41 protein-coding genes and 1 tRNA gene are annotated in these 47,863 nt (G+C 65.6%); 25 read left to right on the top strand and 17 right to left on the bottom strand.

All coding sequences use genetic code 11. From position 1 onward, the window contains the following. The 5 genes from istA to K225_RS0116115 form a co-directional block, all read right to left on the bottom strand. The coding region (gene istA / locus K225_RS0116095) for an IS21 family transposase (RefSeq protein ID WP_026437359.1) at positions 1–1,027 on the bottom strand (1,027 nt) is incomplete at its 3' end. 148 nt (positions 1,028–1,175) lie between these two features. Next, a complete protein-coding gene (locus tag K225_RS0116100; RefSeq protein WP_026437360.1) occupies positions 1,176–2,390 on the bottom strand; it encodes an integrase arm-type DNA-binding domain-containing protein in 1,215 nt (404 codons plus the stop codon). Positions 2,391–2,580: 190 nt separating this feature from the next. After that, a tRNA-Ser gene (locus K225_RS0116105) sits at positions 2,581–2,670 on the bottom strand. A gap of 73 nt (positions 2,671–2,743) precedes the next feature. Then, entirely contained in the window at positions 2,744–3,658 is a 915-nt protein-coding gene (locus K225_RS0116110; RefSeq protein WP_026437361.1) for an SPFH domain-containing protein, read from the bottom strand. Positions 3,659–3,694: 36 nt separating this feature from the next. Then, the gene (locus K225_RS0116115; RefSeq protein ID WP_026437362.1) at positions 3,695–4,120 is read right to left on the bottom strand and encodes an NfeD family protein; all 426 of its coding nucleotides are present in this window, start codon (positions 4,118–4,120) and stop codon (positions 3,695–3,697) included. A 140-nt stretch (positions 4,121–4,260) separates the two neighbouring features. Between K225_RS0116115 and K225_RS0116120 the strand changes: the two genes are divergently transcribed. After that, positions 4,261–6,624, top strand: coding sequence for an arginine/lysine/ornithine decarboxylase (locus K225_RS0116120; protein WP_026437363.1), 2,364 nt, complete (start codon positions 4,261–4,263; stop codon positions 6,622–6,624). Positions 6,625–6,702: 78 nt separating this feature from the next. On the opposite strand, the gene K225_RS0116125 is transcribed toward K225_RS0116120, so the two are convergent. Both K225_RS0116125 and fabI read right to left on the bottom strand, forming a co-directional pair. Further along, positions 6,703–7,554 carry a DNA ligase gene (locus K225_RS0116125; protein ID WP_026437364.1) on the bottom strand — a complete coding sequence of 284 codons (852 nt, stop codon included), beginning with the start codon at positions 7,552–7,554 and terminating at the stop codon, positions 6,703–6,705. Positions 7,555–7,636: 82 nt separating this feature from the next. Next, positions 7,637–8,437 carry an enoyl-ACP reductase FabI gene (fabI, locus tag K225_RS0116130; RefSeq protein WP_026437365.1) on the bottom strand — a complete coding sequence of 267 codons (801 nt, stop codon included), beginning with the start codon at positions 8,435–8,437 and terminating at the stop codon, positions 7,637–7,639. A 104-nt stretch (positions 8,438–8,541) separates the two neighbouring features. Between fabI and K225_RS0116135 the strand changes: the two genes are divergently transcribed. The 6 genes from K225_RS0116135 to K225_RS0116160 all read left to right on the top strand — a co-directional run bounded on the left by K225_RS0116135 (position 8,542) and on the right by K225_RS0116160 (position 15,083). Then, entirely contained in the window at positions 8,542–10,341 is a 1,800-nt protein-coding gene (locus tag K225_RS0116135; RefSeq protein ID WP_026437366.1) for an extracellular solute-binding protein, read from the top strand. A gap of 116 nt (positions 10,342–10,457) precedes the next feature. Beyond that, positions 10,458–11,489, top strand: coding sequence for a microcin C ABC transporter permease YejB (locus K225_RS0116140; protein WP_026437367.1), 1,032 nt, complete (start codon positions 10,458–10,460; stop codon positions 11,487–11,489). A gap of 58 nt (positions 11,490–11,547) precedes the next feature. Then, on the top strand, positions 11,548–11,835 hold the full coding sequence (locus K225_RS0116145) for a type II toxin-antitoxin system Phd/YefM family antitoxin (RefSeq protein WP_026437368.1): 288 nt from the start codon (positions 11,548–11,550) through the stop codon (positions 11,833–11,835). 5 nt (positions 11,836–11,840) lie between these two features. After that, the gene (locus tag K225_RS21025) at positions 11,841–12,245 is read left to right on the top strand and encodes a type II toxin-antitoxin system VapC family toxin (RefSeq protein WP_026437369.1); all 405 of its coding nucleotides are present in this window, start codon (positions 11,841–11,843) and stop codon (positions 12,243–12,245) included. After that, complete coding sequence (locus K225_RS0116155; RefSeq protein ID WP_026437370.1) at positions 12,242–13,276, top strand: ABC transporter permease; 1,035 nt, start codon at positions 12,242–12,244, stop codon at positions 13,274–13,276. Before K225_RS21025 ends, K225_RS0116155 begins: the two co-directional genes overlap by 4 nt. A gap of 166 nt (positions 13,277–13,442) precedes the next feature. Then, on the top strand, positions 13,443–15,083 hold the full coding sequence (locus K225_RS0116160; protein WP_034713080.1) for an ABC transporter ATP-binding protein: 1,641 nt from the start codon (positions 13,443–13,445) through the stop codon (positions 15,081–15,083). A 40-nt stretch (positions 15,084–15,123) separates the two neighbouring features. Here the strand turns inward: K225_RS0116160 and K225_RS0116165 are convergent, their stop codons facing one another. Continuing rightward, positions 15,124–15,399 (bottom strand): metal/formaldehyde-sensitive transcriptional repressor, encoded by a 276-nt coding sequence (locus K225_RS0116165; RefSeq protein WP_026437372.1) that lies wholly within the window; start codon positions 15,397–15,399, stop codon positions 15,124–15,126. A gap of 66 nt (positions 15,400–15,465) precedes the next feature. On the opposite strand from K225_RS0116165, the gene dmeF reads away from it, so the two are divergent. After that, positions 15,466–16,425, top strand: coding sequence for a CDF family Co(II)/Ni(II) efflux transporter DmeF (gene dmeF / locus K225_RS0116170; RefSeq protein WP_026437373.1), 960 nt, complete (start codon positions 15,466–15,468; stop codon positions 16,423–16,425). Between the two features lie 89 nt (positions 16,426–16,514). Continuing rightward, the gene (locus K225_RS0116175; RefSeq protein WP_026437374.1) at positions 16,515–17,483 is read left to right on the top strand and encodes a cation diffusion facilitator family transporter; all 969 of its coding nucleotides are present in this window, start codon (positions 16,515–16,517) and stop codon (positions 17,481–17,483) included. A 33-nt stretch (positions 17,484–17,516) separates the two neighbouring features. On the opposite strand, the gene K225_RS0116180 is transcribed toward K225_RS0116175, so the two are convergent. Both K225_RS0116180 and K225_RS0116185 read right to left on the bottom strand, forming a co-directional pair. Further along, positions 17,517–20,150, bottom strand: a complete 2,634-nt coding sequence (locus K225_RS0116180) for a cation-translocating P-type ATPase (RefSeq protein WP_034713085.1) — start codon at positions 20,148–20,150, stop codon at positions 17,517–17,519. A 21-nt stretch (positions 20,151–20,171) separates the two neighbouring features. After that, on the bottom strand, positions 20,172–20,798 hold the full coding sequence (locus tag K225_RS0116185) for a class I SAM-dependent methyltransferase (RefSeq protein ID WP_026437376.1): 627 nt from the start codon (positions 20,796–20,798) through the stop codon (positions 20,172–20,174). Between the two features lie 381 nt (positions 20,799–21,179). On the opposite strand from K225_RS0116185, the gene K225_RS0116190 reads away from it, so the two are divergent. From K225_RS0116190 to K225_RS0116265, 15 genes are all read left to right on the top strand, one after another. Then, positions 21,180–22,652, top strand: coding sequence for an RNB domain-containing ribonuclease (locus tag K225_RS0116190; protein WP_026437377.1), 1,473 nt, complete (start codon positions 21,180–21,182; stop codon positions 22,650–22,652). Positions 22,653–22,705: 53 nt separating this feature from the next. Then, positions 22,706–23,242, top strand: coding sequence for a flavin reductase family protein (locus K225_RS0116195; RefSeq protein ID WP_026437378.1), 537 nt, complete (start codon positions 22,706–22,708; stop codon positions 23,240–23,242). Between the two features lie 64 nt (positions 23,243–23,306). Then, positions 23,307–23,876 (top strand): hypothetical protein, encoded by a 570-nt coding sequence (locus K225_RS0116200; protein WP_202900055.1) that lies wholly within the window; start codon positions 23,307–23,309, stop codon positions 23,874–23,876. Between the two features lie 94 nt (positions 23,877–23,970). Next, complete coding sequence (locus K225_RS0116205; protein WP_026437380.1) at positions 23,971–24,741, top strand: c-type cytochrome; 771 nt, start codon at positions 23,971–23,973, stop codon at positions 24,739–24,741. 11 nt (positions 24,742–24,752) lie between these two features. After that, positions 24,753–26,114 (top strand): cytochrome c, encoded by a 1,362-nt coding sequence (locus K225_RS0116210; RefSeq protein ID WP_026437381.1) that lies wholly within the window; start codon positions 24,753–24,755, stop codon positions 26,112–26,114. Positions 26,115–26,128: 14 nt separating this feature from the next. Next, complete coding sequence (locus K225_RS0116215; RefSeq protein ID WP_026437382.1) at positions 26,129–26,515, top strand: thioredoxin family protein; 387 nt, start codon at positions 26,129–26,131, stop codon at positions 26,513–26,515. A 196-nt stretch (positions 26,516–26,711) separates the two neighbouring features. Further along, complete coding sequence (locus K225_RS0116220) at positions 26,712–30,071, top strand: DEAD/DEAH box helicase (RefSeq protein WP_034713098.1); 3,360 nt, start codon at positions 26,712–26,714, stop codon at positions 30,069–30,071. Between the two features lie 363 nt (positions 30,072–30,434). Next, entirely contained in the window at positions 30,435–31,028 is a 594-nt protein-coding gene (gene rimP, locus K225_RS0116230; protein ID WP_026437384.1) for a ribosome maturation factor RimP, read from the top strand. A 77-nt stretch (positions 31,029–31,105) separates the two neighbouring features. Next, complete coding sequence (nusA, locus tag K225_RS0116235) at positions 31,106–32,590, top strand: transcription termination factor NusA (protein ID WP_026437385.1); 1,485 nt, start codon at positions 31,106–31,108, stop codon at positions 32,588–32,590. Positions 32,591–32,613: 23 nt separating this feature from the next. Further along, positions 32,614–35,481 carry a translation initiation factor IF-2 gene (gene infB, locus K225_RS0116240; RefSeq protein WP_026437386.1) on the top strand — a complete coding sequence of 956 codons (2,868 nt, stop codon included), beginning with the start codon at positions 32,614–32,616 and terminating at the stop codon, positions 35,479–35,481. Between the two features lie 15 nt (positions 35,482–35,496). Next, entirely contained in the window at positions 35,497–35,868 is a 372-nt protein-coding gene (gene rbfA / locus K225_RS0116245) for a 30S ribosome-binding factor RbfA (RefSeq protein ID WP_026437387.1), read from the top strand. Positions 35,869–35,870: 2 nt separating this feature from the next. Continuing rightward, on the top strand, positions 35,871–36,872 hold the full coding sequence (gene truB, locus K225_RS0116250; RefSeq protein ID WP_026437388.1) for a tRNA pseudouridine(55) synthase TruB: 1,002 nt from the start codon (positions 35,871–35,873) through the stop codon (positions 36,870–36,872). Further along, complete coding sequence (gene typA, locus K225_RS0116255) at positions 36,869–38,692, top strand: translational GTPase TypA (protein WP_026437389.1); 1,824 nt, start codon at positions 36,869–36,871, stop codon at positions 38,690–38,692. The genes truB and typA overlap by 4 nt, the downstream gene beginning before the upstream one ends. A gap of 108 nt (positions 38,693–38,800) precedes the next feature. Continuing rightward, positions 38,801–39,673, top strand: coding sequence for a DMT family transporter (locus tag K225_RS0116260; RefSeq protein ID WP_026437390.1), 873 nt, complete (start codon positions 38,801–38,803; stop codon positions 39,671–39,673). After that, the gene (locus tag K225_RS0116265) at positions 39,670–40,776 is read left to right on the top strand and encodes an enoyl-CoA hydratase/isomerase family protein (RefSeq protein ID WP_026437391.1); all 1,107 of its coding nucleotides are present in this window, start codon (positions 39,670–39,672) and stop codon (positions 40,774–40,776) included. The genes K225_RS0116260 and K225_RS0116265 overlap by 4 nt, the downstream gene beginning before the upstream one ends. 88 nt (positions 40,777–40,864) lie before the next feature. On the opposite strand, the gene K225_RS0116270 is transcribed toward K225_RS0116265, so the two are convergent. Genes K225_RS0116270 through K225_RS0116280 form a run of 3 tightly spaced genes read right to left on the bottom strand, consistent with a single transcriptional unit; the run spans position 40,865 to position 44,529 of the window. Then, complete coding sequence (locus K225_RS0116270) at positions 40,865–42,370, bottom strand: CoA-acylating methylmalonate-semialdehyde dehydrogenase (RefSeq protein ID WP_026437392.1); 1,506 nt, start codon at positions 42,368–42,370, stop codon at positions 40,865–40,867. Between the two features lie 35 nt (positions 42,371–42,405). Then, positions 42,406–43,296 carry a 3-hydroxyisobutyrate dehydrogenase gene (gene mmsB, locus K225_RS0116275; RefSeq protein ID WP_026437393.1) on the bottom strand — a complete coding sequence of 297 codons (891 nt, stop codon included), beginning with the start codon at positions 43,294–43,296 and terminating at the stop codon, positions 42,406–42,408. A gap of 18 nt (positions 43,297–43,314) precedes the next feature. Next, a complete protein-coding gene (locus K225_RS0116280; protein ID WP_026437394.1) occupies positions 43,315–44,529 on the bottom strand; it encodes an ABC transporter substrate-binding protein in 1,215 nt (404 codons plus the stop codon). 128 nt (positions 44,530–44,657) lie between these two features. On the opposite strand from K225_RS0116280, the gene K225_RS0116285 reads away from it, so the two are divergent. After that, positions 44,658–45,581, top strand: coding sequence for a LysR family transcriptional regulator (locus K225_RS0116285; RefSeq protein WP_026437395.1), 924 nt, complete (start codon positions 44,658–44,660; stop codon positions 45,579–45,581). A gap of 61 nt (positions 45,582–45,642) precedes the next feature. Here the strand turns inward: K225_RS0116285 and K225_RS21030 are convergent, their stop codons facing one another. The 4 genes from K225_RS21030 to K225_RS0116305 form a co-directional block, all read right to left on the bottom strand. Further along, entirely contained in the window at positions 45,643–46,515 is an 873-nt protein-coding gene (locus K225_RS21030) for an anti-sigma factor (RefSeq protein ID WP_051249023.1), read from the bottom strand. Between the two features lie 14 nt (positions 46,516–46,529). Then, a complete protein-coding gene (locus tag K225_RS0116295; RefSeq protein ID WP_026437396.1) occupies positions 46,530–47,042 on the bottom strand; it encodes a sigma-70 family RNA polymerase sigma factor in 513 nt (170 codons plus the stop codon). A 30-nt stretch (positions 47,043–47,072) separates the two neighbouring features. After that, positions 47,073–47,438: a hypothetical protein gene (locus K225_RS0116300; protein WP_026437397.1), complete on the bottom strand. Its 366-nt coding sequence runs from the start codon at positions 47,436–47,438 to the stop codon at positions 47,073–47,075. A 160-nt stretch (positions 47,439–47,598) separates the two neighbouring features. Continuing rightward, a partial coding sequence (locus K225_RS0116305; protein ID WP_026437398.1) for a transposase occupies positions 47,599–47,863 on the bottom strand: 265 nt, incomplete at its 5' end.

Genomic DNA, 47,863 nt, shown 5'->3' on the forward strand with positions numbered 1-47,863 from the left:
GCCCCGCCCATTCGCAGGGCACCGAGTAGCGGTTGCGCGCCACCGTCACCAGGCAGGTGCTGCTCACCTTGGCCGGGTTCTCAACATAGCCATCAAAGGCCACCGGCATCGGCATCAGGTGGCTTTGCTCCAGCTCCAGCATCTCGGCGATGCTGAACGCTTTGTGCTGCGGGTGGCGCAGCTCTCGCCACAGAGCCCGGCAGCGCTCGCCCAGCCACGCATTGAGCTCGGTAAAGCTGCCAAAGCGCCGTTGCCCCGCCTCCACCCAGATGCGACGGCGGCTGTCTTGCACATCCTTCTCCACGCGCCCCTTCTCCCAGCCGCTGGCACGGTTGCAAAAATCAGGGTCGAACAGATAGTGCGCGCACATGGCTGCAAAGCGCGCATTGACCACGCGGCCTTTGCCCTTCTTGACTTTGTCGACCGCCGTCTTCATGTTGTCGTAGATGCCACGGCGTGCCACGCCACCCAGCGCTGCAAAGCTGCGGGTGTGCGCATCGAACAGCATCTCGTGGCCTTGGCTGGGGTAGGCCACCAGCCAGAAGGCCCCACTGGCACACAGCTTCATGTGCGAGACCTGCATGCGGTAGTACACCCCGCCCACCAGCAAGCCGTCTTCGCTCCAGTCGAACTGGAAGGCCTCGCCAAGCTCGAAAGTCAATGGCACGAAGGCCTTGCAGGCCGCCTGTTGGCCTTCACCTTGGCGCCACTTGCGGATGAAGTCCGTCACCCGCGTGTAGCCACCTTCGTAGCCCGCTGCCTTGATCTGCGTGAACAAGGCCTTGGCCGTGCGCCGCTCCTTCTTGGGCCGCTTGGCATCGGCCTTCAAGGCTTGCTTGAGCTCCGCCTCGTGCGCCGACAGCTTGGTCGCCTTCGCCGCCTCCCGGCGGTACTTGGGCTCGACCGGCTGCGCCTCGTCCAGCCACTTGGCCACCGTGTTGCGCGACAGGCCCGTGGCCCTCGATATCTCCCGCTTCGTCTTCTTGTCCCGGCGGTGCATCCGCCGTATCTTGCCAATCATGTCCATGGTGATCACCCTCTTCATTCCCTTGCTGCACAAAACAGCAGGGTAGGTAAAACACCTGGCTCAGTTTTAGGTCGGCATCACACCAAAAAGTGGCTCAGTTTTCGGTCGGCGTCAACAGGCAAAGACCTCCAGCGATGACATCCGTCCTTTATGCACGTTTTTCGTGGATGTAGGCAACATTGCCGACCAAGCAGGCGTCCAGGAAGTTACTCCACGCCTGCATCATTTTCGCGCGTGGTTGCAAATACATTGCGTGGTTGTATGTGGCACTGACTTGGTTGCGCTCTTGGTGAGCCAGCTGAAGCTCAATGTGCTCGTGCGGCCAGCCCTGCTCGTGCAGGAGGGTGGATGCGATGCCCCGGAAACCATGGCCGGTCATGCGTCCTGCGTAGCCCATGCGGTCCAGTGCGCCGAGGATCGTGTTGTTGCTCATCGACTTTTGATGGTCTCGCTCGCCGGGAAAGAGCAGGGGACTGCGACCGGTTAGGGTGTGTAGGCTTCGCAGCAGGGTCACCGCCTGGGTGGAGAGTGGAACCACGTGCGGCGTCTTCATTTTCATGCGCGAAGCCGGGATATCCCAGCGTCCGCCGTCTAGGTCAAATTCATCCCAGCGCGCGCCGATCAGTTCGCTGGTTCGCACGAAGGTCATGGACATGAGCTTGATGGCAACTCGGGTGACGGTGCTGCCGTTGTAGACCTCAATCTTGCGCAACAACTCAGGCAGTTCCTTGCTGTCCAACCGCGCGTAGTTCTGCTTCTTGCGCGAGGCCAGTACATCGCTCGGGCGAATCTCAACGGCCGGGTTGCGTTTGGCCACGCCGTGTGCGATGGCGTAGCGAAAAATCTGTGAGCAGGTTTGGAGCGCTCGTTTGGCAATGTCGAGCGCCCCGCGTTTTTCGATGGCCTTCATCATGGCTACCAGCTCAGGAGCTTCGATTTCCGCAATGGGGCGTAATCCGATCGCTGGAAACACATCTGCCTCCAGACGACGCCATACGTAGACCGTGTGGCTGTCGCTGCGTGCGGCCTTCCAGCTCTCCCACCATTTCTTCGCCACGGCGGTAAAGGTGTCCTCTACAGCTAGGCGGCGGGCGATCTTGTCGGACTTGCGGGCAGCCATCGGGTCAACACCAGTTGCCAGAAGCTTTCTGGCCAAGTCCGCTTTGTCTCGGGCTTGCGCGAGGGAAACATCAGGGTAGACGCCCAAGGCCATGAGCTTTTGTTTGCCGTCGAAGCGATAGGCCCAGCGCCACAACTTTGAACCTAACGGCGTTACGTGCAACTGCAAGCCGCGGCCATCGGTCAACTTGAAGGCCGACTCCCGTGCTTTGCTGGACTTGATGGCAATGTCGGTCAAGGCCATGCTTACCCCCGTTGGTAGAGGAAATACCAACACGGCACCTCCTACGTACCACCAACGATACCAACAGAATCCCTTGGATGGCAAGAACCCTTGCGGGACGTCCAGAAACAAAAAAGCCCCGGAACACTAGGTAGACCGGGGCTTTCAGGGTGTCTTGCGAGACGTCTTGGAACGCTCTGGGACTCATTTTTGGCGGAGAGGGCGGGATTCGAACCCGCGGTGGGGATTAGCCCACACACGCTTTCCAGGCGTGCGACTTAAACCGCTCATCCACCTCTCCGAAGCCCACGATTATAGCCACAGGTCAGGGTGTGTTGGGGTTCGCGGCCTGGCTTGCCCCAAAAAAACCGGCTTCAGCTGGCCTTCTGGGTCTGAACCATCTTCATGGCAGAGCCAATCAGTGCCGACACCTCGGTCATGTTGCTGGGAACGATGAGGGTGGTGGTGGCGTCGGTGGCCACCTTGCCATAGGCTTCCACGGCTTTTTCGGCCACCTTGAGTTGCACGGCCTGCTCGCCGCCGGGCTGGCGGATGGCGGCGGCCACGCGTTCGATGGCTTCGGCATTGGCTTCGGCCACGGCCTTGATCGATGCGGCTTCGCCCTGTGCCTTGTTGATGACGGCCTGCTTTTCACCCTCGGAGCGGGCAATGAAGGCCTCGCGCTCGCCGGTGGCGATGTTGATCTGTTCCTGGCGCCGGCCTTCCGAGGCGGCGATCAGGGCGCGCTTTTCGCGTTCGGCGGTGATCTGGGCCTGCATGGCGTGCAGGATTTCCTTCGGGGGCGTGAGGTCCTTGATTTCGTAGCGCAGCACCTTCACGCCCCAGTTCAGCGCGGCCTCGTCGATGGCCTGCACCACCTGGGCGTTGATGATGTCGCGTTCTTCAAAGGTCTTGTCGAGTTCGAGCTTGCCGATCACGCTGCGCAGCGAGGTCTGGGCCAGCTGGGTGACGGCCATGATGTAGTTGCTCGATCCATAGCTGGCGCGCATGGGGTCGGTGACCTGGAAGTACAGGATGCCGTCCACCTGCAGCTGCGTGTTGTCGCGGGTGATGCAGATCTGGCTGGGCACATCGAGCGGGATTTCTTTCAGGCTGTGCTTGTAGGCCACCTTGTCCACAAACGGCACCAGAAAGTTCAGGCCCGGCGTGAGCGTGCCGGCATATTTGCCCAGCCGCTCTTTCACCCAGGCGTTTTGCTGGGGCACGACCTTGACGGAGCGCGCAATGAAGACGACGGCGATGGCGAAGAGGATGAGGGCGATTTCCATGGGGGCCTTTCCGGGCGTTGGGTATGGGCGGTGATTTCAGAGCGGGTCGACCAGCAGGCGGCTGCCCACCAGTTCGGCCACGCGGTGCATGCCGGTGGAGGGTGTGACGCCGGGGCGATGAATGGCGGTCCACTGGGTGCCGCGGTATTTCACGCTGGCCGTGCCATCGGCACTCCAGCTGTCGATCATGACGGTTTCGCCCACATCCAGGTTCACGCTGCGATCGGCGCGGGCAGAAGGGTCGCCAGGGCGTTTCTTCTTGAACTGGTGCCATGCCACCACCGCACCGCCGCCCACCACCGCGGCCGTGATGATCTGCGCGGCCAGCGGCAGGCCCAGGTGCGCGGCTAGCGCTGCGGCTGCCAGCCCCACCGCCAGCATCAGCAGATAGAAAGTGCCGGTCAGCAGCTCGGTCACCACCGCCACGCCTGCCAACAGCCACCAGATAGTGGATTCCTCCATGCGGACTCCTTGTTCGTCTTTAGTGCACCACATTCTGGGTCAAAAGAATGGCACTTCAAAGGCGCGTCATGCTTATTCCTTACACTTCGCGCCTGTTTCGTTTTTTGGCCGGGCATGGCACGGTTGCACGGAGGCTGCACATGAAGTTTCGCTTTCCCATCATCATCATCGATGAGGACTATCGTTCCGAGAACACTTCGGGCCTGGGCATCCGCGCCCTGGCGCAGGCCATCGAGGCCGAGGGCTTCGAGGTGGTCGGGGTCACCAGCTATGGCGATCTGAGCCAGTTCGCCCAGCAGCAAAGCCGCGCCAGCGCCTTCATCCTGTCGATTGACGATGAAGAGTTCACCGCGAACGAGGGGCTCGATCCCATCGTGCTGAGCCTGCGCAACTTCATTGGCGAAGTGCGGCGCAAGAACGCCGAGGTGCCGATCTATGTGCACGGCGAGACCAAGACCAGCCGCCACCTGCCCAACGACATCCTGCGCGAGCTGCATGGCTTCATCCACATGTTCGAGGACACCCCCGAGTTTGTGGCCAAGCACATCATCCGCGAGGCCAAGAGCTACCTGGAAGGCGTGCAGCCGCCGTTCTTCAAGGCACTGCTCGACTACGCCGAAGACGGCTCGTACAGCTGGCACTGCCCCGGCCACTCGGGTGGCGTGGCGTTTTTGAAGAGCCCGGTGGGCCAGATGTACCACCAGTTCTACGGCGAGAACATGCTGCGCGCCGACGTGTGCAATGCGGTGGAAGAGCTGGGCCAGCTGCTGGACCACAACGGCGCCATTGGCGAATCGGAGCGCAATGCCGCGCGCATCTTCAATGCCGACCACTGCTTTTTCGTGACCAACGGCACGTCCACGTCCAACAAGATGGTGTGGCACCACACGGTGGCGCCGGGCGACGTGGTGGTGGTGGACCGCAACTGCCACAAGTCCATCCTGCACAGCATCATCATGACCGGCGCGGTGCCCGTGTTCATGAAGCCCACGCGCAACCACTTCGGCATCATCGGGCCCATTCCGCAAAGCGAGTTCGAGCCTGCGGCCATCCAGGCCAAGATCCGCGCCAACCCCCTGCTCAAAGGCGTCGATCCGAAGAAGGTCAAGCCCCGCGTGCTCACGCTCACGCAGTCCACCTACGACGGCGTGCTCTACAACACCGAGACCATCAAGGGCATGCTCGATGGCTACGTGGACAACCTGCACTTCGACGAAGCCTGGCTGCCGCACGCGGCCTTCCATCCGTTCTATGGCAGCTACCACGCCATGGGCAAGAAGCGCATGCGCCCCAAGCATTCGGTGACGTACGCCACGCAGTCCATCCACAAGCTGCTGGCCGGCATCAGCCAGGCCAGCCATGTGCTGGTGCAGGACTCGCAGACCACCAAGCTCGACCGCCACCTGTTCAACGAGGCCTACCTGATGCACACCAGCACCAGCCCTCAGTACAGCATCATCGCCAGCTGCGACGTGGCCGCCGCGATGATGGAGCCGCCCGGCGGCACCGCGCTGGTGGAAGAAAGCATCCTTGAAGCCCTCGACTTCCGCCGCGCCATGCGCCAGGTGGAGGAAGAGTTTGGCAAGAACGACTGGTGGTTCAAGGTCTGGGGGCCGGAAAAGCTGGTGGACGAAGGCATTGGTCGGGCCGAGGACTGGATCATCCGCAGCGACAGCAAGAGCAAGAAGAACGGCAGCAAATGGCACGGCTTCGGCCAGCTGGCCGACGGCTTCAACATGCTCGACCCGATCAAGTCCACCATCGTCACGCCGGGCCTGAGCCTGGACGGCAAGTTCGACAAGACCGGCATTCCGGCGTCCATCGTCACCAAGTACCTGGCCGAGCACGGCGTGGTGGTCGAGAAGACGGGCCTGTACAGCTTCTTCATCATGTTCACCATCGGCATCACCAAGGGCCGCTGGAACACGCTGCTCACGGCGCTGCAGCAGTTCAAGGACGACTACGAGAAGAACCAGCCCATGTGGCGCATCCTTCCGGAGTTCTGCCAGCAGCACAAGCGCTACGAGCGCATGGGCCTCAAGGACCTGTGCCAGCATGTGCACGAGATGTATGCCAAGTACGACATCGCGCGTCTGACGACCGAGATGTATTTGTCGGACCTCACGCCGGCCATGAAACCCAGCGACGCGTTTGCGCACATTGCGCACCGCACCACCGAGCGCGTGGAGATCGACCACCTCGAAGGCCGCATCACCGTGGGCCTGGTCACGCCGTACCCGCCGGGCATCCCGCTGCTGATTCCGGGCGAGGTGTTCAACAAGAAGATCGTGGACTACCTCAAGTTCGCCCGCGAATTCGCCAAGCTGTGCCCGGGCTTCGAGACGGATATCCACGGCCTGGTCGAGGTGGAGGATGAAAGCGGCCAGGTGCGTTATTACGCCGACTGCGTGGCCGAAAAATTCGCCAGACAACCCAAGCCGCTGACCACTTCCGACAACCTGGTTCAGAAGGGCGACGATGGCCCTTACGGCCGCAATGTGTGACGGCTCCAGCGGCCGTTGCGGTCGCTGGATTTTTGGTTGAATTGGCTGCCAGCCGCTCGCCCGTTCAACCCGTTCAATTCACCTTGCCGGCATGTCCTCGCGCACCCGCACAAAGCTGGCAAAGCGCGGCAGGCCGCCGTCGTGGGTGCCGCGAAAGCGGTAGGTCACCCAACTGCCCGCGGGCGGCGGGTTTTCGCGGTCGGCATCGCTGAACCCCGCCCCCAGCCGGAAACGCTGGCCGGTGGGCATTTCGACCAGCAGCGCACCCATGCGCCCGGCGTGTTTGCCCTGGCCGGGCAGGTGGGCCACCACGCGGGCCTCGGTGTCCTCGTGCGTCTTGAGCTTGATGAGATCGTCGCTGCGGCCTGCGCGGTACAGCGATGCGCCCCGGTGCAGCATCAACCCCTCGCCACCGGCGCGCACGGTGCGCGCCAGCAGCGCCTGCAGGGCCGCGTCGCTGGCCACGCGCCGTTGTGGCACGGCCTGCACCCAGGGCTGGCCCAGGTGCTCGACGAGGGCGGCCAGGGCCGGTAGGCGCTGGTCGAACGTGCCGCCGTGCGCGGGCAGGTCAAACACCATGAAACGCATCTGGCGCCAGGCCGTGTCGTCGGCTTGTTGCTGGCGCGCGGTGGACTGGGCGTGGCTGAATCGTGCGCGCCCGGCCCACAGCTCGCCGTCCATCGGCACCTCGGGCCAGCCAGCGGTGAACCAGGCAGGGGCCTGCACCGTCTCGCCGCCCCGGGTGCGCAGCGTGCGGCCATCCCAGAAGCCGCGCACGCCGTCGTATTTCTCGCTCACCCAGTAATCCTGCAGCGCAAGGCCGGGGCGATAGACCTGGGCCAGCAGCAGGGCGGGTGCGTCTGCGGCCAGCGCGGGCAGGGCAGGAAGGGCGGCAAGCGCCAGCAGGGCGAGGCAGCTTCTGCGGTGCATGGTGCGATTGATCATCTGGCTGCTGGGGCTGTATCTGTAAGCGCCAGCCGCCGATTTGACCAAGAATCCCGGCGGGCGGTATTCAGACCTGGTCGGCACTCAGGCCTGCCGTCTGGCTGAAGCCGCCGTCCACATAGCTGATCTCGGCCGTCATGCCGCTGGCCAGGTCGGACAGCAGGAAGGCCGCCACGTTGCCCACGTCCTCGATCGTCACGTTGCGGCGCAGGGGCGCGGCGTCGGCCACGCGGCCCAGCAGCTTGCCGAAGTCCTTGATGCCGCTGGCCGCCAGGGTCTTGATGGGGCCGGCGGAGACGCCGTTGACGCGGATGCTGCGGCCGTCTTCGGTGCGGCCCACGGCCTCGGCCAGGTAGCGCACGCTGGCCTCCAGGCTGGCCTTGGCCAGGCCCATGGTGTTGTAGTTGGGAATGCTGCGCAGCGCGCCCAGGTAGCTCAGCGTGAGCAGCGAGGACTTGTCGTTCAGGTAGGGCAGGGCGGCCTTGGCCATGGCCGGGAAGCTGTAGGCGCTGATGTCGTGCGCAATGCGAAAGCCTTCGCGCGAGAGGCCTTCGAGGAAGTTGCCGGCAATCGCCTCGCGCGGCGCAAAGCCGATGCTGTGCACGAAGCCGTCGAATTGGGGCCATGCCTGGGCCAGGTCGGCGAACATGCGATCGATCTGCTCGTCGCTGCCCACGTCGCAATCAAAGATCAGCTTGGAGTCGAACTCGGCGGCAAAGTCGGTGATGCGGTCCTTGAAGCGCTCGCCCACGTAGCTGAAGGCCAGCTCGGCGCCCTGTGCGTGGCAGGCCTTGGCGATGCCGTAAGCGATGGAGCGGTTGGACAGCACGCCCGTGATGAGCAGTTTCTTGCCGGTCAGAAAACCCATGGTTTTTCTCCTGTGGAATGCGATGTGGGGGTGGACGGCGTGGTTACTGGGGTCGGCCCCGCAGTTTGCGCAAAGGCCCCGCCGACGTAGGGCAGAATTGTCTCATGCGGTTTTGGTTGATTTTTTCGATGTGCTTGTGTGCGGCGCCAGCCTGGGCTGCGCATGCCTATGCGCTGTGGGGCGCGCCGCGCTACCCGGCCGGGTTCACGCATTTCAGTTACGTGAACCCCGATGCCCCCAAGGGCGGCGAGCTGCGGCTGGTGAGCAACCTGCGCACCTCCACTTTCGACAAATACAACCCGTTCACCATCAAGGGCAGCGCGCCGGCCTACCTGTCGTCGCTGATGTTCGACTCGCTGCTGGCGGGCTCCATGGACGAAACCGCCACCGGCTACGGCCTGTTGGCCGAGGATGTGGAGGTGGCACCCGACGGGCTTTCGGCCACGTTCCGCCTGCGGCCCGAGGCGCGCTTTCACAACGGCAAGCAGGTGGTGGCGCAGGACGTGAAATACAGCTACGACACCCTGGTGGGCCCCTTCACGTCGCCCGCCTACAAGACCACGCTGATCGATGTGGCGGGGGTCGATGTGCTGGACGAGCGCACGGTGCGCTACCGCTTCAGGCAGCCCAACCGCGAGCTGCCGCTCACCGTGGGCGGCCTGCCGGTGTTCAGCCGCGACTGGGGCGTGGAGAACGGCCAGGCCAAGCCCTTCGACCAGGTGGTGATGGACATTCCCATTGGCAGCGGGCCCTACAAGATCGGCCCGGTGCGCTTCGGCAAGGACATCACCTACGTGCGCGACCCGGGCTACTGGGCCAAGGATTTGAACGTGCGCAGGGGCACGGCCAACTTCGACCGCATCACCGTCAAGATCTACAAGGACGCCACCGCGCGGCTCGAAGCCCTCAAGGCCGGCGAGTTCGACCTGATGCGCTTTTTCAGCGCGGGCGACTGGGCGCGGCGCGTGAATGGCAAGAAGTTCGACACCGGCGAACTGGTCAAGGGCGAATTCGCCCACAAGCTGCCCTCGGGTTTCCAGAGCTATGTGCTCAACACGCGCCGCCCGCTGTTGCAGGATGTGCGCGTGCGCGAGGCCCTGGGCCTGGCGATCGACTACGAGTGGATGAACCGCCAGATGTTCTACGGCGCCTACCAGCGGGTCAACGGCCTGTTTGGCAACACCGCCTGCGAGACCCGCGGCACGCCGTCGCCGCAGGAGCTGGCGTTGATGGAGCCGTTTCGCAAGGACATCCCACCAGCGGCTTTTGGCCCCATGACCGTGCCACCGCGCACCGACGGGGATTCGTCGCTGCGCGCCAACCTGCGCCGCGCGCAGCAGCTGCTGAAAGAAGCGGGCTGGGAGGTGCGCGAGGGGGCCCTGCGCAATGCCCAGGGGCAGGCCATGGTGCTGGAATACATGGACAGCAACGAGGGCGGCGTGCGCACCGTCACGCCCTGGATGCGCAGCCTCGAAAAGCTGGGTATCACGCTGCGTTTCCGCTCGGTGGACTTTGCGCTGTACCAGCAGCGCCTGCAGAAGTTTGACTTCGACATCACCTCCATGGCCTTTCAGGGCACGCACAACCCGGGCCAGGAGTTTGCCGACCTGTTCGGCAGCAAGGCCGCCGATACCGAGGATTCGGGCAACTTCGCCGGCGTGAAGAACCCGGCGGTGGACGCCATGATCAAGGCCATGACCGCGGCCAGGACCGCGGCGCAGCTGCTGCCCGCCTGCCATGCCCTGGAGCGCATCCTCGCGCACAGCCACTACCTGCTACCCCAGTGGACGGCGCCCACCCACCGCATGGCCTACAACGGCTGGCGCCTGGCCAGACCCGCCACGGTGCCGCCCTACACCAGCGGCGAGGGCTGGGTCATCGACACCTGGTGGGCACGCAAATGATGCCCCCACGCGCCACCGTTGCAGGGGTCGCTGCCCCCCAAGGGGGCTGGCCTTGCTGGGGGCGGCCCGGCGCGGCGGCCGGCCGCCCTGCGACAAGAACCAGGGATTGATTCAATATGTTCGCCTACATCCTCAAGCGTGTCCTGCTCATGCTGCCCACCCTGCTGGGCGTGCTGCTGCTGACCTTTGTGGTGATCCAGTTCGTGCCCGGCGGCCCGGTGGAGCAGTACATGGCCGAGGCCAAGGCTGGCGCGGGTGGTGGTGGTGCCGAAGGCGGCGGCCTGGCCTACCGGGGCGCGCAGGGCGTGGACCCGAAGCGGCTGGAGCAGATCAAGGCGCTGTATGGCTTCGACAAACCCGCGCACGAGCGGTTTTGGCAGATGCTGGGCCAGTTCGCGCGCTTTGACCTGGGCAAGAGCTTCTTCCAGAACAAGGACGTGTGGCAGCTGGTGGTGGAGAAGCTGCCCGTTTCCATCAGCCTGGGGTTGTGGACCTTCTTCATCAGCTACCTTGTGGCCGTCCCCCTGGGTGTGGCCAAGGCGGTGCGCGCGGGTTCGCGCTTTGATCTGGTGACCACGCTGCTCATCCTGGTGGGCTATGCCATTCCGGGCTTCGTGCTGGGCGTGGCGCTGCTGGTCATCTTTGGCGGGCAGTTGCAGTGGTTCCCGCTGCGCGGGCTGACTTCGTCGAACTGGGAGGAGTTGAGCTGGGGCGCGCGCATCGTGGACTACCTGTGGCACATCACCTTGCCCATCACCGCCATGGTGCTGGGCAGCTTTGCCGTCACGGCCATGCTGACCAAGAACGCGTTTCTGGAAGAAATCCGCAAGCAGTATGTGCTGACGGCGCGCGCCAAGGGCCTGAGCGAGCGCCAGGTGCTGTGGAAGCATGTGTTCCGCAATGCGCTCATTCCCATCATCACGGGGTTTCCAGCAGCCTTCATCGGCGCGTTCTTCGCGGGCTCGCTGCTGATCGAGACGCTTTTCTCGCTCGACGGCCTGGGCCTCTTGAGCTACGAAAGCGTGATCCGGCGCGACTACCCCGTGGTGCTGGGCACGCTGTATTTGTTCACGCTGATCGGGCTGGTGACCAAGCTGATTTCCGACCTGTGCTACGTGTGGGTGGACCCGCGCGTGAAATTCGATTGATGGCTGATCGAGAGTTGGACATAATAAGTGCCCAACTTGTCCATTTGAGGGGTTCATCATGACCTGGAACATCGCCAGCGCCAAGCAGCAATTTTCTGAAGTGGTGCGCCTGACCGCCGAGGAGCCGCAAGCTATCTACAACCGAGACAAACCTGTCGCCGTGCTGATTTCGGCGCAGGAGTTTGAGGAATTCAAACGATGGAAGGCCGAGCGCCAGCGGCCCACGCTGGCGCAGCAGTTTGACGAAATACGCGCTTTGCTTGCAGCACAGGGATTGGATGGCATCGAGATACCGCCCAGAACCAATCGCCCCAATCCCATGGATGAACCTGGATACTGGGACTGACAGCCATGCAGCTTGCAGACACCAACATCATTAGCGAGCTGATGCGCCGCCAGCCCCACCCAGGCGTTCTGGCGTGGCGCGACACGGTCGATGCTGTGCATGGCAAGCTCACTTTGTCTGTCATCACTATCGATGAAATTTTTTATGGCTTATTGCGCAAACCCCACCCCACCTTAATGGCATGGTTTGACGAGTTCATTGGGCGCAATGAGGTGCTCGACACCACGCCATCCATAGCTCGCCGCGCTGGAGAAATGCGCGGCATGTTCGCCGCACGCGGGCAGGTGCGCAGCCAGGCCGACATGCTGATAGCCGCCACCGCCCAGGTGCACGCGCTCACGGTGGTCACGCGCAATGTGCGCGACTTTGATGGCTGCGGCATTGGGCTGCTCAACCCGTTTACGGCATGAGTCCAGCCAGCCCGTCCTTGTCCCCCTCCCGCCGCGCCTGGCTGCGTTTCAAGCGCAACCGCCTGGGCTACTGGAGCCTGCTGATTTTTTGCGCGCTGGTGCTCGTGAGCCTGTGCGCCGAGCTGGTCAGCAACGACCGGCCGCTCATCGTGCGCTACGAGGGGCAGACCTACTTTCCCATGCTCAAGGACTACCCCGAGAAGACCTTTGGCGGCGACTTCGAGACGCCCACCGACTACCTCGATCCCTTCATCCGCGAGCGCATCACGCAGGGCAGCAACTGGGCGCTCTACACCTTGAACCCCTACGGGCCGAACACGCTCAACTACTTTGCCAAGGCGCCCAACCCCTCGGCGCCCACGCCGGAGAACTGGCTGGGCACCGACGACCGCGGGCGCGACCTGCTGGCGCAGCTGATCTACGGCTTTCGCGTGAGTGTGCTGTTTGCGCTGGCGCTCACCGTCACGGGCGTGGCGCTGGGCGTGATCACCGGCGCCATCCAGGGTTTCTTTGGCGGCAAGACCGATCTGGCGTTTCAGCGCTTCATCGAGATCTGGGGCTCCATGCCCGAGCTGTACCTGCTCATCATCTTCAGTGCCGTGTTCGCGCCCAGCATTTCGCTGCTGTTGATCTTGCTCAGCCTGTTTGGCTGGATGGGGCTGAGCGACTACGTGCGCGCCGAGTTTTTGCGCAACCGCCAGCTTGATTACGTGAAGGCGGCGCGCGCCCTGGGCGTGGGCAATGCGCAGATCATCGGGCGCCACATCCTGCCCAACAGCCTCACGCCCGTGGTCACCTTCCTGCCGTTTCGCATGAGCGCGGCCATCCTGGCGCTGACCTCGCTCGACTTCCTGGGCCTGGGCGTGCCGCCGGGCACGCCCAGCTTGGGCGAGCTGCTGAGCCAGGGCAAGAACAGCATCGATGCCTGGTGGATCTCGCTGTCCACCTTCGGCGTGCTGGTGGTCACGCTGCTGCTGCTGACCTTCATGGGCGATGCGCTGCGCGATGCCTTGGACCCCCGGAAACAATGAACACCCCCCTGAGTCGCTTCGCGCCTTCCCCCCTCTCTCGGCTTCGCCGGGAGGGGAGACGCCGCCAGCGCGGCGGGGCGGCCCTTGCGCGGCGTCCGCTGGCCTGGTGCGTGCCAGTTGCTGACATCCGATCCTGCATCAGCCCGTTGCGAACGACAGCAAAGCCATGATCGCCACACTCCAACCCCAGTCCCCGCCTGCACCGCTGCTGCAGGTGCACGACCTTTCCGTGCGCTTTGGTGCCAAGGAGGTGGTGTGCGGCGTGGGCTTCAGCATCGCGCCGGGCGAGAAGCTGGCGCTGGTGGGCGAGTCGGGCTCGGGCAAGACCATCACCGCTTTGAGCCTGCTGCGCCTGGCGGGTGATGCCAGCATCAGCGGCCAGGCCTTGCTGCGCGGGCGCGACCTGCTCTCCTTGTCGGAACGCGAGATGCGCGGCGTGCGCGGCGGTGACATCGCCATGGTGTTCCAGGAGCCCATGACGGCGCTGAACCCGCTGATGACCATTGGCCAGCAGATTGCCGAGGTTCTGGCGTTGAAAAGGGCTTTGGCGCCCGCCCAGTCTGCGCAGCAAGCGATGGAGTTGCTGGCAAAGACCGGCATCCCCGAGCCCGAACGCCGTGCCAACAGCTTTCCGCACCAGTTGAGCGGCGGCCAGCGCCAGCGCGCCATGATCGCCATGGCCCTGGCCAGCGAGCCCGCGCTGCTGCTGGCCGACGAGCCCACCACGGCGCTCGATGTCACGCTGCGTGGCCAGATCCTGGATTTGCTTTCTGATTTGCAGCGCCAGACCGGCATGGCCGTGCTGCTCATCACGCACGACCTGAACCTGGTGCGCCGCTTTGCCGACCGCGTGGCCGTGATGGAGCAGGGCGTGCTGGTGGAGCAGGGCCGCGTGGCCGATGTGTTTGCTGCCCCGCAGCATGGCTACACCCGCCGCCTCATCGCCAGCCAGCCCCGGCGCGATGTGGTGGAGACCGAACCCGCCGAAGGGATCGCCCCTGTGGTGCAGGCGCAAGACCTGCGCGTGGTTTATCCCACGCCCTTGCCCGGCGTGCGCGGCTGGTTCAAAAAAGGTGAATTCGTCGCCGTGCTGGGGGCCACGCTGCAACTGCTGCCCGGCCGCACGCTGGGCGTGGTGGGCGAATCGGGTTCGGGCAAATCCACGCTGGCGCAGGCTATTTTGGGCCTGCTGCCGCATGGCGGCGAGCTGGCGGTGGCGGGGCAGGGCTGGCAGCAGCCGGCCGCGCGCAACACGCCCGCCAACCAGCAGTTGCGCCGCCAGGTGCAGGTGGTGTTCCAGGACCCGTTCTCCTCGCTCTCGCCGCGCCTCACCGTCGAAGAGATCGTGGGCGAGGGCCTCCAGGTGCACGAGCGCGCGCTGGACATGGCGGCGCGTCGTGCCAGGGTGGAGGCCGCGCTGGCCGAGGTGGGGCTGACCGAGGCGCAGTTCCCCGGCCTGCTGGCGCGCTACCCGCATGAATTTTCCGGCGGCCAGCGCCAGCGCCTGGCCATTGCCCGTGCCCTCATCGTGCAGCCGCGCGTGCTGGTGCTCGACGAACCCACCAGCGCGCTCGATGTCACCATCCAGCAGCAGGTGCTGGGCCTGCTGCAGCGCCTGCAGCGTGACAAGGGCCTGAGCTACCTGCTCATCACGCACGACGTTCAGGTCATCCGCGCCATGGCGCACGACGTGCTGGTGATGAAGGATGGCGAGGTGCTGGAAAGCGGCACGGTGGCCCAGGTGCTGGATGCGCCCCGGCAAGCCTACACCCAGCGCCTGGTGGCAGCGGCCGCAGTGCCGGGCTGACGCACTGCGCGGGCGAGTGCCTGTCGTGCGGCCATTCTGCCTATCGCAGGTAGGAGCGCAGCACGGCGGTCACCTGATCCATGCCTGCGTCGCGTGCCGCATCCGACAGCCCTTGCGCGCCCACATGCTCGCGCAGGTGGCCTTCCAGCACCTGGGCCATCAGGCCATTGACGGCACCGCGGATCGCGGCGATCTGCTGCAGCACGGCGGCGCAGTCGGACTGCGCCAGCAGGGCTTTTTCGAGTGCGCTGGCCTGGCCCTGGATGCGGCGCACGCGTGCCAGCAACTGCTTGTGTCCGGTGATGGTGTGTGCCATGGAATTGGGGGGTGATGGATACTGGGGTGGAGTATATTGCGGGGCAATTTCATCCCCCTCCATTCCATGCCATCCACTGCCACGCCCTCTGACGGGTCCCATTCCCACCACTTCCACCAGGGCAACCCGCTGGCCGAGCGCAACACGCGCTGGGCCGTGGCCCTGACCGTAGCGATGATGGTGGCCGAGATCGCCGGGGGCTGGGTTTTCAACTCCATGGCCTTGCTGGCCGATGGCTGGCACATGAGTTCGCACGCGCTGGCGCTGGGCCTGTCGGCCATGGCCTACGCGGCGGCGCGGCATTACGCGCACGACCGGCGGTTTTCGCTGGGTACCTGGAAGATCGAGGTGCTGGCAGGCTACACGAGCGCGCTGGCACTGGTGCTGGTGGCGGGCGTGATGCTGGTGCAGTCGCTGCAGCGGCTGCTGGCGCCCCAGCCCATCCACTACGACGAGGCCATCGCCATTGGTGTGGTGGGCCTGCTGGTCAACCTGGCCTGCGCCTGGCTGCTGCGCGGTGGCCACCACCACGGACACGATCATGGCCATGGGCATTCCCACGGGCATGGGCATTCGGACCACCACCACGACCTGAACCTGCGCTCGGCCTACCTGCATGTGCTGGCCGATGCCGCCACCTCGGTGCTGGCCATCGTGGCGCTGTTCGGCGGCAAGCTGTGGGGGGCGGACTGGCTGGATCCGGTGATGGGCATCGTGGGCGCGGTGCTGGTGGCCGTGTGGGCCCAGGGCCTGCTGCGGGATACGGGCAAGGTGCTGCTCGATGCCGAGATGGACGCGCCGGTGGTGGCGGAAATCCGCGAGGTCATCGCGGCCAGCCCCGTGCCGGCGCGCATCAGCGACCTGCATGTCTGGCGCGTGGGCCGGGGCGACTACGCGTGCATCCTGTCGCTGGTCACGTCGCCCGGCGTGGCGCCGGAATATTTCAAGCGGCAGCTGCGCGTGCACGAGGAGCTGGTGCACATCACGGTCGAGATCCATGCGCCTGGCGCGGCGGCGCCGGCCTGATTTTCCGCCGTCACTTTCGGCTGTAGCCCCGTGCCGGGGCACAATCCTCTGCAGGGCGCACCTGCGCACCCCCTTCAGAGACCACGGCCATGCAATTCAGCGATCTTGACAGCGATACCGAAGACACCGTGCACACGCCCCAGGAGCGCGCTGCCGCCGCATCGCGCAGCACCTGGGTGAGCGTGGGTGTCAACCTGGTGCTGTCCACCATCCAGATCGTGGTGGGCGTGCTGGCCAAGTCGCAGGGCCTGATCGCCGATGGCATCCACTCGCTGTCCGACCTCGTGGCCGATTTCGTGGTGCTGTTCGCCAGCCACCATGCCAAAAAGGATGCCGACGAGGGCCACCCCTACGGCCACCACCGCTTCGAGACGGCGGCCTCGCTGGTGCTGGGTCTGCTGCTGTTGGCGGTGGGCATGGGCATGGTGTGGTCGGCGGTGCTCAAGCTGGAGAACCCGCAAACGGTGCCGCAGGTGCATAGGGTGGCACTGTGGGTGGCCGGTGCCGCTCTGGTGGGCAAGGAACTGCTGTTTCGCTACATGCTGGCCGTGGCCAAGCGCGTCAAGTCCAGCATGCTGGTGGCCAATGCCTGGCACGCGCGCTCGGATGCGGCCTCGTCGCTGGTGGTGGGCATCGGCATTGCCGGCAACCTGGCCGGCTATCCCATCCTGGACCCGATTGCCGCGCTCATCGTCGGCTTCATGGTGGGCAAGATGGGCTGGGAGTTTGGCTGGGATGCGCTGCACGACCTGATGGACCGTTCGGTGGACGAGCAGGAAGTGCAGGCCATCCGCCAGACGCTGCTCGACACGCCGGGCGTGAGCGGCGTGCACGATGTGCGCACGCGCAAGATGGGCGACATGATCGTGGTCGATGCCCACCTGGAGGTGGACGCAGCGCTCACCGTGGAGGCCGGCCACGACATCGCCGTGCAGGCGCGCCAGCGCGTGCTGCAGCGCCACCGCGTGCTCAACCTCATGACCCATGTGGACCCGTGGCGCCGGCCCGATCTGGACCACGCCGCGCCTTTGGTGCGCGGCAGCGCCGTGGCGCAGTAGGCGTTCTTTGCCGGGGCGCGGGCCGGGCCGGAGTCAGCGTCCGCCAGGTCCGGGCAGCCGGGTCCGCACCAGGCTCCGGCCCGCGCGCCGCACCAGTTCCAGCCAGACCAGGCAAAGCGCCAGCAGGCAAGCGGCCACCGCCACGCCCTGGGCGCCGGGCAAAGCCAATCCCATCAGCGCGCGCAGCCCCGGAATGCCCAGCACCGCGGCCAGCAGCAAGGCCATTGCGGCGGCAATGCGCCACAGCCAGGGGTTTGGCCGGGTGATGCCCAGCAGCGCCGGGCGCGACAGGTCGCGGTTGGCCAGGATCAGCAGCATGACGCACAGCACCAGCGTGCCGAACACCACGGTGCGGCTTTGCGCGCTGCCCCAGCCCTGACCCGCCAGCCAGGACTGCCCGCCCAAGAGCAAGGCCGCCACGCCCAGGCCCTGCAGCACGGAGTAAACCAGTGGGCCCATGGCAAACGGCGAGTCGGAGACGGGGCGGGGCGGCCGCTCCATGGTGTTGCTGTCTTCGGGTTCGGCCTCCAGCACGACCGCGCAGGTGGGGTCTATCAGCAACTGCAGCAGCACGATATGCACCGGCATCAGCAGCGTGGGCCATTTCAGCAGCGTTGGCCCCAGCACCAGCGCGATGATGGGGACGTGGACCGCGAAGGTGAAGCGCATGGCCTTGCGCACGTTGCCGTCGATGCGCCGGCCCTGGCGGATGGCGGCGACGATGCGCGCGAAGCTGTCGTCCAGCAGCACCAGCGCGGCGGCCTCGCGCGCCACGTCGGTGCCGCGCTCGCCCATGGCGATGCCCACGTCGGCAGCCTTGAGCGCGGGGGCGTCGTTCACGCCGTCGCCGGTCATGGCCACCACTTCGCCGCTGGCACGCAGCAGCTGCACCAGGCGCAGCTTGTGCTGGGGCTTGAGGCGCGCGCACAGATCCACATGGCGCAGCCGCTCGGCAAGGGCCGCGTCGTCCAGCGCTTCCAGCTCGGGGCCGGTGAGCACCTGGGGCCGCTCCGACAGGCCCACCTGCTGCGCAATGGCGCGGGCCGTGGCCGGGTGGTCGCCGGTCATCATGATCACGCGCACGCCCGCGCGCCGGCATTCGGCCAGCGCGGCGGGCACTTCGGGGCGGGGCGGGTCGGCCAGCGCCACCAGGCCGAGGAAATCAAAGTCGAAGTCGTGCTGGCTTTGCGGCCAGGGCGGGCTCTGGTCGGGCGCCGGGGGCGGGCCCCGCCAGCGCCCCCGTGCCACGCCCAGCACGCGCAGGCCACGCTCGGCCATGGCTTCGACCTGGCGGCGGATGGCACCCAGCCGCGCGGCATCGAGGTGGCACAGGTCGGCCACGGCCTCGGGCGCACCCTTGGTGGCCAGCAGGTGCAGGTCGGGCTCGTCGCTGGCAAACACCCGTGTCATGGCCAGGATCTCGCCCGAGAGCGCGTATTCGAACTCGGGCTCGCGCCCGTCGTGCACATGCTCGGTGCCTTCGAGCCATTGGTGGCCGAAATGCTGGATGGCCTTTTCCATGGGATCGAACGGATCGCCCGGCGTGGCCAGCATGGCGAATTCGGCCAGCAGGTGGAAATGTTCGGGCATTTCGCTGGCGCCGTCGGCGGGCCTGAAGCGCTGGTCGGCGGTGGCGATTTCGGCCACGGCCATGCGGTTCAGGGTGAGCGTGCCGGTCTTGTCCACGGCCAACACCGTGATGGCGCCCAGCGCCTCGACGGCGGTGACGCGCCGCGTCAGCACCTTCTGGTGCGCAATCCGCCAGGCGCCCAGCGCCAGGAACACGGTGAGGATGACAGGAATCTCCTCGGGGAGGATGGCCATGGCCAGCGCAATGCCCGAGAGCAGGCTGTCGAGCAGCGGCCGGCCGTTCCACCACCAGCCCAGCAGCACCTGCGCCAGGGCCAGGACGAGGGCGGCCGTGCCCAGCGTGCGCACCAGCCGGCGCGAGCCCTGCTGCAGCGCCGAAGGCGGCTCCACTGTTGCTGCGAGATCGGCGCCGATGCGCCCCACGGCGGTGTGGGCGGCGGTGGCACACACCTGGGCCACCCCCACGCCGCGCGTGACCACGGTGCTCGCGAAGAGACTGGGTGTGCCATCTCCTCCCGGTGTTGGTGACGGTGTTTGTTGGGTATCCGGTGCAGCGCCTTGTGCTGCGGGCAGCTTGGCCACCGGCACGGCTTCGCCGGTGAGCAGGGATTCGTCCACTTCGAGCTGGCCGTCGATCAGCAGGGCGTCGGCGGCGATGCGGTCGCCCTCGTGCAGCACCAGCAGGTCGCCGCGCACCACGTCGCGCCCGGCGATGCGCTGCTCCTGGCCGTCGCGGATGACCAGCGTGCGCGGGGCCGACAGGTCCCGCAGCGACTCCAGCGCGCGCTGCGTCTTGCGCTCCTGCGCCAGCGTGATGCCGATGACCACGAACACAAAGCCCAGCAGGAAGAGGGCTTCGCCCCGGTCGCCCAGCGCCAGGTAGATGCCGCCAGCCGCCAGCAGCATGAGGAACATCGGCTCGGTGACCACGTCGCGCACAATGGCCAGCGTGGACTTGGGCGCGCTGCCTGGCAGCAGGTTGGGGCCTTCGGCGGCCAGGCGGTGTGCGGCGTCGGCGGTGCTCAGGCCGGGTTGTGCGGGCGTTGGCCTGGGCGTCGGGATTTCTGGAGCGGGCATGGCTTTGCGCTGGGGCGCATATCAGGGCTTGCGCGCCACCAGCCCCAGCAGGGCAGACGGGCCTTTGTGCTGGGTGCCCTCGCTCAGCACCGCCTCATAGTCGCGCAACTCGATGATCTCCAGGCCGCTGAAGGCCGAGCGGATCATTTCCGGCGTGTACAGGTGCGACAGGATGGGTGGCCCGCCGGTCTTGTATTCCAGTTGCCGGGGCGTGTAGCCCTGCAGCACCAGCACGCCACCGGGCCTGAGCGCTGCCACCATGTGGGCGAACAGGCGCGCGCGCATGGCGGGGTCGGCAAACTGTACAAAGATGGCCACCACGGCGTCGTAGCTGGCGGTGGGCCAGGGCCACTGGTCGCAATCGGCCACGCTGTAGTGCACGGTGACCTGGGCTTGCGCGGCCAGTTGCCGAGCCCGGCCCACGCCCACGTCCGAGATGTCGAAAGCGTCCACCTGCAGGCCCTGGCGCGCCAGCCAGACGCTGTTGCGCCCGTCGCCATCGGCCACGCACAGCACGCGGCCGCCGGGTGCGAGGTGGTGGGCCTGGGTGCGCAGGTAGTCGTTGGGCTCCTGGCCAAACAGGTGGGGGTCGCTTGCGTAGCGCTGGTTCCAGGTGGCAGCGGCGTCGGGGAAGGGTGTTGCGGTCATGGTAGGTGCCTTGTGCAGTCGTGGGCTAGAACATACAGGCCGGGCGCTTGCCGTTGTCGTTCACGGCGATGGTGGGCCGATGGTGCCACAGGCCGTGATGCGGCTGCGCGTGGCCGGAGTTTTTAGGGCAAGAATGGCCTGTAGCGCTTTTTGATAAAGCTCTGAAAGCTATTAAATTGATAGTATTTGATCTGCTCGCCTCGCCACCATGGCCGGCGCCTCGACCGCCTTGCCGGGGCTGATCGAGGACCTGGCCTTCGGGCTGGCTGCCGTGCTGTCGGTGGCGGCCAGGGTGGTGTTTGGGGTGCTTCGGTCTGCCGCAGCCGGGCGCCACTGGGCACCCGTGCACCGCATCTTCCCGCGACAACTTACATTGGAGCCATGGACAAAAAACACACCTTTCACCGCAGCGACCTGGTGCGCATTGCCGTTGACGCCATGAAGGAGCGCGGCCTGGAGCCCGAGTTTCCGCCCCGCGCGCTGCAACAACTGCAAACCATCGCGGCCGCCGGGCAGGATGACGATCCGCGCATCCGCGACCTCAGCGCGCTGCCCTGGTGCTCGATCGACAACGATGACTCGCTCGACCTCGACCAGCTCACGGCCTGCGGTCCCTTGGGCAACGGCGCCGTGAAGATCTTTGTGGCGGTGGCCGATGTGGACGCCCTGGTCCGGAAGAACTCGGCCATCGACCAGCATGCGCACATCAACACCACGTCGGTCTATACCTCGGCGCGGGTGTTTCCGATGCTGCCCGAGCGCCTGTCCACCGACCTGACCTCGCTGAACCCGGGGCAGGAGCGCCTGGCCATCGTGACCGAAATGGTGGTGGATGCCGAGGGTGCGGTCACCCATTCCACTGTGCACCGGGCGCGGGTGCGCAACCACGCCAAGCTGGCCTACGATGCCGTGGCCGCATGGATCGAGGGCGAAGGCGAGCTGCCCGAAGCAGCGCGCGCCGTGCCCGGCATGGACGAGCAGCTGCGCACCCAGGACATGGTGGCCCAGCGCATGCGCGCGCGCCGGCGCCAGCAGGGCTCGCTGGACCTGGAGACCTTCCAGCCGCGGGCCGTGTTCGACGGCGACCGCGTGGTGGACATCCGCCAGCAGGAGCAGAACCGGGCGCGCCAGCTCATCGAAGAGTTCATGATCGCCACCAACACCTGCACGGCGCAGTTTCTGGCGCGGCACGGCGGCAGCGCCTTGCGGCGGGTGGTGCGATCGCCCGAGCGCTGGCTGCGCATCGTGGAAGTGGCCAGCAAATATGGCGAGGCACTGCCCAAGACGCCCGATTCGCGCGCGTTGGAGGGTTTCCTGGCGCGCCAGCGCCAGGCCGATCCGCTGCGCTTTCCCGATCTGTCGCTGGTCATCATCAAGCTGATGGGTTCGGGCGAGTATGTGGTCGAGCACCCCCGGGGCGAGCCCATCGGCCACTTCGGCCTGGCCGTGCGCGACTACACGCATTCCACGGCGCCCAACCGCCGTTACCCCGATCTGGTGAGCCTGCGCATGGTCAAGGCGCTGCTGTCGGGCGAGCACCCGCCCTATGGCCTGGCCGAACTGGCCACGCTGGCCGAGCATTGCACCCACCAGGAAGACGCGGCGCAGAAGGTGGAGCGCAGCGTGCGCAAATCCGAGGCGGCGCTGTTCCTGCAGGGGCTGATCGGCCAGAAGTTTGACGCCATCGTCACGGGCCGCACCGAGAGCGCCACCTGGGTGCGCATCTTCACGCCGCCGGCCGAAGGGCTGCTGATGGCGGGCGATTTCAACCTGGAGGTGGGGCAGAAGATCCGCGTGAAGCTGCTCAGCACCAACGTGGAGCGCGGTTTCATCGATTTCGAGCAGGCGCGCTGAAATTCTGTGCCCACCCGGCGCCAGCGTCCGAGCCCCCAGCAGGAGACTTCACCATGGCCAAGCGATCCTTTCCCCTGTCCAAGGTCTATGGGCTGCTCGAACCCGGCCCGGTGCTGCTGCTGAGCACGGCGCACAAGGGGCGGATCAACGCCATGGCGATGTCCTGGCACACCATGATGGAGTTCGAGCCGCCTCTGGTGGGCTGCGTGGTCAGCAGCCGCGATTTCAGTTTCACGGCCCTCAAAGCCACGCGTGAGTGCGTGCTGAACATCCCCGCCGTGGAGCTTGCGCAGAAGGTGGTGGACTGCGGCAACAGCTCGGGCCGCAGCGTGGACAAGTTCGCGGCGTTCGGCCTGACGCCCGCGCCGGCCTCGCTGGTGGCCGCGCCGCTGATCGCCGAGTGCCATGCCCACCTCGAATGCAAGGTGGTGGATACGCGTTTTGTGAACCGCTACAGCTTCTTTGTGCTGGAGGTGGTTCAGGCCTGGACCGATCCGGCCTGCAAGGACCCGCGCACGCTGCACCACCGGGGCTGGGGCGCCTTCATGGTGGCGGGCGAGACGATCCGGTTGCCGTCCAAAATGAAATAGCCGGGTCCGCCTTTGTCCACCGCGGCCCGCCGCAACACCGGCGCATCCAGCGCAAGGAACATCCATGAACGAACCGTCACCCATTCATCCGTCAACGGTCCCCGGCGCAGCTGCCGAAGCCGATATCCGCACCCGTTTCCGTGGCCTGCGGGCCCACGCCGGTCCGCAAGTGGCCGTCACGGTGCTGCACATCGGCGCCGAACACACGGCCATTGCCACCGGGCAGGGCGACGAGGCTTCCGGCGTGCTGGTGCTGGACATTGGCGCGCACAAGACGGCGCGGCAATTTTTCAAGCGCAGCCCGCCCACGCCGCTGGAGATGGAACACGCCATTGCCACCGTGGAAGACGAGGTGATCCGCGCGGTACCGGTGCTGGCGCCGGGCACTGCCTTGCTGTGCGCCGACGCGCTGGTGCGCGAGGTGGCCCTGCTGGCAGGGCTGGCGCCGGGTGAGTGCATGGTGATGCCGCTCGATGCCATGGAACGCGTGTTCGAGCGCCTGGCCGCCGTGGCCGAAGGGCGCCCGGCCGTGCGCGAGGGTTTGCCGCAAGGCACCGATTTCGCCGCTGCGCTGCTGATCCTGCGCGAGTTCATGCACCACCTGCGGTTTGGGGCGATCACCGTGGTGGCGTGACGACGGCACGGGGTCTTTCGATCCATGGGGTCTGGTGGCCGGGGTAGAGTCGCACGTCCGTATGTGTTCCTTTTGTTTCCGCCAGAGCCTGCCCATGATGAATTGCCCGCGCCGCCCCCTGCGCACCCTGTTGTCGCTACTGTGGGGGGCCACCCTGGGCGCATGTGCCCTCGTTGCCGCGCCAGCCGGCGCTGCGCCCGAAATCCCCGCCACAGATGCCAGCGCCATGGCGCCCCGCGTGCTGGCCTGCACCACCTGCCATGGCAAGCAAGGCCGCGCCACGCAAGACGGCTACTTTCCGCGCATCGCGGGCAAGCCGGAGGGCTACCTCTACAACCAGCTGGTCAATTTCCGGGACGGGCGGCGCAGCTACCCGCAGATGACTTACCTCATCGAGCACCTCACGGACGGCTATCTGCGCGAGATCGCCACCCACTTCGCCGCGCTGGAGGTGCCCTATGCGCCGCCCCCCGCGCCCCAGGCTGCGCCGCAGGTGCTGGAGCGCGGGCGCCTGCTGGTGCAGCAGGGCGATGCGGCGCGCCAGTTGCCTGCCTGCGTGCAGTGCCACGGCCCGGCGCTGACGGGGCTCAGCCCGTCGATTCCCGGCTTGCTGGGCCTGCCGCGCGACTACCTCAACAGCCAGCTCGGGGCCTGGCAAACCGGCCAGCGCCGCGCGCAGGCACCCGATTGCATGGCCGCCATTGCACGCCAGCTGTCGCCCGAGGAGGTGAGTGCCGTATCGGCCTGGCTGGCGGCCCAGCCGGTGCCCGAAGGGGGCAAGCCGGCCGAGCGGCTGGCAGGGGCCATGCCCGTGCGCTGCGGCGGGGTGGATGGTGTGCCGGTGGCGGATGCGGCGGCGCGCTGAAGGGGCATGGCATGAAACGCATCCTCTGGATCCTTTTCTTCACCATGGTCTTGCTGGCCCTGGGCATCGCCGCCGTGGTGGCGCTGAATTTGCGCGGCGAAGCACCTTTGGTCGCCGGCGAAACCCTGCCAAGCACGCCCGAGCGGGTGGAGCGCGGCGCCTACCTGGCCCGCGCCGGCAACTGCATGGCCTGCCACACCGTGCAGGGCGGTGCCCCCTATGCGGGTGGGCGTGGCATCGACACGCCGTTTGGCGTCATCCACACCTCCAACCTCACGCCCGACAAGGCCACCGGCATTGGCAACTGGTCGGCCGCCGAGTTCTGGCGCGCGCTGCACAACGGCCGCTCCAGGGACGGGCGCCTGCTGTACCCGGCGTTTCCCTACACCAGCTACACGCAGGTGACGCGCGAGGATTCCGACGCCATCTACGCCTATCTGCAAAGCCTGCCTGCCGTGGAGCAGGCCAACCGGCCCCATGCGCTGCGCTTTCCCTACAACACGCAGGCCGCGCTGGGCGTGTGGCGGGCACTGTTTTTTACCGCCGTGCCGCCCCAAGGTAAAAAAGCGGCCAACTCGGGGGGCAGCGACCCGCGAAGCGGCGGAGCGTGGGGGCCAAGCCTTGTTCCCGGTGCGCCAGCGCATGCATCCCCGCAAAGTGCCGAGTACAACCGGGGCGCCTACCTGGTCAACGGCCTGGGCCATTGCGCCGCCTGCCACACGCCGCGCAATGCGCTGGGCGCCAGCAGCCAGGCGCAGGCCTTCAGCGGGGGGCTGATTCCGGTGCAGAACTGGTATGCACCGGCCCTCAATGCCGCCGCCGAGGCGGGCGTGGCGCAGTGGCCGGTGGAGGACATCGTGGCCCTGCTGAAAACCGGGGTGGCGCCACAGGGGTCCGTCACCGGGCCCATGGCCGAGGTGGTGTTTCGCAGCACCCAGTACCTGAGCGATGCCGATGCCCGGGCGATCGCCGTGTACCTGCGGGCGCTGCCGCAGCAGGCCCCCACTGCCACGGCGGTGGCCCAGCCGTCGGCCGCCACGCTCGCGCGCGGGGGCAAGGTGTATGAGCAGCACTGCGCGCAGTGCCATGGCGACAGGGGCGAGGGCCAGCCGGGGGCATTCCCGGCCCTGGCGGGCAACCGCGCCGTGGTGCTGCAAGATCCCACCAACCTGGTCCGCATGGTGCTGCAGGGCGGCTATCCGCCGGCCACGGCGGGCAACCCGCGCCCGCATGGCATGCCGCCCTTCATGCAGGTGCTGGGCGACGAGGATGTGGCGGCCGTGAGTACCTTCGTGCGCAATGCCTGGGGCAACCAGGCCGGCGCAGTGGGTACCATCGGCGTCTACCGTGCCCGGGAGCGGCGCGGGTCTTGAAGGAGAACACCCCGATGCACAGCCCGGCCGCGTTGCCCGAATCCCCCTCCGTGGCCCCTGGCGGCGGCTGGTGGGCGGTGTGCCTGTGCGCCAACTGGTGCGGCACCTGCCGCGACTACCGGCCCTTGTTCGACGAACTGGCCAGGGCGCACCCGCAAATGCGCTTTGAGTGGGTGGACATCGAGGACGAGGCCGACCTGGCCGGGGACCTGGATGTGGAGACCTTTCCCACCTTGCTGATTGCCGATGGCACGACGGCGCGCTTCCTGGGGCCGCTGCTGCCGCAGGCCCCCGTGCTGGCGCGCCTGCTGGCCAGCCTGCAGGCCGCTACACCAGGGGGCGGGGCAGGCGCTGAAGCACAGGCGGTGTTCGAGCGTGTGCGCGCAGCGCGCAGCGCCTAGTTGCCGGGATCTGGGGCGACCAGGGCCCTTGCGGGCCCAGCCGTGCGGATATTTCTACTCCTGTTCTGATGGCTGTCAGCGCTTGTGTTGAAAGCGCTGGAGGCACTTTTCTTTTGTTTTTTCTATGGCGCGCTCCCCGTGGTTCCACCTTCCATCGCTGCAGGCCCAGTGCGACAAGGGCGCCTGGTCGCGCGGCATGGATCTCTATCGCCGGGCGGGCGTGGTCCGCATCGACATCGAACCCGATGGGGAGGGCCGCTGGCGGATCGAGGGCGAGGTGCAGGGCAGCCTGTCCATGCCCTACCAGGTGTCGGCAGAGCTGGCCCTTGCGCCCAATGGGCAGGTCACGCGATGGTCGGGCGACTGCAGTTGCCCCGTGGAGGTGGATTGCAAGCACGCCATCGCATTGACTCTGCAGGCCGCGCAGGACAACCTGGCGCAGGATCAGGCTCCAGTCCCTGCCGTCGATGCCCTGAAAGCGTTGCAGGAGCGCAAGCAGGCCATGGCGCGCGCAGAAGCCGACGCACGGCTGGTGCGCTGGCTGCAGGACTGGGACCGTGCGGCAGGCGAACCTGATTCGTCCATCCCGGGCGCCCGGCCGGATCGGCCCGAACACTACCTGTACCTGGCCGCCACCGTGGGGCTGCCGCGCGCGGCCTCGAAGGCCCTGCCGCAGATGCAGCTGGAGGCGGTGGTGTCCTACCCCAAGGTCACCGGCGGCTGGGCCAGGCCCCGACAGATCCGCACCCAGCCCGGCCCCGGGCAGGCGGTCTATGACCGCGCCAGCGACGCCGACCGCCAGGTGCTGCAACTGCTGCGCGCCATGCCGCGCGGCATGGGCTACTACTCGGCCTACAGCGCAGCGCCGGTGGCGGTGCTGGAGGGGACTGTGGGCGTGCTGGCGCTGCAGCAGGCGGCCAGTACCGGCCGCCTGTTTGCCGATGCAGGGGGCTCCACCGTGGGTGCCCCGCTGCGCTGGGGTGACCCGTTGCCCATCACCTGGGCATGGCGCGAGGCCACGCCTGCCGCCGGGGGCGAAAGCACCTGGGCCCTGGGCGCCAGCCTGCCAGGCGCTTCGGCCACGCTGTGCGGCAACAGCCCCCCGCTGTACCTCGACGCCGCCCACGGTGTGTGTGGCCAGGTGCAGGCCGATGGCCTGAGCGCAGCCCAGCTGGCCCTGCTGCTCAAGGCACCGGCGCTGGACGCCGCAGCGCTGCAAAAGCACCGGGCCGAGGTTGCCAGCCGCCTCGGCGGTGTGCTGCCGCTGCCGCCGGTGCTGGGCCCGCTCGCCCGCGTGCAGGGCATTGCGCCCGTGGCGCGCCTGCACCTGGCGCCCGTGCCGGCGGGTGAAGTGCCAGACCTGGGCCTCATCACCGCCCGGCTGCGGTTCGACTACCAGGGCCATGTGGGCTGGTGGGCCGGGCAGGCGCTGGACATGCTGATGACAGCGGAGGACGGCGGCCAGGTGCTGCTGCAGCGCGATCCCAGGGCCGAGCTCGGCGCCATCGAGCGGCTGACGGCCCTGGGCCTGCTGGCCACCGATGACGGCCTGTTCGGCATCCCCGGCGAACGCCCGCAGCACGACTGGGTGCACTGGGCCGACAACGGTTTCGGGGTGCTGCGAGACGCGGGCTTCGCCGTTACATGGGATGCGGCGCTGAACGGCTGGATCACGCATGCCGACACGCTGGATGTGGCGCTGCAGCCCGAAGGCGGGGAGGAGGCCGCCTCGCCCTGGTTTGCGCTGTCGCTGGGCATGGAGATCGATGGTGTGCGCCACAACATCCTGCCCTGGCTGCCCGACCTGATTGCCGCTGCAGCGGCCCAGCCGCCGGACCCCGCCACCGGCCTGCCCCAGCTGCCGTCGCATGTGTATCTGCCGGCACAGGGGGGGACCGGTTTTGTGCGCCTGCCCACCGATGCGCTGCGGCCCTGGTTGGCTGCGCTGCTCGACCTGGTGGGTGACCGGGCCCATGACTTCCATGGCGACCACCTCCGGCTTGCGCGCATGGACGCCCTGCGCACCAGTGCCGCGCTGGGTGAGGGCGCGGTGTGGGAGGGGGCGGACACCTTGCGCGCCCTGGTGGCGCAACTGCGGGGTGCCAAGGCGTTGCCCGAAGTGCCATTGCCCGCCAGCGTGCACGCCACGCTGCGGCCCTACCAGCAGCAGGGCCTGAACTGGCTGCAGTTCCTGCGCGCCCACGGCCTGGCCGGTGTGCTGGCCGACGACATGGGCCTGGGCAAGACCTTGCAGGCCCTGGCGCATATCCAGGTGGAAAAAGAGGCGGGGCGCCTGACGCACCCCGCACTCATCATTGCGCCCGTGAGCCTGCTGGGCAACTGGCAGCGCGAGGCGGCGCGGTTCTGCCCGGACCTGCGCAGCCTGGTGCTGCATGGCGTGGGCCGGCATGGGACGGCCGATGCGGTGGCCGAACACGATCTGGTCATCGTCCCGTATTCGCTGCTGCAGCGCGACCGCGAGCGCTGGCTGGCACAACCATGGCACCTGGTGGTGCTCGACGAGGCCCAGAACATCAAGAATGCCAGCACCCATGCCGCGCAGGTGGTCAGCCAGTTGAATGCGCGGCACCGGCTGTGCCTGTCCGGCACGCCCCTGGAAAACCACCTGGGCGAGGTCTGGAGCCTGTTTCACTTTCTGATGCCCGGTTTTCTGGGCAGCCAGCAGCGCTTCAGGGCGCTGTTCCGCAATCCCATTGAAAAACTGGGTGACAGCGCCCGCATGGCACAGCTGCGTGCGCGCATCACACCGTTCCTGCTGCGCCGCACCAAGGCGCTGGTGGCTGGCGAGTTGCCGCCCAAGATCGAGACCGTGATGCCGGTGGAACTGACCGGTCCGCAGGCCGACCTGTACGAAACCATCCGCCTGGGCATGGAAAAGACCGTGCGCGAAGCCCTGCAGTCCAAGGGCCTGGCCAAGTCGCAGATCACCATCCTCGATGCGCTGCTCAAGCTGCGCCAGGTCTGCTGTGACCCGCAGCTGGTGCCGCTGGATGCCGCCAGGAAGGTCAAGACCTCGGCCAAGCTGGAGCAGTTGATGGCGCTGTTGCCTGACATGCTGGCCGAGGGGCGGCGCATTTTGCTGTTCTCGCAATTCACCAGCATGCTCACCCTGATCGAGGCCGAGTTGAAAAAGCGCAAGCTGCCCTGGGTCAAGCTCACGGGGCAGAGTCAAAAGCGCGAGGCCATCATTGAGCAGTTCACCAGCGGGCAGGTGCCGTTGTTCCTGATCAGCCTCAAGGCGGGTGGGGTGGGGTTGAACCTGCCACAGGCCGACACGGTGATCCACTTCGACCCCTGGTGGAATCCGGCCGTTGAAGCCCAGGCCACCGACCGTGCCCACCGCATCGGCCAGACGCAGAGCGTGTGGGTGATCAAGCTGGTGGCGCAGGGCACGATTGAGGAACGGATTCTGGCGCTGCAAGAGCGCAAGGCCCAGCTGGCGGGCAGCCTCTACACCGGGTCTGCGGCGCGCAGGGAGCCGCAGTTCACCGAGGCCGACCTGGCGGAGTTGCTGCAACCGCTATCACTGTCATAGCAACCTGCGCTGATTGCGCTTGCACTGGGCGCATTTTTTGCGGCAAAACCGCGAGCGGTTGGCATGCGCAGGCTGTGGCGAATCGCAGGCAACAGCTTTGCCCCGATTCGTCTTTGCAAATCAATGCTTTACGCGCTACAATACGAATCTCACGACCAAACGGGCGGGTACCTACCGCCCGTTTTTTTTGGTCGAATGCTTTTGGAGCTCGAAGCTGTCGGGGGAGGGTCTCCGGGGGTTATCGGGTTTTTTGTTTTGGACTTACGCAAACAAGGATGCGCCCAGGGTGCTTCCATGGGGCAGGCGATTGGCTTGTTCCTCATTGCGTAAGTCGTGTTGTTTTTCCGGGATTGAACTGAACACGTGGCACTACAGCAAGTCGTTGAACAAATTGTGACGGGTCTGGGATATGACCTGGTGGAGATTGAGCGCTCCGCCGGTGGCTTGCTGCGTGTCACCATCGACTTGCCCTGGGTGCAGCCGGCCGCCGATGCGCCGGAGCCCGCGGCGGATCAGTTTGTCACGGTCGAAGACTGTGAGAAGGTCACCCGCCAGCTGCAGTTCGCGCTGGAGGTGGATGGTGTCGAGTACAAGCGGCTGGAGGTCTCCTCGCCCGGCATCGATCGCCCGTTGCGCCATGAACAGGATTTCGTGCGTTTTGCAGGCGCGGTCATTGACCTCACCCTGAAAGCGCCCATCGGCGCTGCGGCAGTCGGGCAGGTCAACGCCACCCGCAAGAAATTTCGCGGCACCCTGGAACGTGCCGAATCGGGCGGATGGCAGATCGTCTGGAGTGATGAGCCGGCGGCCAAGCCTGGTCAGAAAATCAGCAAAAAGCGTGTGCCAGCCCCGTTGCAGGCGCTGGGTTTTACGCTGGATGAGCTGAGGGATGCCCGGCTGGCGCCCATTGTGGATTTCAAGGGGCGGGGGGCGAAGGCTGGTCAGGTACCGGGCTGAGTCGCTGGATGGTTTGGAGTGGGTGGGCGCTGTTGGCAGCTGCCGCCTGCGGGTGATAGAAACAGGAGAGTCGTCGCATGAATCGCGAATTGTTGATGTTGGTTGAGGCCATTTCGCGCGAGAAGAACGTGGAGCGCGATGTGGTCTTGGGCGCCGTGGAATCGGCCCTGGCCCAGGCTACCAAGAAGCTGTACCAGGGCGAGGTGGACATTCGCGTGTCCGTCGATCGCGACAGCGGCAACTATGAGACTTTCCGTCGCTGGCTGGTCGTGCCGGACGAGGCGGGTCTGCAGAACCCCGAAGCCGAGGAACTGCTGATGGACGCCAGGGAGCGCATCGCGGACATCGAGGTCGGGGAATACATCGAAGAAGGTGTCGAGTCGGTGCCGATCGGCCGCATTGGCGCCATGGCCGCCAAGCAGGTCATTCTGCAGAAGATCCGCGACGCCGAGCGCGAGATGCTGCTCAACGACTTCATGTCGCGTGGCGAGCGCATCTTCACCGGCACCGTCAAGCGCATGGACAAGGGCGACATCATTGTCGAATCCGGTCGCGTGGAAGGCCGCCTGCGTCGCGGCGAGATGATCCCCAAGGAAAACCTGCGCAGCGGCGACCGCGTGCGCGCCATGATCATGGAAGTGGACCTGACCCTGCGTGGCGCCCCCATCATCCTGTCGCGCTCGGCCCCCGAGTTCATGATCGAGCTGTTCCGCCAGGAGGTGCCCGAGATCGAACAGGGCCTGCTGGAGATCAAGTCCTGCGCCCGTGACCCCGGCTCGCGCGCCAAGATTGCCGTGCTGAGCCATGACAAGCGCGTGGACCCCATCGGCACCTGCGTGGGCGTGCGTGGCACCCGCGTCAACGCCGTGACCAACGAGCTCGCTGGCGAGCGCGTGGACATCGTGCTGTGGTCCGAAGACCCCGCCCAGTTCGTGATCGGTGCGCTGGCCCCGGCCAACGTGTCCTCCATCGTGGTCGATGAGGAAAAGCACGCCATGGATGTGGTGGTGGACGAGGAAAACCTTGCCATCGCCATCGGCCGTGGTGGTCAGAACGTGCGTCTGGCCTCCGACCTGACCGGCTGGAAGATCAACATCATGGACGCCGCCGAAAGCGCGCAAAAGCAGGCCAACGAGACCGACACGGCCCGCAAGCTGTTCATGGAAAAGCTCGATGTGGACGAGGAAATCGCCGACATCCTGATCTCCGAAGGCTTCAACAGCCTGGAAGAAGTGGCCTATGTGCCGCTGCAGGAAATGCTGGAGATCGAAAGCTTCGACGAAGACACGGTGAACGAATTGCGTGCACGCGCCAAGGATGCGCTGCTCACCATGGAAATCGCCCGCGAGGAAAGCGTTGGCGAGGTCTCGCAGGACCTGCGCGACCTTGAAGGCCTCACACCCGAGCTGATTGCCAAGTTGGCCGAAGGCGGTGTGCACACGCGTGACGACCTGGCCGATCTGGCCATTGATGAACTGACCGACCTGACCGGACAGTCCGCAGAAGATGCCAAAGCCCTGATCATGAAGGCGCGCGAACACTGGTTCGCAGGGCAAGAGTAAGGTCAGGGAGGCACGAACCACATATGTCCAGTAATACTGTCGCCGAGTTTGCAACCGAACTCAAGAAATCACCTGAAATCCTGCTTGATCAGCTCAAGGCTGCGGGCGTGGGCAAGGCTGCCCCTTCCGATGCCTTGACCGAGTCGGACAAGCAAAAGCTGCTGGCCTATTTGCAGGCCAGCCATGGCACGGCCTCGGCCGATCGCAAGAAGATCACGCTGGTGAAGAAGTCCACCAGCGAGATCAAGCAGGCCGATGCCACCGGCAAGGCACGCACGATCCAGGTGGAAGTGCGCAAGAAGCGCACGTTCATCCAGCGTGATGAAGGTGTTGAGGCGGCTGCCGAGTCCACGGAATCCCTGGCAGAAGCAACGGCTGCGGCCGTGTCCAGCGAAGACATTGAACTGGCCCGCCGTGAGGAAGAGGCCAGCCGCCAGGCCGAGCTGATTCGTCGCCAGGAGGCCGAACTGGCCGCCAAGCGAGCCGAGCGCGAAGCCCGTGAACAGCGCGAGCGCGAAGCCGAAGAGCGCGCCGCCGCATACGCCGCCCAGGAGGCCAGCAAGAAGGCCCAGGCCACGGCCGTCAAGCAGGAGGCTACCCGCGAGCAGGCTGCTGAAGCGGCTGCGCGCATTGCGGCACAGAACGAAGCACGCGAGAAGGCTGCTGCGGAATCTAAAGCCCGCTCTGACGAGGAAGCGGCCCGCGCTGCGGATCTCGACGCACGTCGCCGCAAGGCCGAAGCAGAAGCTGCTGCCATCCGCTCCATGATGGCCACGCCCAAGAAGGCGGTCATGGTGGCCAAGAAGCCGGAAGAGCCCAAGCCTGTTGCCAAGCCTGCGGCTGTGGGCGACGCCAAGAAAGGCACGCTGCACAAGCCTGCCGTGGGCGCGGGTGCGGGTGCGCGTCCGGGTACGGCTGCTGCTCCGGGGGCTGCCGCCGGCAAGGAAGTCAAGTCGGCCAAGCTGTCTTCCAGCTGGGCCAATGACACGGCCAAGAAAAAGGAAATCAAGACCCGCGGCGACAGCAGCGGCGGTGTCGGCCGCAACAACTGGCGTGGTGGCCCGCGTGGCCGCCGTGGTGACAGCCGCGATCACCGCGACGACAACCACCAGCAGTCCGCTCCGGTGGAAGTCCGCACCATTGAAGTGCATGTGCCTGAAACCATCACGGTGGCCGAACTGGCGCACAAGATGTCCATCAAGGCGTCCGAGGTCATCAAGGCGCTGATGAAGATGGGCCAGATGGTCACCATGAACCAGCCGCTGGACCAGGACACCGCGATGATCGTGGTGGAAGAAATGGGCCACAAGGCCGTGGTGGCGGCGCTGGACGATCCGGAAGCCTTCACCGATGAGGATTCGGCGCAGCAGGACGTGGCCGTTCTGCCGCGCGCGCCGGTCGTGACCGTGATGGGTCACGTCGATCACGGCAAGACCTCGCTGCTGGACTACATCCGCCGTGCCAAGGTCGCCTCGGGCGAGGCGGGCGGCATCACCCAGCACATTGGCGCCTACCACGTGGAAACGCCGCGCGGCATGATTTCGTTCCTTGATACCCCGGGTCACGAGGCTTTCACGGCCATGCGCGCCCGTGGTGCCCAGGCCACCGACATCGTGATCCTGGTGGTGGCGGCCGACGACGGCGTCATGCCCCAGACCAAGGAAGCCATCAAGCACGCCAAGGCGGCCGGTGTTCCTATCGTGGTGGCGATCACCAAGGCCGACAAGCCCGATGCCAACCCTGAGCGCGTCAAGCAGGAGCTCGTGGTGGAAGAGGTGGTTCCCGAAGAGTACGGTGGCGATTCGCCTTTCGTGCCGGTGTCTTCCAAGACCGGCATGGGCATCGACACCCTGCTGGAGCAGGTGCTGCTGCAAGCCGAAGTGCTGGAGCTCAAGGCGCCTGTCGATTCGCTGGCCAAGGGCCTGGTGATCGAAGCCAAGCTCGACAAGGGCCGTGGCCCTGTGGCCACGGTGCTGGTGCAGTCCGGCACATTGAAGGTGGGCGACGTGGTGTTGGCCGGTCAGACTTTTGGCCGTGTGCGCGCCATGCTCGACGAGGGCGGCAGGGTCGCCAAGACGGCGGGCCCGTCGATCCCGGTGGAAATCCAGGGTCTGACTGAAGTGCCGCAGGCCGGTGACGATTTCATGGTGCTGACCGATGAGCGCCGTGCGCGTGAAGTCGCCACCTACCGTGCCGGCAAGTTCCGCAACACCAAGCTGGCCAAGCAGCAGGCGGCCAAGCTGGAGAACATGTTTGCCGACATGACGGCGGGCGAAGTGAAGATGCTGCCCATCATCGTCAAGGCCGATGTGCAGGGTTCGCAGGAGGCGCTGGCCCAGTCGCTGCTCAAGCTGTCAACCGACGAGGTCAAGGTGCAGCTGGTGTATGCCGCCGTGGGCGCCATCAGCGAGTCCGACATCAACCTGGCGATTGCTTCCAAGGCCATCGTGATCGGCTTCAACGTGCGTGCCGACGCCGGTGCGCGCAAGCTCGCCGAGAGCAATGGCGTGGACCTGCACTACTACAGCATCATCTACGACGCCGTGGATGAGCTGAAGGTGGCGATGTCCGGCATGCTGGCCCCCGAGCAGCGCGAGGAAATCATCGGCACGGCCGAGATCCGCACCGTGTTCGTGGCGTCCAAGATCGGTACCGTTGCGGGTTCGTACATCACGTCCGGCATGGTGCACCGCAACGCCAAGTTCCGCCTGTTGCGCGACAACGTGGTGGTCTATACCGGCGACGTCGATTCGGTCAAGCGCCTGAAGGACGATGTCAAGGAAGTCAAGGAAGGTTTTGAGTGCGGTATCAAGCTCAAGAACTACAACGACATCAAGGAAGGTGATCACCTCGAATTCTTTGACATCAAGGAAATCGCCCGGACGCTGTAAGGCAACGACGACTCTATGGCAGCGAAGAAATCCTCCACCCCCAACCGCGCCTTCAAGGTGGCCGATCAGATCCAGCGCGATCTGACGGAGCTGATCGCGCGCGAGTTGAAAGACCCGCGCGTGGGCATGGTGACGCTGCAGGGCGTGGAGGTGACTCCCGACTACGCCCACGCCAAGGTGTTCTTCAGCCTGCTGACGGGCGACCCGGTGGAAACCCAGGCGGCGCTCAACCAGGCTGCCGGGTTCCTGCGCAATGGGCTGTTCAAGCGCCTGCACATCCACACCGTGCCCACGCTGCATTTCGTGTTCGACCGCACTTCCGAGCGCGCGGCCGACATGAATGCCTTGATTGCCAAGGCCATTTCCTCGCGCGCCAAGGACGACTGACCATGAACGCGCCACGCACCAGGGTGCAGCGGCGCCCTGTGCATGGGGTGTTGCTGCTCGATAAACCGCTCGGCCTGTCGAGCAACGACGCCTTGCAGAAGGCGAAATGGCTGCTGCGCGCCGAAAAGGCGGGCCACACCGGCACGCTCGATCCTCTGGCCACCGGTGTATTGCCGCTGTGTTTTGGCGCCGCCACCAAGTTCAGCCAGCTGCAGCTGGATGCCCCCAAAACCTATGAAGCCGTGGCGCTGCTGGGTGCCACGACGACCACCGGCGACGCCGAGGGCGAGGTGGTGGAGCGCCGCGAGGTGCTGCCGGAGCAGGTGACGCCGGAGCGCCTGGCGGCTGTGCAGCAGCAGTTCACCGGCCCCATCCGCCAGGTGCCGCCGATGCACAGCGCGCTCAAGAAGGACGGCAAGGCGCTGTACGAATATGCACGCGCCGGTGTCACGCTGGAGCGTGAAGCGCGCGATGTGGTGATCCATGCACTCAAGCTGACGCTGGTGCAGACGGATCAAGCGCAGCCAGCTATCAAAATAATAGTGACCTGCAGCAAAGGCACATACATCCGTACCCTGGGTGAAGACATCGGTGCGGCACTGGGTTGCGGTGCGCACCTGACCTTTCTGCGCCGCATCGACACCGGCGGGCTGGGGTTGGAGCGCTGCGTCACGCTGGCGCAGCTCGAAGCCATGCCCGAGGCCGAGCGCCTGGCCAGCCTGGAGGCGCCCGAGTCGCTGCTGGCACAACACATGCGTGTCACGCTGGACGGTGAGAATGCAGCCCGATTCCTGTCGGGCGTGCGTCGCCGTGGCAACTGGCCCGATGCCAGTGCCGTGGCGGTGTTTGGCGAGAGTCCCCCGGCGCTGCTGGGGGTGGGCCACATCGTGGGCGGGGAGCTGGTGCCGGACAGGCTCCTGAGTCCGCTGGAAATTCAACAAATCTTGGAAAGCACGCCGCGTTCCGCGTCCATGGCGCACAGCGGCATATTGGAAAAACTATGACGAAACAAATCCGCAATATCGCCATCATTGCCCACGTTGACCATGGCAAAACCACCATGGTCGACCAGCTGCTGCGCCAGTCCGGCACCTTCGCCGACCACGAAAAGGTCGTCGATACGGTGATGGACAACAACGCGATCGAAAAGGAACGCGGCATCACCATCCTGGCCAAGAACTGCGCCGTGAGCTGGAAGGGCACGCACATCAACATCGTGGACACCCCCGGCCACGCGGACTTCGGCGGCGAAGTGGAGCGCGCCCTGTCGATGGTGGACAGCGTGGTGCTGCTGATCGACGCCCAGGAAGGCCCCATGCCCCAGACGCGTTTCGTGACCAAGAAGGCCCTGGCCCTGGGCCTGCGCCCCATCCTGGTGGTGAACAAGGTGGACAAGCCCGGTGCCAACCCCGACAAGGTGGTGAACGCCGCGTTCGACCTGTTCGACAAGCTGGGCGCCACCGACGAGCAGCTCGACTTCCCCGTGGTGTACGCCTCGGGCATCAACGGCTGGTCGTCGCTGGAAGAAGGCGCACCGGGCGAGCAGTGGGGCCCCGACATGTCGGCCCTGTTCGACACCATCCTCAAGCATGTGCCGCCGAACTCCGGCAACCCTGATGCTCCTTTGCAGCTGCAGATTTCTGCGCTGGACTTCTCCACTTTCGTGGGCCGCATCGGCGTCGGCCGCATCAGCCAGGGCACGCTCAAGCCCGCCCAGGATGTGCTGGTCATGGAAGGCCCGGGCGGCAAGACCACCAAGGGCCGTGTGAACCAGGTGCTGACCTTCCAGGGCCTGGACCGCATGCAGACGCCCCTGGCAGGCCCTGGCGACATTGTGCTGATCAACGGCATCGAAGACATCGGCATCGGCGTGACCGTGACCGACCCGGCCAACCCCGCGCCCCTGCCCATGCTGAAGGTGGACGAGCCCACGCTGACCATGAACTTCTGCGTGAACACCTCGCCCCTGGCCGGCCGCGAAGGCAAGTTCGTGACCAGCCGCCAGATCTGGGACCGCCTGCAGAAGGAACTGCAGCACAACGTGGCCCTGCGTGTGAAGGAAACCGACGAAGAAGGCGTGTTCGAAGTGATGGGCCGGGGCGAACTGCACCTGACCATCCTCTTGGAAAACATGCGCCGCGAAGGCTACGAGCTGGCCGTGTCCAAGCCCCGCGTGGTGTTCAAGGACATCGACGGCGTCAGGCACGAGCCTATCGAGCTGGTGACGGCCGACATCGAAGAAGGCCATCAGGGCGGCGTGATGCAGGCCCTGGGCGAGCGCAAGGGCGAGCTGGTGAACATGGAGTCCGACGGCCGTGGCCGTGTGCGCCTGGAATACCGCATCCCGGCCCGTGGCCTGATCGGTTTCACCAACGAATTCCTGAACCTGACGCGCGGCTCGGGCCTGATCTCCAACATCTTCGACAGCTACGAGCCGCACAAGGGCGACATCGGCGGCCGCAAGAATGGCGTGCTGATCTCCATGGACGATGGTGAAATCTTCACCTATGCCCTGGGCAAGCTGGACGACCGTGGCCGCATGTTCGTGAAGGCCAACGACCCGGTGTACGAAGGCATGATCGTCGGCATCCACAGCCGCGACAACGACCTGGTGGTCAACGCCACGCGCACCAAGCAGCTGACCAACTTCCGCGTGAGCGGCAAGGAAGACGCGATCAAGATCACGCCTCCGATCGACCTCACGCTGGAATACGGTGTGGAGTTCATCGAGGACGACGAGCTGGTCGAGATCACGCCCAAGTCCGTGCGCCTGCGCAAGCGCTACCTGACCGAGAACGAGCGCAAGCGCGCTGGCCGCAGCTGACCTGCCATTCCCCAGGGCCTGAGGCCTTGAGGTCGTCAGGTTCCGGGGGGCCACTGCAGTGCAGTGGCCTTTTTTTCGTTGGAAGGTTTTCCGTTCGGCGCAATTTTCATGAAACTCACGCATTCCCGGGCCGTGGTGCTGATGCTCCTGGTCACGCTGCTGTGGTCCATGGCTGGCGTGGTGACGCGCCACCTGGAGCACGCGCGCAGCTTTGAAGTGACCTTCTGGCGCAGCTTTTTCACCGTGATCTCGCTGCTGGTGATCCTGCCCTTGGCGCAGGGGCGCGGTGTGTTGTCGGCCATGCGCCGCGGTGGCGCTGCCCTGTGGCTCTCCGGCCTGTGCTGGAGCGTGATGTTCACCACCTTCATGGTTGCCATGATGCTCATGCCGGTGGCGAATGTGCTGGTGACCATGGCGGCGGGGCCTCTGCTCACGGCCCTGTTTGCGCGCATCTTCATCGGGCACCGGATTGCGCTGCGCACCTGGGTGGCCATTGGCATTGCCGGTGCGGGCATGGCGTGGATGTACGGCGCGCAGATGGCCGGGCTGCCGCTGCTGGGCACCCTGGTGGCCTTGTGCATACCGGTGGCGGCCGCTGCCAACTGGACCGTGGTCCAGTCTTCACAGCAGCACGGCCACGCCGTGGACCTGGTGCCGGCAGTCCTGGTGGGCGCCGTTTTTTCGGCGCTGGCCACCTTGCCGCTGGCGTGGCCGTTTCAGGCCACCGGCCACGATATCCTGCTGCTGGCGTTGCTCGGGCTGTTTCAGCTGGCCATTCCGTGCGTGCTGGCGGTGCGCTGTGCGCGCGTGCTCAAGGCGCCGGAAATGGCATTGCTGGGCCTGCTGGAGGTTATCTTCGGCATCTTGCTGGTCTGGGCCGGTGCCGGGGAGCGCCCCGGTTCGGCCGTGCTGACCGGGGGCCTGCTGGTGGTTGGCGCCCTGGTACTCAACGAGTTTTTAGCTTGGAAGGAACAAAAATGACGGAGATGACAATGCCGATGTCGAGCGAGGTGCTGAGCGAGGTGCGGGGCCAGGTGGGCTTCATCACATTGAACCGCCCGCGGGCGCTCAACGCGCTGTCCTTGGGCATGGTGCGGGACCTCATGGCCACCCTGCTGGCCTGGAAGGACGACGCGCGCGTGCTGGCCGTGGCCATCCGTGGCAGCAACAAGGAGGGCCCGTTCGGGGCCTTTTGCGCGGGCGGCGACATCCGTTTCCTGCACCAGGCGGGCAGCCAGGGCAATCCGCTGCTCGAAGACTTCTTCACCGAGGAATATGCGCTCAACCACCTGATCCACAACTACGGCAAGCCCTACATCGCCTTCATGGATGGCATCGTCATGGGCGGCGGCATGGGCATCAGCCAGGGCGCAGCCCTGCGCGTGGTGACCGAGCGCACCAAGATGGCCATGCCCGAGACGGCGATCGGCCTGTTTCCCGACGTGGGTGGTGGCTATTTCCTGAGCCGCTGCCCTGGCCGCGTGGGCGAGTGGCTGGCCCTGACCGGCGACACCATTGGCGCCGGTGACGCCATCGCCTTCGGCCTGGCTGACGGCTGCCTGCCGCTGGACGCACAGGCCACGGTCTGGGACGCCCTGGGCACGCAGACCTTTGCCGATGGCGCCGCCGTGAAGGCCTTTATTGCTTCTGAAATGGTCGCTGCTGACGAAAAACTGGCGGGTGTCAGAGGCCAGATCGATCAGTATTTTTCGCTGGACAGCGTGGCCGCCATCACGGCCGCCCTGGACGCCGCAGACAGCGAATGGGCGCGCAGCACGGCGGCCACGCTGCGCAAGCGCTCGCCGCTGATGCTGCATGTGGTGCTGGAACAGATCCGCCGTGCGCGCGGCATGGGCCTGGCCGATGATCTGCGCATGGAGCGCGACATGGTGCGCCACTGCTTTTTCCTGCGCGCCGGCCAGAGCGAGACGGTGGAAGGCATCCGTGCCCTGGCGGTGGACAAGGACCACGCACCCCAATGGAATCCTGCGCGCATCGAAGACGTGACGCCGGAGATGGTGGCCCCGTTCTTCGCCAGCCCCTGGCCTGCCCACGCGCATCCGCTGGCTGCGCTGAGCGATTGAGCGGTGACGGCCCTTGAGGCAGGAGTCGTCACCGCAGGGAAGGATATTCCTCCCATGCTTTTTTCAAGGCGGCTGGCGAGCGCGTCGCTTAGCCCTTGGGATTGAAGGCCAGTGACACCGGGCCAGCCTGCTGGTCAGGCTCGGGCCAGCGTTGCGACACGGTCTTGATCTTGGTATAGAAGCGCGCGGCGTCGGGGCCGTAGAGATGGCTGTCGCCAAACTTGGAGCGGCGTAGGCCACCGAAGTTGAAGAAAGCCGAAGGCAGGGGCACGGGCACGTTCACGCCGATCATGCCGGACTCGATTTCGTACATGAAGCGGTGCGCTGCCTTGCCATCGCGAGTAAAGATGACAGAGCCGTTGCCATACTCGTGCGCATTGGTGATGGCCAGGGCCTCGTCAAAGCTGACGGGGCGCATGATGCCGCGCACGGGGCCGAAGATTTCTTGCTGGTACATCTCCATGTTGGTCGTCACGCGGTCGAACAGCGTGGGGCCGACGTAGTAGCCGTTTTCATGGCCGGGCACGCGCAGGCCGCGTCCGTCCAGCACCAGTTCGCCGCCTTGCTGGATGCAGTTTTCGATGGCGCGCTCCACGGCTTGCTTGGATTGCAGCGAAATCACCGCACCGAAGTCGGCCTTGGGGTCGTTGTATGGGCCGATATGCAGCGCCTTGGTTTTTTGTACCACCAGCTCGCGCAGGCGTTCAGCCGTGTCTTGCCCCACGGGCAGCAGCAGCGACACCGCCATGCAGCGCTGGCTGGCCGAGCCGAAGCCGGCCGACACGAAGGCGCTGGCGGCGCTTTCCAGGTCAGCATCGGGCATCACCACCATGTGATTTTTGCCACCGGTGAAGGCTGCCACGCGCTTGTTGTGCGAAGTGCCTTTCTGGTACACGTATTCGCCCACGGCCGTGGAGCCCACGAAGCTCACAGCTGCAATGCCGGGGTGCTCCAGGATGCCGTCGACCATTTCCTTGTCGCCCTGCACCACGTTGAACACGCCGTCCGGCAGACCGGCTTCCTTCCACAGGCGTGCAAAAATCAGCGCTGTACTGGGCACTTTCTCTGAAGGCTTCCAGACGATGGCGTTGCCCACCGAAACGGCCATGGTCATCATTACCGCCGGCACCATGATAGGGAAGTTGAACGGTGTGATGGCCCCCACCACACCAATCGGCACGCGGATGGAGAACACATCAATGTCGCCGCCCACGTTGGTGGCGAATTCGCCCTTGGTCACGTGCGGGGCGTTCACGGCAAATTCGATGCCTTCAATAGCGCGGCCGATTTCGCCCTTGGCGTCGGCAATGGTCTTGCCGTGCTCGCGCCCAATCACTTCGGCCAGCAGGTCGGTGTTGGCAATCATCAACTCGCGCAGCTTGAAGATGACGGCCTGGCGGGCGGCGTGGGATGCGCGGCCCCACTTCTTGCCTGCCTCGGTGGCCACGGCCACGGCGCGGTCAAGGGTGGGGCGGCTGGCGTAGGCGCAGCGCGCGATTTCTTCGCCGGTGGAGGGGTTGTACACGGGGCCACTGCGGTCGCCGGTGCCGGGCTCAACTTGGCCGGCGATGAAATATCCGATGGTAGTGGTCATGGTTGTCTCTTGAAAAATGGAAGTGAAGTTGGCTGTCAGCTTGTACGGGCCGCCAGCAGGTGGAAAACGCTGCTGCAATCGAGCTTGCCCTGGCCAGCGGCGCTGTGCATGGCAAACAGATTGCGGGCGGCACTGCCCATGGGCACGATGGCGCCGGTGTTGGTGGCAGCCTCTACGGCGAGGCCCAGGTCTTTGAGCATGAGGTCGGTGGCGAAGCCACCGCTGTAGCCGCGGGCCGAAGGCGCCGTGTCCAGGGTGCCTGGGCAGGGGTTGTAGTTGCTCAGCACCCAGTTGGCGCCGGTGCTCACACCGATGATGTCGGACAGCACTTTGGGATCGAGCCCGTGGGAAATGCCCAACTGCAAGGCCTCGCTGCTGCCCGCCATGATGATGCCCAGCAGCATGTTGTTGCAGGCCTTGGCGACCTGGCCCGCACCGATGCCGCCCGCGTGCAGCACGCGTTGGCCCATGCTTTCCAGTACGGGGCGTGCGCGCTCCAGCTGCTCGGGCGTACCGCCCACCATGAAGGTGAGGGTGCCAGCCTCGGCCGAAGCCGTGCCGCCAGATACCGGGGCGTCGACCATGTCCAGCCCCAAGGCTGCGGCGGCGCTGGCCACTTCGCGCGCAACGGTGGCGCCGATGGTGGACGAATCAATCAGCAGCGTGCCAGGTTGCAGGCGGTGCAGCAGCCCGTTGGCACCCAGCCACAGCGATTGCACATGCCGCGAGGCAGGCAGCATGGTCACTACCACGTCGGCGCTTTGCAATGTGTCGGCGGCGCAGGCGCAGGGGGTGCCGCCAGCGGCGGCAAAAGCCTCAAGCACAGGGGCCGACAGGTCAAAACCTTTGACCTGAAAGCCTGCCGTGACGAGGTTGCGCGCCATGGGCAAGCCCATGTTGCCCAGGCCAATGAATGCAATGTTCATCACGTTAGCGGCCGAGGGTTATTTCTTGACCAGCGAGCACTGGGATTGCGCCAGGGGCATAAATGCCGTGTTGGCGGGGATGGTGCTGAGGATGTTGTAGTAGTCCCATGGGCCCTTGGATTGAGCTGGGGTCTTCACCTCCACCAGGTACATGTCGTGGATCACGCGGCCATCGGGGCGGATGCTGGCGTTGCGCATCACCGCATCCTTGATAGGCAGTTCGCGCATCTTGGCCGACACCACGTCGGCGTTGTCGCTCTTGGCGGCGGCCACGGCTTTCAGGTAGTGCAGCACGCTGGAGTACACGCCGGCATGCACTTGGTTCGGCTTGGCCTTTTGCACCTTTTCAAAGCGGGCAGAGAAGTCGCGGGTCTGATCGTCCATGTCCCAGTAGAAGCCTTCGGAAGACACCAGGCCCTGCGCCACGCGCAGCCCCATGGCGTGCACGTCGGTCACCTGCAGCATCAGGGCCGCCAGTTTCTGGCCCTTTTCGCTGATGCCGAATTCGCGGGCGGCCTTGATGGTGTTGATGGCGTCCTGCGTGGCGTTGGCCATACCGATGATTTGCGCCTTGGAGCTTTGCGCCTGCATCAGGAACGAGGAAAAGTCGCTGGCGTTGAGCGGGTGGCGCACAGATCCGACCACGGTGCCGCCGTTGGCCTTGACCATTTCCGAGGCGTCTTTTTCCAGCGAGTGGCCAAAAGCGTAGTCCACCGTCAAAAAGTACCAGGACTTGCCGCCCGCACGGGTCAGCGCAGCAGCTGCGCCTGCCGAGGCGGAGTAGGTGTCGAACATCCAGTGGAAGCTGTTGGCCGCGCAGTCTTCGCTGGTCAGGCGCGTGGTGGCGGGGCCGGTGAACAGGCCCACGGCGCCTTTTTCCTTGATGAGCTTTTGCACCGCCAGGGCGGCGGCGGAGTTGGTCATGTCGGCAAAGGCGTCCACATGGTCGCGGTCCAGCCATTCGCGGGCTTTGGATGCACCGATGTCGGCCTTGTTCTGGTGGTCTGCCGACAGCACCTCGATCTTCATGCCCTTGCACTCGGCTTTCAGGCAGTCTTCAATGGCCAGATTGGTGGCCACTACCGAGCCCTTGCCGCCAAAGTTGGAGTAAGGGCCCGACAGGTCGGTGAGGATGCCAATCTTGACCACACCATCGGAAATGGTGGCTTGGGCGCTCATGGCGATGGCCATGCACAGGGGAAGGGCGGCCAGATGGAAAAATTTGCGTGTCATGTTGTCTCCTGATGGTGTTGTTGAACGTGCGGCGAAATACCGAAAGCACATCCTAAACAAGCTTTTATGCATTGTGTTTTGTAAAATTCACTGCATTGATATGCATAATTGCAAAGCGTGGAGGGTCCATGAACCACTTTGACTGGGACAATTTGCGGGTGTTTCTGGGCGTGGCGCGGGCCCGGTCGGCGCTAGAGGCCTCGCACGCACTGGGTCTGAACCAGTCCACCATCTCGCGGCGGCTGCACCGGCTGGAAGGAGACATCGGCTCCAAGCTGTTTGACCGCAACTCGCAGGGCCACCGCCTCACCAGTGCCGGGCACCGTCTGCTGGAGCATGTCGAGAAGCTGGAGAGCACGCTCTCGGCGGTGGAGTCGGATGTGTTTGGCGACAACATTGCGCTCACGGGCGAAATCCGGCTGGGCGCTACCGAGGCGTTTGGCAGCTATTTTCTGGCGCCGCATCTGGCGCATTTCTGCACGCGCCACCCGGCCATCACGGTCGATTTGCTGCCCATGCCGCGCAATGTGAACCTGTCCAAGCGCGAGGCCGATGCATCCGTCACGGTCGATCGCCCCACCACCGACAGTTTCGTGGTCAGCAAACTGGCTGAATACCGCCTGCTTCCTTATGCAACACAAGCTTATCTGCAGCAGCAGCCTGCCATTGTGAGCGTGTCGGACCTTGCGAACCACCGCTGGATTGACTATGTGGATGACCTGCTCTTCACCGATCAGCAGGTCAGTTTGCGCAAATGGCTGCCTTTGGCCCGCCCCTTTTTGCGCAGCACCAGCGTGATCGCGCAGATGCAGGCTGCTCGTTCCGGCCTGGGGATTGCGATGCTGCCCTGTTTTCTTGCCAGCTCTGAGAAGGACCTGTTGCCCATCCTGCCCGATGAGGTGGACATCACGCGCAGCTTTTGGCTTGTAGCCCCGGCAGAGCGGCGCGAGTTGGCCCGCATCAAGGCATTGTGGGACTATCTCCGACAGGTGGTGGATATGAACCGGGAGTTCCTCCTGGGACGTTCCAGAGCCATTGTTTGGCACCCATGAGACGCTGTTCTGGACCCGTAGTGGTTTCAGGGCGCAGCAATAAGGCCTGTGCCCTGTGGGTTCAGGAGCCCTTGACCGGCCCGTAGGTACTGGCGGGACCAGTGGACGGCGCTGCGCTGAGCTGTTTGTAAACAGTTATGGCCAATGTCTGCAGCGCCGGTCGCGGTAAATCTGCGCTGAGCGCGTAGCCAAAGCCCTGGTCCAACCAGTAGAAGCTGGAGACATTCCGCTCGCTGTAAAATTGAAAGACCGTGGCCCGTGCTGCCTGTGGATCGTCGAGCGTGCCCAAGTACAGCGTGACGCGTTCGCCGGCGCCATTCTGGTACATGAATTGCGCGCGTGCGCCGGTATCACCGGGCAGCAGCCGCCCCCCCACCAGGTCGTAGCCCTGTGCCGTCAGCACCGGCACTTTCAGGGGGCGCCCCAAGCGCTTGGAGAGCCATTGCACCAGATGCTCCTGCTGGGCGGCCGGCACCTCCACGGGATGGCGCTGTTCGGGCTGGTACACGGCATGGGCCACGGCGGCCTGCACCGCAAATCGCTGCTGGGGTGTGCCTGCGTTCAGGGCCAGGAGGCCGTTGGGCGCCGCCGCTGGCCACTGGCCCCGGCCCGCCCATCCCAGTGCAAACGCCACCAGCACCGAGGCCGCCATGCCGCCCCAGCGCCACCATTGGCGATGCCGCTCGGCCCTGCGCGCCGTGGCACGCGCCAGGGACTGCAGCAGCGCATCGGGCACGGGCGTATCCAGCATGTCCTGGTGCAGGGCGCGCAACTGCCGGCGCTGGGCCTGCCACTGCGCGACAGTGGCCTGTGCCGGGGCATCGGCAGCCAGTTGCTGCTGTAGCGCCCGGGCGTCGGCGGGGGGCAGCCGGCCGTCCACCAGTGCGTGCCATGCATGGTCAGGGCCGGCAGGGAAGGGGGTGGAGTGGTCCATGGCAGAGGCCCGAATCATTTGAGGCGGCGCAGCACGGGTGGCTGGCCTGGCACGGGCGCGGGCGTGCGTTCCATGAGTGCGCGCAGGCGGCGGCGCGCGCGCGACAGCCGCGACATGACGGTGCCCACCGGAATGTCCAGAATGCGGGCAGTGTCCTCGTAGCTGAGGTCTTCCAGCGTCACCAGCAGCAGCACGGCGCGCTGCTCGGCAGGCAGGCGTTGCAGGCAGCGCTCCAGATCGAGCGCATCGTCCGAAGGGCGTGCACTGGCCTGGAGGGTGTCCTGAACGTCCTCCATCTCCAGCCGCTGCAAGGAGGGCATGGCGCGGCGCTGGTTGAGGTACAGGTTGTGCATCAGGGTGAACAGCCAGGCGCGCAAATCACTGCCGCTGCGCCACAGCCGCCATTTGCTGCAGGCCCGCTCCAGCGTGTCCTGCACGAGATCGTCGGCCGCCCAGGAGTCGCCCGTCAGCACCCGGGCATAGCGGCGCAGGCCGGGAAGCTGCTCGACAACCTGGGTGCGGTCCATGGCGCGATGTCAGCGGCAGGGGGGAAGGGTTCAGGGGCGCGCAGCGTGCCAGACCTGGTTGTAACCGTCGCCGGTCTTGTCGCCGGGTTTCGCGTCCTTGGACCAGTAGTACAGCGGTTTTCCCTTGTAAGCCAGCTGGGTTTTTCCGTCGTCGCGGGTGATGACGCTGTAGTCGCCGCTGGCTTGCGCGGGGGCTGCCATCACGGGTGGCCAGTTGGTGGCACAGGGGCCGTTGCAGACGGACTTTCCGCTGCCCGCGGTGTCGCGGTCAAAGGTGTAGAGCGTCATATCGCCAGCGCCGACCAGCACGCCATCCATGGATTTGACGGGTGACTGGGCCATGGAGGAACAGGCGGCAAGTGCAAAGAGTGCGGTGATGGGCAAGAGCTTTTTCATGGGGTTCTCCGGACAAGGGGCAGGCGAGTGCGAAATGCGGCCTGCATGCGGACAAACACATGGGGGTGGTGATTTATTCCCGCCGCCCTCGGGCCTGTCCGAATTTCTGTGTGTGAGGCTCATTGAACCTTCACCGATTTCGTGAAGCTGGTTGACTATCTTACGTGCTCGATTTCGTGAACCGATCTTCGTAGAGGATCGCGAATTGGTTCATCGCTGATTTCCAGTGGTTGGCCGCCCGTCCCCAGTCCTCGGTGATGTTGCGCAGTGCCAGCCAGATCAGCTTGGTGGCCGCGTCATCGCTGGGGAAGTGCCCGCGCGTCTTGATGATCTTTCGCAGCCGCGCATTCACGCTCTCAATCGCATTGGTCGTATAGATCACGCGCCGCACCTCTGGCGGGAAGGCGAAGAACGGAATGACCTTG

Origin of the sequence: Acidovorax sp. JHL-9 (assembly GCF_000426205.1) — a bacterium.
Lineage (GTDB): Bacteria > Pseudomonadota > Gammaproteobacteria > Burkholderiales > Burkholderiaceae_C > Acidovorax > Acidovorax soli.

Bases quoted from the DNA above. Each gene is read 5' to 3' on its own strand.
- K225_RS0116140 (WP_026437367.1), top strand. From the start codon at position 10,458: ATGTTCGCCTACATCCTCAAGCGTGTCCTGCTCATGCTGCCCACCCTG.
- K225_RS0116100 (WP_026437360.1), bottom strand. From the start codon at position 2,390: ATGGCCTTGACCGACATTGCCATCAAGTCCAGCAAAGCACGGGAGTCG.
- K225_RS21025 (WP_026437369.1), top strand. From the start codon at position 11,841: ATGCAGCTTGCAGACACCAACATCATTAGCGAGCTGATGCGCCGCCAG.
- K225_RS21030 (WP_051249023.1), bottom strand. From the start codon at position 46,515: ATGGACCACTCCACCCCCTTCCCTGCCGGCCCTGACCATGCATGGCAC.
- K225_RS0116165 (WP_026437372.1), bottom strand. From the start codon at position 15,399: ATGGCACACACCATCACCGGACACAAGCAGTTGCTGGCACGCGTGCGC.
- K225_RS0116180 (WP_034713085.1), bottom strand. From the start codon at position 20,150: ATGCCCGCTCCAGAAATCCCGACGCCCAGGCCAACGCCCGCACAACCC.
- K225_RS0116270 (WP_026437392.1), bottom strand. From the start codon at position 42,370: ATGACCACTACCATCGGATATTTCATCGCCGGCCAAGTTGAGCCCGGC.
- K225_RS0116280 (WP_026437394.1), bottom strand. From the start codon at position 44,529: ATGACACGCAAATTTTTCCATCTGGCCGCCCTTCCCCTGTGCATGGCC.
- K225_RS0116125 (WP_026437364.1), bottom strand. From the start codon at position 7,554: ATGCACCGCAGAAGCTGCCTCGCCCTGCTGGCGCTTGCCGCCCTTCCT.
- K225_RS0116265 (WP_026437391.1), top strand. From the start codon at position 39,670: ATGACGGAGATGACAATGCCGATGTCGAGCGAGGTGCTGAGCGAGGTG.
- K225_RS0116175 (WP_026437374.1), top strand. From the start codon at position 16,515: ATGCAATTCAGCGATCTTGACAGCGATACCGAAGACACCGTGCACACG.
- K225_RS0116110 (WP_026437361.1), bottom strand. From the start codon at position 3,658: ATGGAAATCGCCCTCATCCTCTTCGCCATCGCCGTCGTCTTCATTGCG.
- truB (WP_026437388.1), top strand. From the start codon at position 35,871: ATGAACGCGCCACGCACCAGGGTGCAGCGGCGCCCTGTGCATGGGGTG.
- K225_RS0116185 (WP_026437376.1), bottom strand. From the start codon at position 20,798: ATGACCGCAACACCCTTCCCCGACGCCGCTGCCACCTGGAACCAGCGC.
- K225_RS0116260 (WP_026437390.1), top strand. From the start codon at position 38,801: ATGAAACTCACGCATTCCCGGGCCGTGGTGCTGATGCTCCTGGTCACG.
- K225_RS0116145 (WP_026437368.1), top strand. From the start codon at position 11,548: ATGACCTGGAACATCGCCAGCGCCAAGCAGCAATTTTCTGAAGTGGTG.
- K225_RS0116155 (WP_026437370.1), top strand. From the start codon at position 12,242: ATGAGTCCAGCCAGCCCGTCCTTGTCCCCCTCCCGCCGCGCCTGGCTG.
- K225_RS0116205 (WP_026437380.1), top strand. From the start codon at position 23,971: ATGATGAATTGCCCGCGCCGCCCCCTGCGCACCCTGTTGTCGCTACTG.
- K225_RS0116210 (WP_026437381.1), top strand. From the start codon at position 24,753: ATGAAACGCATCCTCTGGATCCTTTTCTTCACCATGGTCTTGCTGGCC.
- K225_RS0116200 (WP_202900055.1), top strand. From the start codon at position 23,307: ATGAACGAACCGTCACCCATTCATCCGTCAACGGTCCCCGGCGCAGCT.
- K225_RS0116115 (WP_026437362.1), bottom strand. From the start codon at position 4,120: ATGGAGGAATCCACTATCTGGTGGCTGTTGGCAGGCGTGGCGGTGGTG.
- infB (WP_026437386.1), top strand. From the start codon at position 32,614: ATGTCCAGTAATACTGTCGCCGAGTTTGCAACCGAACTCAAGAAATCA.
- K225_RS0116285 (WP_026437395.1), top strand. From the start codon at position 44,658: ATGAACCACTTTGACTGGGACAATTTGCGGGTGTTTCTGGGCGTGGCG.
- K225_RS0116135 (WP_026437366.1), top strand. From the start codon at position 8,542: ATGCGGTTTTGGTTGATTTTTTCGATGTGCTTGTGTGCGGCGCCAGCC.
- K225_RS0116220 (WP_034713098.1), top strand. From the start codon at position 26,712: ATGGATCTCTATCGCCGGGCGGGCGTGGTCCGCATCGACATCGAACCC.
- typA (WP_026437389.1), top strand. From the start codon at position 36,869: ATGACGAAACAAATCCGCAATATCGCCATCATTGCCCACGTTGACCAT.
- K225_RS0116190 (WP_026437377.1), top strand. From the start codon at position 21,180: ATGGACAAAAAACACACCTTTCACCGCAGCGACCTGGTGCGCATTGCC.
- dmeF (WP_026437373.1), top strand. From the start codon at position 15,466: ATGCCATCCACTGCCACGCCCTCTGACGGGTCCCATTCCCACCACTTC.
- K225_RS0116295 (WP_026437396.1), bottom strand. From the start codon at position 47,042: ATGGACCGCACCCAGGTTGTCGAGCAGCTTCCCGGCCTGCGCCGCTAT.
- K225_RS0116120 (WP_026437363.1), top strand. From the start codon at position 4,261: ATGAAGTTTCGCTTTCCCATCATCATCATCGATGAGGACTATCGTTCC.
- K225_RS0116195 (WP_026437378.1), top strand. From the start codon at position 22,706: ATGGCCAAGCGATCCTTTCCCCTGTCCAAGGTCTATGGGCTGCTCGAA.
- nusA (WP_026437385.1), top strand. From the start codon at position 31,106: ATGAATCGCGAATTGTTGATGTTGGTTGAGGCCATTTCGCGCGAGAAG.
- K225_RS0116300 (WP_026437397.1), bottom strand. From the start codon at position 47,438: ATGAAAAAGCTCTTGCCCATCACCGCACTCTTTGCACTTGCCGCCTGT.
- K225_RS0116160 (WP_034713080.1), top strand. From the start codon at position 13,443: ATGATCGCCACACTCCAACCCCAGTCCCCGCCTGCACCGCTGCTGCAG.
- K225_RS0116215 (WP_026437382.1), top strand. From the start codon at position 26,129: ATGCACAGCCCGGCCGCGTTGCCCGAATCCCCCTCCGTGGCCCCTGGC.
- rbfA (WP_026437387.1), top strand. From the start codon at position 35,497: ATGGCAGCGAAGAAATCCTCCACCCCCAACCGCGCCTTCAAGGTGGCC.
- fabI (WP_026437365.1), bottom strand. From the start codon at position 8,437: ATGGGTTTTCTGACCGGCAAGAAACTGCTCATCACGGGCGTGCTGTCC.
- mmsB (WP_026437393.1), bottom strand. From the start codon at position 43,296: ATGAACATTGCATTCATTGGCCTGGGCAACATGGGCTTGCCCATGGCG.